The following is a 57,288-nucleotide window of genomic DNA, read 5'->3' as shown; positions in this document are numbered from 1 at the left end:
AATCATTCCCAACAGAATGATAACGAAATGAGACTTACACTCGTAGGAAGCTCCTTCCTCGACAGCCGAAGGCTGGCAGGGAGGGGTAGTTCACTATCAAGTACTTACTCCAGCAACCTTCCAGACAGGCTTCACAATTATATTCGGGCCATCTTTCTCAGAAAGATCTTCTGTGTCTTCTGTAAGTATAAGACCTTCAGATAGTTTGTATCTGTCCATAGCTTCTAGGAGAGACCTGCAATCTCTGGGTTACCTGAATTACCTGTGTGATACTCTCGCTCTCCGTTATTATGAAATTTGTAATTAAAAAAAAGAAAAATAAAAAAATATATCCTCTCTCAAATATATCGAATATATTTAACAAAATATGCATTTTTTATCGATCATACTCGATAAGTATATAAATAAAAATACTATACTTGTTATATGTGGACTCAAGGGAAAAGCTGAAAAGTGCCATTATTGACTGGCAGGGAAGAGCATTGCCATTGCTGCACAAGCGCAGGTATGGCCTTAACATCGATGCTCCCCATATAAATGACATAGTGGGCATAAGAAGATGTGGAAAGACCTACTACATGTATCAGTTGATCTGCGAACTGATTGATAAGGGCGTGCCAAAAAGCAATATACTGTACCTTAACCTTGATGATGACCGTCTTCAACCTTTAAATGGTGATGAGCTCCAGTTACTGATAGAGACTTTTCGCGAGATTCAGAAGATCTCTGAAGAAAATCTTCTGTATATTTTCCTTGATGAGGTCCAGAACTTTCCTTCATGGGAACGCTGGGTTAAAGGAACCTATGACAGGAAACAAAATGTAAAGATGGTTATCAGTGGTTCCAACGCCTCTCTGTTATCCCAGGATATATCTACATTGCTTACTGGAAGACATATCAGTACCAGAATGTTCCCCTTCAGTTTTGCAGAGTTTCTTGATTATCATGAAGTTGAGTATGACCTGAAAACACTTCCTTATTCCGAAGACAAGCCAAAAATGAAACGCATGTTCAATGAATACCTTGAAAAAGGAGGTTTCCCCGAAACAATTGTTTATCCATCGGTCCAGCATCGTGAAACATTGCAGTCTTATTTTGACGATATAATTTACCGCGATATCATCTCAAGGTACGGTGTACGCAATCCCCTTATATTCAAGGATCTGGCGCTCTTTTGTATTTCCAATATAGCAAAACCACATACATATAACTCTCTCAGGCGTTTGTTTGCCAATTACTCCTCCCTCAGTACAGATACAATAATAGATTATATTGCATATCTTGAAGACGCTTTCCTGCTTTTCAGTTTAACCCACTATGAGGAATCCCTTAAGCAGCAAATGAACAAGCCAAAAAAGCTCTATTGCATTGATACAGGCATGATCAATGCAGTTTCATTTAAGTTGTCATCTGATATCGGAAGACTATATGAGAACATCACCTTCCTGCATATTCTACGCTCCGGTAAAGAGACCTACTATTGGCAGGATCAGAAAGGTCTTGAGGTAGATTTCATAATTAAGGAAGGACTTGAACCCAGTGAATTGATACAGGTCTGCTCAGATATGTCCGATCCGGAAACAAAAAAGCGCGAGATAAAAGGCCTTCTTGCAGGGATGAAGAAATTCAGGATCAAAGAGGGAACTATTATCACAGCGGATGTTTTTGGAGAGGAAAAGGTTAATGGTGGGAAGATCAGGTACATTCCGCTATGGTACTGGTTGCTCTCTAATTGACAAGGCATTTTTCTGCCATAATTAATGCTATTTAGATCATCATTCCCTTTTCGATCAAGTTCTTGCCACTGATAAAACAGAAGATCAGCGCAGATACAAGAACAACAATAAAGCACCCGGTCCACTGGTGCCAAAAAGATCTGAAGAAGCCCTCCTCCGCTGACATCACAAATATTGATATACCAGTAGCCCTGCCCATATATGCATTAAATGCTCCTTTAAATGCAGGATTAGAAAGAAGATGAATTCAAACCTAGAAAGTTTATAAATGGAGCGTAAAACCCCTTGGTCTTTACAGGCTGTCCGATAATTTCATTTTATGGCAAAATCATATGAAAAAGAAGGGATTTAAAGCCTTTAAATCGAAAATGAAGGTTTTTATTATTACCAATAGTAATTGTCGGACAACCTGTTTAGCTTCGGGGTAGTTGACTTGTATCTTCCCTCAAAACCGACTATCATTCAGGACCAATGAGATCACCATTTGACCCTAACTCTAGTATTCTGCGCTTTTCCTCAGCCAGGGTCCTGTAGTCATTAGACTCATCGCGCATTCCCAGTTCTTCCAGAACATCTGCATATCCTTCTAAACAGGTGATCTCCCATTTTATATCAAAGATATTGACGGACGGTTCAATTTCGACCATTCTGGCCTGGATCTCCAGAGACCTTTCAAAACACTGTTTTGCAAGATCGGGCTCACCTTTTGCTTTAGAAACAATACCAAGCGTAATACTGATAATTGCCATCATTTCCAGATATCTGATATCATCAGGATGTGATTCCATGATCTCTTCCAATAAGGATATCGATCTTAAATAGTACTCAATTGACCTATCAAATGCTCCGGAGTGGTAATGGATTCTGCCAAGATCCTCATTGGAGGCAACAAGGGACAAGAGAAGCTCCGGATCATCCTTAGTATCATTTTCAAACATGTCTTCGTAGAACTCATGATAAAGCTCGACTAAGTTCTTTGCCTTATCGTATTTTTCCAGTTCCATATAATAATGCTCTTTTAGCATCATCCCCATAGTCGCAATCATTTTGTTTTCAGTGTCAATATCAGCATCCTGAAGAATACCTGCATACCTGTCAACTGCACTCAAAAAGTATTCCTGTTCACTTTCAGGATCATCGAGCTCTTCGTAGATGCCAGACATAGCAAAATATATATCAGCCAGCTCTCTGGCTACAGCGTAGTCAGTACTTCCGTCTTCATCTGATAAGCTGTGCAGTACATCTGAAGATTCAGTTAAATGTTCCAGGGACACGTCAAATTGCCCATATGCTGCATAAAGCACAGCCATTTGTTTAAGGGTGTTAGCAAAGCCTATTACAAAACTTTCGTCCAGTTCCACAAGATCTTCAAATATCTCAAGGGCATCTTCATAAAAACCCAGAGACTTTTCAAAATCAATTTCAAAATACAGTCTTCCCAGTTCCCTTAAAGTCCCTGCAAGGAATTCATCATAATCAGTCTTATCAGGGTCTTCCTCACGCAGATCCCTGTATATATCGATTTCTTTCTGGAAATAATCCTCTGCTTTATCTGATCTGGCATTTTCATCAAACAGTGCAGCTAACTGATCAAAGGTCTCAGCAATGCATAATTTATTATCGGTCTCATCTATTCCTGCTTTGAGCAGACTTTCATAGATGCCTATTTCAAATAAATAAACCCTTTCAGCTTTATCCAGGTCTTCGACATTTTCAAAGAACTTAGCTATGTGGTCTAATGAACTGATGTCATCAGCTTGCATTGAAAGAAATTCCGATGGCAGATTCTGCATTTGCTCAAAAACAAGCAATGATCTCTCAAAATATGAAGCTGCCTGTTCAAGGTCTCCTTCCTCTTCAAAAAGCAATGCTGTTTTTTCATATGTTTTGGCAAGCATAATATTGCAGATAGTAAGATCAGAACTATCAGGCTCATTTTCACAGTGAGATGCAAGTTGTTCCCGTATTTCAGAGAAACAGGAATATGCATCATCTGTCTGGCCGGTAATGCTGTAATAATCCCCTATTAATGTCTGTGAGCTGATCCAGGGTATGAAATTGTTCATATCATTGGGATCGTCTCTATATCTCTTATCTGCCAGTTCAAAATATTTATCGTAAACCTGCTTTGCAGCATCGAAAGCCTCGTTGGAAATGAAAAAGTCCCCGTACATTGTTGCCATTCTCGGTACAAGCATCTCAAAATCAGAATGATCAGGATCCATTGATGATATCTGGCTGTATTTTTCCATGACCTTCAATACGTATGTAGCTTTTATTATTGGGATCTGAGCCATTCCAAAACATATGAGAATATTGTTCAGGGCTTCTACATAATTAAGATGATAATCGATGTCCTCTTCACTACCAAGATCGTGCTCCATTAATACATCGCATACTCTTAGAAGAACAGCCTCATGTTTTTCACATATCCTTACTGCCTCTTCGATATCATCTGTAGAATGCAGAGTATCCCTAATTCCGGTGATGCTTCCTTCAAGGATCATCTGGCGATCATAATTATCAGGTTTTTCTAAAAAAAGACGGGATGAGATCTTAAAAGCCTCATCATAAGTATTTAAAGCTTCATTTATACTAAAATCCGCCTCTAAAACATTACCTTTTAATATTAAGGTTCTGGAGACCAGATCAGGGAGGTTTTCCTCCTTTGCAGCAACCTCTGCCTCTTCCAGAACCTTCAGGGCCTTCTTATAATTGTTCTTCTGAAAATGATTTGAAGCTGTGATCATCTTCCGAGTAATGGTATCGATCTTCTGTTGTGACATATGTAACCTAATAAACCCTAAACAAATAAAGATAACCACCTCCCTAAAAGAATGACACTTATTAGTGAACTTTTTTGCGATTCCCCTTATCCTGTGTTTTTCCTCATATGATATTAGCAGCGACCAGGTAGTTAGCTTGAAAAGATCAGCAATATCGGTTATCTTTCGACAGTTCACCGAAGCAAAAAGAACCTCATTGTGAACATTGTTCTTCAGATTCTTCAGCAAGGATTTTTACCTATTCTTCGGGGACCAATTATTACATTGTTCTGTGAAGAAGTTAGAGTGTCAAGTTTGATCTTTTCTATCTCTTCATCCCTGCCAATAACGAGAGGTGGTTCTACTTCCCAACCTATCATAAATATCTGCTCGACCATAAATAATAGTTAAATATAACGATATTTGATTTTTACTACAAATGCTTTGTGAACTACTCCTAGCTTACGCAAGGAGCTTCCTGCTTCATTCCCCTTCCTATTGGAAGCAAGTCCACAGGCTCTTCCCCTCGTTCCGAGGGTGTCTTATGTGATTATCAAATTTTGATTCTGTAATGCGAATTTCTTAATGTTGATAGCGGCATTTATATCTCTATCGTGGTGGGTGTTACAGGTAGGGCATTGCCATTCTCGAATTTTTAGAGTTATGTCTTTATTATGAAATCCACATACATTACAGATTTTTGTACTTGGCTCGAATTGTCCAATGCGGAGAATTGTTTTTCCGTACCATTCAGCTTTATATTCTAGTTGATTGAAGAACATACTCCACGAAACATCACTTATAGATTGGGCTAAACAGTGATTTTTAAGCATACCTGAAACATTAAGAGATTCTATTGCGATTGCTTGGTTCTCGCTTATAATTTTAGAAGAAGTTTTGTGCAAAAAATCTGCTCTTTGGTTGCTTATTTTCTCATGAAGTTTTGAGACTGCTAATCGTGCTTTTGCCCTATTCTTTGAACCCTTCTGTTTTTTAGATAAGCGTTTTGATAGAACTTTAAGTCTCTTCATGGAGTTTTTAAGGTGTCTTGGATTATCTATTTTATCACCATTTGACGTGATAGCAAAATCCTTGATACCTACATCTATTCCGATTGTAGAATTATCATCGAAATATTGTGTATCAGGTTTTTCTTTTCCATCATCAACAAGGACACTGATATAGAATTTTCCAGTAGCAGTTTTAGAAACAGTTGCGGTTTTAAGTTTACCTTCAAACTTCCTATGTAATTTAGCTTTAATTGGTTGCTTTATTTTAGGGAGCTTGATAGTATTTGTTTCAAAATCTACAGTATAATGTTGTGGAATCTGGAACGATTGTAAAGGATTTTTTCTTGATTTGAAGTTAGGAAATCCTTTTTTCTCACGGAAAAATTTAGTAAATGCAGATTCGAGATTGATAAGTGCATTTAGCAATGATTGAGAGTTTACATCCTTTAACCATTCGTATGTTACTTTCAATTCTTTTACTACCATTTCTTGTAAATCGAATCTGGAAAGATGTTTCTTTTCCGTTTCGTATGCTTTGATTTTTTGCTCTAAAGCCCAATTATAAGTGAACCTACATGCACCGATATGTTGCATGAAATGTTCCTCTTGTTCTTTATTTGGATAAAGACGGTATTTATAGGCTTTAAGCATTATATCTTATAATATTTTTACAATACTTATAGTTTTCGTAAAATTAGATTAAGAAAGGTCATACCCAGATAGTACGCCCCTCATCTCCCACCTGTCGCTACGCTCCGAGGAAGGAGACTTCCCGGCTTAGAGTTAAAACTCATCTCCTTTGTAAAACCACTTCCAGCTATCGCAAAGAATCCTACCAGGGAAACACAGAAAATAAAAAAGGACAGATGAAATGCTGGATAAGGCATGGATTAATATACTAATTAAAATTATATAAATATAGTGTTCTTAAATACATCTACCTGTAATATACTACACCAAAACCACAAAAGACAATAACAAAATAAGACAATAATAGTTTCATATGTTCATTTTCGGTCACATCGGAATCACCCTTGGGATATTCATCCTCATAAGAAAACATCCAGTTTTCTCAAAAATAAACCTGAACATACCTTTAATAGCATTCGGGGCCATACTTCCTGATATCATTGATAAGCCTCTTGGAGAAGTAATTTTTGCAGATTCACTTGCAAACGGCAGGATTTTCGGCCACACACTAATTTTTTCATTAATTATCCTGGCAACAGCATACTATTTCTACAAAAAGAAAAACAACCATGATCTGTTAATAATACCCGCAGCTTCTTTAATGCACCTTATTGAAGACAGGATGTGGATGACACCTCAAACATTTTTGTGGCCTCTGATGGGGTGGCAGTTTCCCGACGGCTACCAGTCAGCAGGAATTCTTGACTACTTCCTCAGCATATTCAAAAACGCATATACACCATCAATGAGCTTTGTATTCCTTTCAGAGATCCTGGGCTTACTTATAATAAGTGCATTGTTGATTTTCAGCACATTTCCACTGGTATATAGCAAATATCTTAAGAGAAAAAATTGAAGTCCGGTACTAAAATGAAATTATGGACTATATTGAATAATATGAACAATTTCACTAGCATCAACAAATGTTTTCAAGTATTAAAGCCAAACATAACTGAAAAAATAATATATATTTATATAGGAATACATTATCATAACATTAACGGGTGAGGATAGTGCTACGAAACCGTGCTTTGTAGCAAATGGCAGGATACATGACTAAGAACTATGAAGAGAACATACGACTAAAAAAGCTGGTTTCCTATTCTGAAGAACTTTTTCAGAGTTCGGCAGGCAAGATCGACTATGGTCGGATAACATACCTCATGAAGGAAATATCCGGTGCAAAATACGCTGCTTTCATACTTTTTGATGATAAGACAAACACCTATATTACAAAAAGTGCCCAGGGCAACGGAGACCATATCAAAAAAGCCTGTCAAATACTTGACTTCAAAATTCAGGGTCAGGTCTGGGAAAGGAACAGTGCCTTCGAAAAAAGAATAAAGGACAATATCATCACACATTTCTCATCAATCCGCGAACTTACAGAAGGATTATTCCCCAAAGCACCGATAACAACTATTGAGAAGACGTTCAATGCAGGCCAGACTATTGTTGCTAACATATTCAGAAATAATCTTAACCTGGGATATTTTATTCTGATCTATAATAGGGAAAAAGAGCTTGTTAATGAAGAACTCATAGAAGTATTCTCCCGCCAGATAGGATTGCTGCTGGAAAGGAAAAAAACCGAGGAAAAACTTCAGTTCCAGTTCAACTACCAGAAAATGATATCCGATATCAGCTCAAAGTTTCTGAGTATTCCTGATGATGAAATTGATAATGCAATAGATGAAGCACTTAAAATGTGCAGGGAACTTTTTGATGTGGAAAGAGCATACCTTTTTCTTTTCTCCGATGATCGAAAGAAAATGGAAAAAGGATACGAACAATGTGCAGAGGGAAGCAATAAAAATCTCCAGGATATCATCGGAATTGAGCTTGGTGATTATCCATGGTTTGAAAAGGAAATATTTGGACAGGATCACATGTATGTGCCTGATATAGAAGAACTCCCTCCCGAAGCAGTAACTGAAAGAACCAAGTGGGAAGAATATTCGATCAAGTCAGCACTGCACATACCACTAAAAGAACGGTCAGAAGTTACAGGTTTCATTGGCTTTAATTCAATTAACAAACAGAACTGGTCAGAAGAGCAGATAACACTGCTAAAAGTCCTTGCCGGAATAATATCCAGTGCACTTGAAAAAAAAGCGGAAAGGGAAGAACTGCAGATTCAGAAAAAAAGACTCAGTGAAGCCCAGAGAATAGGACACACAGGTAGCTGGGAATTCGATATGAACACCGGAATGGTGCATGCTTCAAAGGAAGCTTTCAACATATACGGCATAGAAGACACAAGTATTACCATCCGGGAAGTCCAGGCTCTTGTTTTGCCACAATTCAGACCCGCTCTGGACCAGGAACTAAAGGACCTTATAGAGTCAAATAAACCCTATTATGTAGAGTTCAGCATCCTTCGACCAATAGATAACAAAATATGTCATATAAGTTCTGTAGCAGAATATTACCCTGAAAGTAACACAGTTGTAGGAACACTTCAGGACATTACCGAAAGAAAAGTTTCAGAAGAACAATTACAGAACAGGACACAGCTACTGGATATCGCTCTTGAGGCCACCTGTGCAGGCATCTGGGATGTAGATCTTTTGACCGGGAATATTGAACTGCAGGGACTTAAAAGCTGGAAAGAGATAACCGGATATGATTACAATGATTTTTCATCGTACAATCTGGATATGTGGATAAAAATGATCCACCCGGATGATGCAGCAGAGGTCATCAGTAAATTTTCAGATACTGCCAGTGGAAAAAATGATCATTATGTGGCAGAATACAGAATGCTGCATAAAAACGGGAACTGGGTATGGATACGTGCACATGGAAGAGTTGCCGGTTTTGATGAGAATGGAAAAGCACTCCATGTTTACGGAACTCACATCAGTATAGATGAGAATAAAAAGGCAGAAGAAAAAGCTAAAGCAGCAAGCCAGGCAAAGTCTGATTTCCTGGCTAACATGAGCCATGAGATACGCACACCTCTTAATGGTATCATCGGCTTTTCAGACCTCCTCATGAATTCTCAGCTAAGTTCCTCCCAACTTCAATATTTACAGACAATAAATGCATCTGCGAATTCGCTTCTTGACCTGATAAACGATGTACTTGATATCTCAAAGATCGAAGCAGGTAAACTTGAACTCCAAAATGAAAGAATTGAGCTGCGTGAACTTTGCGAGCAGATAACAGATATGCTGAAGTACAGTGCACATGCTAAAGGACTGGAGCTTCTCACAAACCTGCCACCACAGCTTCCTGAATATATCGTTGCCGATCGTATGAGATTAAGACAGATACTTGTAAATCTTCTTGGTAATGCGATCAAGTTCACACCTTCAGGGGAAGTGGAACTTAAAGTTGTGGTCGGGAAAACAGATTCCCAGGGTAAAGCAGACATAACCTTTTCCGTCAGGGATACAGGAATTGGTATTCCACCTGACAAACAGACAGATATTTATGATTCATTCTCACAGGCTGACAGTTCAATTTCCAGAAAATACGGAGGAACTGGACTTGGACTTAGCATCTCAAACAAGCTGCTTGAAAAAATGGATTCTGAACTTGAACTGACCAGCGAAGAAGGAAAAGGAAGTTGTTTCAGCTTTTCTGTGGATCTCAGTATTAAAAATACAGAAATATCTGATGATAGGATATCTGTTTTTGGAAAAACCCTCATCGTTGATGACAATGAGAAAAACTGCCAGATAATCAGTTCTATTCTCAAAACTTACGGAATTGAAACTGAACTGGCATATTCTGCCGATGAAGCACTGAAGAATCTGGCAGATATGGCTGATGAGATCGGCCTTATGATAATAGACAGACACATGCCCCTGATGAGCGGTGATGAGCTGGTAAAAGAAATACGTGATGGAAATACTTATTTTTCCCATGATCTGCCCATTATCATAATGCAGGATTCTACAGACATAAGTGATGAAAATACAGATGAAGATAACTCAGTCACACATGGGAAAACTGCCTGCATAATAAAACCTGTAAAACAAAGAGAATTACTTGAAATAATCAATCACGGATTTTCAGACATTAATAATTGTATTCCAGATAGAAATAAAGTGTTCGAGCCGCCGGAGAGCAGTAATGATGAAAACTACAAAATACTTATTGCCGAGGACAATGAGACAAATATGCTTCTTATATCTACCATTGTTTCCAGAATCCTGCCTGATGCAGAAGTATTCAGATCCAGGAATGGGAACGAAGCTGTAGATATATTCAGGAAAGAGAGACCGAACATTATTCTGATGGACATCCAGATGCCTGAAACAAGCGGGTACGATGCCACCGCCATTATAAGGAATATTGAAAAAACAACAGGAACTCACACACCGATAATAGCCCTCACAGCTGGAACTTACAGAGGAGAGAAAGAAAAGTGTCTTAAAGCAGGTCTGGATGACTACATCCCAAAACCCATTGTTTTTGATACGATCAGACAGTTGTTTGACAAATGGCTGTTTAAACACAATATAAGAAAAGAGAATGGAAAACAAAAGGAAAATCCACACAATCCTGTCCACTTCGATTCTGATTGGTTACTTGAAAATACAAATGGAAGCAAAAAGCTACATGATGAACTTGCATCCATGGCCATGAGATCCTTTTACCGGAGCCATCAGGAAATATCTGCTGCTTTTTCAAAAAACGAAATGGATACTATAGCCACCATAGCACACAAAACAAAAGGAACTGCACTTAACACCGGCTTTAATCTCATCGCATCTGCTGCTGAAGATATTGAAAATTCTACAAAAGATGATCCAGATGATCTCCCTGCTCTCCTGGAAAAGCTGGAGGAAGAAATCGAGTATCTTAAACACTTTTTTGATAAAGAGCATTAAATCCTGCAACCAAATCAATATAATCTGAATAAATATATATAAACATAAAAGCATAATATTCACAGGAAACATGCAAAACAATACATATATTCATAAATCTGCTAAGCTTTATGGTTCCAGCAGCGTAGGTAAAGACTCGGTGGTACTTGAAAATGTTATACTCGGCTATCCTGAACACAGCATACTCATGGAGATAACAAAAGCAGGCGTTGAGATAGAGGCCTATGAACAGCCAGGTGCTACCTTAGGTGATAATGCATTCCTCAGAGCAGGCACAACCATATTCAGCAACGTCTGTACGGGTAATAACTTCAAAACCGGGCACAATGCCATGGTCAGGGAGAACACCACAATAGGGGATAATGTGCTCATTGGAACAAATGTGATAATAGATGGTACAGTCAATATTGGAAACAGTGTCAGTATCCAGGGAAATGTGTACATTCCCACGCATGTGACCATTGAAGACAGAGTATTTATCGGACCTTGTGCAGTGCTTGCCAACGACAAGTATCCCATAAGAGGAGAATATCATCCGGAAGGGCCGGTCATAAGAAGGGGGGCGTCAATTGGTGCAAATGCTACGCTTGTGCCGGGAATAGAAATAGGGGAAGGCGCAATGGTAGCTGCAGGAGCACTGGTTACAAAGGATGTACCGGCATGGAAACTTGCCATCGGGTGTCCGGCAAAGATAATTGACCTTCCTGAAAAACTTGAAACATTGAATGATATATAACCTAAATTAAATTCACAGCATTTTATCGATTCTCAGAGATCAGTGATATCATGATACCTATTGCAAAACCACAGCTTGATGAAGCTGAAATAGAAGCTGTAAGCGACGTTCTGCGTTCAGGAATAATAGCCCAGGGCCCACGTGTTACAGAATTTGAACAGGCTTTTGCCGAGTACACCGGAACTGAATATGCAGTGGCAGTGAATTCAGGAACTGCAGCCCTCCATGCTGCTCTGCTTGCACATGGGATAGGCAGGGGTGATGAAGTCATCACAAGTTCTTTCAGTTTCATAGCCACAGGCAACTCAGTTATTTTTACCGGCGCAAGACCTGTGTTTGCAGATATAAGCGCCGATAGTTTCAATCTGGACCCGGAACTTATAGAAGAGAAAATAACACCTGCCACAAAAGCCATCATGCCAGTCCACCTTTATGGTCATCCTGCGGACATGAAGATAATAACTGAGATTGCAGAGGATCATGGTCTTGCCATTATTGAAGATACATGCCAGGCACATGGAGCCACTTACAATGGAAAGAAAGCCGGATCATTTGGAACGGGTGCATTCAGTTTTTACCCCACCAAGAACATGACCACAAGTGAAGGTGGCATCATTACTACTAACAATAAGGAAATTGCAGAAAAAGCACGCATGATAAGGGCACACGGTTCTAAGCAGCGCTATCTTCATGAGATGCTGGGCTACAACCTGAGAATGACCGATATATCCGCTGCCATAGGAATGGTTCAGTTGAAAAGACTGCCGGATTATATACATGCAAGGCAGCGAAATGCAAAACTGCTAACTAAAGGACTGGAAGGTATAGATGATATAGAGTGTCCTGTCATAAGGGAGAATTGCGGGCATGCATTCCACCAATACACAATTCGCACCAGAAACCGGGACCAACTTTCCGATCATCTGAAAGAAAATGGAATTGGATCCGGAATATACTATCCTATACCCATTCACAGACAACCGTATTATAAAGAACTTGGATACAATGATAGTCTGATGATAACTGAAAAGGCCTCAAGGGAAGTGCTTTCATTACCTGTGCACCCGGGAGTCACTGAGGACAACATCAAGACAATTTGTACTACAATAAAAGAATGGAGTGGATCAGAATGTTAAAAGTAGGCGTTATCGGCGCCGGTGCCATGGGTAAGAATCACATCAGAATTTATAGTGAAATGCCGGATGTGGAACTTGCTGGTATTTCCGATATAGACAAAGATCTTGTGGAGAGCCTTGCGCAACAATACGATACAAAAGCCTTTACAGATTACAAAGAAATGCTTGCATCAGGAATGGATGCAGTGAGCATCGTAGTCCCTACAAAGATGCATCGTCAGGTGGCCATTGATGCCATAGAGGCAGGTGCACATGTGCTTGTTGAGAAACCTATTGCTGACACGGTGGAAAACGCCAATGATATCATTGATAAGGCGAAAGAGAATGAACGCCTGGTAATGGTTGGACATATTGAAAGGTTCAATCCTGCTGTAATAAAACTGAAAGAGATCATCGACTCCGGACTTCTTGGTAAGATCGTATCAATATCAACCACAAGGGTAGGACCTTATAATCCAAGGATAAGAGATGTCGGTGTAATTCTGGACATCGGTGTTCATGATATCGATGTAATATCATATCTTTATGGCAGAAGTGTCAACCAGGTATATACAGTGGCCGGAGCAGATATCCATTCCTTTGAGGATCACGCCACCATACACATGAGATACGATCATGAGTTCTCAGGGCTGGTTGAGGTAAACTGGCTCACACCCCATAAAGTGAGAAAACTCACAGCAGTTGGTGTCGAGGGTGTTGCCTATCTTGATTATATGGACCAGACTGTAGAATTGCATGACAGTGGTTGGGTCAGGAAAGCAAAGATAGATCAAAAGGAACCACTAAAGAACGAACTTGAATATTTCATAGATTGCATTAATAATGGCAAGCAGCCAGAACCTTCAGGAAATGACGGAAAACATGCACTTAAGGTCAGTCTTGCAGCCATCAGTTCATACAAAGAAGAAAAAATGATAGATATAAAAGAGTGATCATCATGAGCCAGAAACTCGAAAATATATTAAAAGAAAAGGGTCCTATCAAAAAAATAGGCGTAATAGGTATGGGCTATGTTGGTATTCCTGCAGCAGCTCTTTTTGCAGATTCAGATAAATTTGACCATGTGCTTGGATTCCAGAGGGATTCTCCTTCTTCAGGTTATAAGATCGATATGCTCAACCATGGGGAAAGTCCCCTCAAAGGTGAAGAACCCGGCCTTGAAGAACTTCTTAAGAAGGTTACCGATGCAGGTAAATTTGAATGCACCCCTGATTTTTCAAGAATATCAGAACTTGATGCTGTAACACTGGCTATCCAGACACCTTTTGCAGATCCAAAAGCACTGGAACCTGACTTTGGAGCACTCAAGGAAGGCATCCGTAATGTAGGAAAACATCTGAAACCTGGAATTCTGGTTGTCCTCGAATCCACAATCACTCCGGGAACCACTGAAAGTATGGCAACGGAGATTCTTGAGGAAGAATCCGGTCTTAAAGCAGGAGAGGATTTTGCACTGGCACATGCTCCTGAAAGAGTAATGGTGGGAAGACTTCTCCGCAATATCCAGGAACATGACCGTATCGTTGGTGGTATCGACCAGCCAAGTACCGACAGGGCAGTGGAACTCTATTCCCCGGTTCTGACAAAAGGCAAAGTAATATCAATGAGTGCAACTGCTGCTGAGGTTACAAAGACAGCAGAGAACACGTTCAGGGATTTGCAGATCGCAGCAGCAAACCAGCTTGCTTTATATTGTGAGGCAATGGGAATCAATGTCTATGATGTAAGGGCCGGTATCGACAGCCTCAAAGGCGAAGGTATAACAAGGGCCATACTCTGGCCAGGTGCCGGTGTCGGAGGACACTGCCTTACAAAAGATACCTATCACCTGGAGCGTGGTGTGAAACTGGGAACCGAAGCTCTTGATTATCCACAGGATGCGGAGTCGATATACGTACTTGCACGCAGGGTCAATGACTTCATGCCTGTGCATATGTACAACCTGACAGTTGCAGCTCTTAAAAGAATTAACACGGACATAAAGGGAGCAAAGATCGCCATGCTTGGATGGGCTTTTATCAACGACTCCGATGATGCACGTAATCCGCCATCTGAACCCTACAGGGATATGGTGCTGGAAGCAGGAGCAGAACTTAAAGTACATGACCCGCATGTGCTCAACTACCCTGACGTTGAGATACTGAAAAGTTCAGATGAGGTTATGGAAGGAGCAGATGCGGTTGTTATCTTTACCGGTCACAAAGAATACTTCACTCTGAAACCGGAGGATATAAAGAAGCTAACAGGCAAAGCACATACTGTGATCATAGATGGCAGGAATGTTATCGATCCTGATGCATTCATAAATTCAGGATTTGTGTACAAAGGAATCGGTCGCGGTGACAGGAATAGCCACCAGATAGCTGGCCAGTGACCTATTTTTCACCGGGACTTGTTTCCCGGTCACCATTTTCTTTTTTCCTGCGCAGATTTATCAGAATAAGCAGCAAAAAAATTATCTGTGCTATGGTTACTCCTATACCATCAGCAAGAATATCATGTACACTGGAAGAACGACCGGGAACAAATGATTGATGATATTCATCAGAGATTCCGTATATCACACCAACAACTACCGCAAAAATAGCTGCATATCTTCTGAGTATGACGTTATCCGAGTTTTTAAACGTCAGGTGCAGGAGTAAACCGAGACCGAAATACAGTAACATGTGAGCTACTTTATCCATGTGTTCATGGGCATATTCCGCAATGTCTATTATAAAACCAAGACCCAGGTTCTTTGCGATGTCAGCCAGCTCATACATTATAGGAATCTTAAAAATAGAAGCTGGTATGCTCAGGTTAGACTGAGAAGATAAGTAGAAGATAAAACCCGCATAAAGTATTGTCAGAGCTATCAGAATATCTTTCTTGTGTTTCATGTAATCAAATTTTTGTGCTTTTGAAACCTGATCCAGGATGAACTGTACAAGATAAAGGAAGTAAAGGACCAGGGTAGCAATATATTTGTTTTTAAGAAAACTCTGCATATTGTTCATTTTTATAAATGTTTTACAAGGCTAAAATAGTTATCCGGTCATTTAACCAATTATTTCTTCAAGACCTTGGTATAGATTAACCTTAGGTTCAAAACCAATAGCTTTAGCCTTTGTTATGCAGGATGAGCTATGTTTGATATCACCTGGCATCGGATCTGTGTACTCTATGTCCATGGAACTGCCAAATATATCCAGAACTATCTGTGCAAGTTCATCTATGCGTGTGACCATCCCCGTCCCGACATTATAGACCTCACCATCATCTCCGGCCCCGCTTGCCAGAAGAGTGAGCATGTTCACCACATCATGAGCAGAAACAAAGTCCCTGGTGTTTGATCCATCACCGAATATCACAGGTGGAAGTCCTTCATTTACCCTTCCTATGAATTTTGATATAACTCCAGAATATGGATTAGAAGGGTCCTGTCTCGGGCTGTAGATGTTAAATGGTCTTATACTGACAGCAGGAAGACCATATGCCTGATAGTACATACTGCAATATTTCTCACCACAGAGCTTGCTGGTACCATATGGAGACATAGGATACTGAGGATGTTTCTCATCCACAGGCAGGTATTCAGGGTTTCCATAAACAGCAGCAGAACTGATGTAAACAAATCTTTCGATATCCCCTGACCTTGCACCTTCCAGAAGGTTCAATGTTCCAAAAACATTGTTATCGGCATCAAAGACAGGTTCTGACATGGACTTTGCAACACTTATCTGTGCTGCCGTATGAATTATGATATCACTTTTGGATGCAAGTTCCTTAGCAAGTGGTGACCTTATATCTTCCTTAACAAAAGTTACATCTGAAGGAAGATCAGGCTCCTTGCCAGAGGAAAGGTTGTCCAGCACTGTAACCTCATAACTATCTTTCATGCTGTCAACAAGATAACTACCCAACTGGCCAATACCACCGGTTATAAGGACCTGCGTCATAGTTGTAATGATTGCAAGCCTGCTATATAATACTAATCAATGCAAGGTATGAATTTCTATTTACAATTACAATTCATAGTACCCATAGTATACCAGATAAGTAGTTGCAAAAATGTGAACTATAAGAACTAAAAACTAAAGACAAAAAAGGAAAAATCCGGACTTAGCATACAGTCTTTAACTGTTCTAAGTCCCCTGAGACAGTCCCGAATGTTGCATGTTCCATGCAGTGAAGAGTGCAGAACATCTCCTCACGGGCATAGTTCTCGTAAACATATATAGGACTACCGCACGTTGCGCATTGTTTCTCTACCAATTTCATTGTACCACCTGTAAATAATTCCGAAATATAGCGACAAGTATCGTACAAATCGGAGCATTAACTATTATGTTGTGACATAACCCAACTGTCAATTCTAAGTGGCCGATGATACTATATAAATTTATGTTTGATGCAATAAATCATGCTCATAATTATGAGCATATAACAATGCTTTATGTCAAGGGAAAACATTATTATATAAAATGAAGCCTTTTCAGAAAACAAGCCCGATAGCTGCAAAAATGCATTTCATAATGTGGTGAATGCACAGCAGTAAGTACATATATAATAAATGATTAAACTTAATGAGCTGATGAAGGTTCGCTTTTAATGCAATTGCCCACATCAAGATAATATAATAATATACAAATATATTGTAATTATGAGGATTTGAACAATGCTGGACATGGATTCACCTTCAACACTTTTAGCCCTGGTTCTTGGAAGCACATTTTTGGTGCCATTTCTGGCAACATACATCTCAATGCCCTATTTTATCAGAAAGCTTACAGAAAAGGGAATAACTGCCAGGGATTATTATAAGAGGGAAGTTACCATGATCCCGGAAAGGGGAGGTATAGCCATCATCCTCGTGGCCATGGTGTGTTTCTCCCTGAACACCCTGTTCTTTAAATTCTCCTCTACAAATTATGTGGTCCTTATAGTCATTGCCATGTTCGGTCTTTTCGGAATACTTGATGACATGGTGGACATTGGCAGGGTAACAAAGTTACTTCTCATGTACTACTGTTCATATCCACTTATCCAGTATGCTACCCACACTGCATTCAACCTGCCAAGTGTTGGTAATATCGAAATGGGAATACTTTACCTGCAGTTCATTGTGCCCACATATGTCCTTGTGGCTTCCAACCTTGTGAACATGCATTCCGGATTTAACGGTCTTGCTTCGGGACTATCGGTAATCGTGCTTATCGCCCTGATCATAAAATCGGTATTGATCGGTGATGTGGACAATATATTTGCTGTTGTAAGCATTACCGGTGCAACACTTGGATACTATCTGTACGACAGGTACCCTTCCCAGATATTCTGGGGTAACGTTGGTTCACTTACCATAGGAGCAGCCATAGGTACGATAATAGTTGTACAGGGATTCATCATCAGCGGATTTGTTATGCTGATCCCTCATACGATCAATTTCCTTATGTATGTCTACTGGAGAGTCAAGAAGTTCCCTGTTGCCAAATTTGGAAAAGAAAGAGAAGATGGTACCCTGGAAGTTCCAAACGCACTTACACTGAAATGGATTCTGCCATACTATCGCAGAGTAACTGAAAAGCAGGCCACAAGAGCCATGTATGCACTTACAATGCTATTCTGTGCAATTGGTGTATTGCTACCTGGAAGATTTTGAATAACTGTATTCTGGTAGTTTAAAAAATTTGGGCTCTGTCGAAATCTTCATTGGATGACTCGTGCCATCGTACACTTGTCACAATTGAAGGCAGATTATTTTATTGCATCTTTTCGAATCGTGCCAGCTTCGCCGGACCCTCAGGGATGGTTTTGGTTATCTACAACTTTCGATTAGTCAAACTTATTCTCCCTTGGATCCTTGTGTTTCTGATAGCCTGCAAAAATAGTTGACAGACAAAGAACAATGCAACCATACGCCTCAGGAGGCACGTTCCTTTGCTACTGTCCTGAAGACAATTGAAATAGTGCAGTTATTGAAAGTTACTGATTTCCATTAATTGGTACTTCAGAATTTGCCTTTCGGGCAGCTTCACTCAAACCATGAAAAGCAATTCATTCTGATTCATACACAGATTATCTGCAAAGAAAAAACAGTAACTATCTTTCAGGAACTGACAGGTTCAAAGAGAGAACAACAATTGGAATAAAAAGAAGTGTGCCCCGAAAGGGGCCTACTATCAATTTACTTAAACGGTTTCACCAAAGTGACCTGAAACTATTGAAAGGTCCTGAATATTTACAGTTCCATCCTGGTTTACATCCCAGCGAGGTAAATCTGTTTCATAGGACTCACCATAGTTCTGACCTACAAGTGTGATGTCAAGTACATTGACAACTCCATCTTCGTTTACATCCCATCTTGGCTGCAGATCAGTAATGGTTATTGTACTTGATGAGCTGATCTCCTCAGTTCCATCACTTACTGTTACCTTAATGGTGTGTGTTCCGGCAGAGTCATAGTCTGTTTCCCATGAGTAACTGGTGGATGTGCTAACCTGTACACCGTCAATCTCAATGATGTAACTTAAAAAATCTCCGTCAGCATCACTCGCAGCTACGTTCACATCAATGGTTGAACCTTCTTCAAATGTAGAGTCATCTGCAGGTTCAAGGAGAGTAATCTCCGGAATATGATTTGTTGGTGTGACTGTTATGTTCACACTTACTGTATCTGTGAGATATCCATCTGTGACTTCAAATGAAGTTTCGTAGGAACCTGCATCTCCTTCAGAAGGTGTCCAGCTGAAGATGGCAGTATCTGCATTAAAGGATGCACTTGAAGGAATCCAGGATGCAGAATATTCAAGATCATCACCATCTGAATCTGTTGCACTCACTGCGAAACTCAGGCTATGCTCTTCTTCTACTGTTTGTGAAGAAACAGATGAGAACTGCGGAGCTGTATCAATCAGAACGGTTGCGTTGGACAAATTGTATCCTGCAGGATTGGAGTTTGCATCACTAAGGATCACATGTGAAAGCCCAAGGTCAAGTATACCTGAGCTGCTACCTGCTACCATCTCGATTGTTGCCATTACACCCGGAGAGGTGATGGTTCCGCTACCTACTATGGCTGCGTAGACATTGTCCAGAAGTCCTGCTGCATTGTCAATATTATCATACTGGAAGGTTGTTGAAAGTCCGCTTGCTGTGAACAGATCACCTTCATTTACAGTAGAGATACTCGCAAGCTGGCTGTAATGCAGATCGAACTGTGAGCCGGTAAGATCCTGGGTTGGATCTATGTACACGTCCAATGTGAAGGATTCTCCCGGAGCTACTGTTGTAGTTGATGGGGAAATGGATATTTTGGAATGTTCAGCTGAAGACACAATTATTGTCCATGCTTTATTAATGGTTCCTGCATCTGCAGTGCCTTCAAAGGTTACTGTGTGAGTACCTGCTGTTGTCCATGATTCAACATGCTCGGTTGTGCCACTTTCAACCTCTACACCGTTAAGAGACCAGACTGCACTTGTGAAGTCCTGGCCTGAATCAACTGAGAATGTCGTGGATTCACCTGTTGTTGCTGTCAGGGAAGAAACTGATGGAGTGAATGAAATTCCTGTTCCAGAAGAAACAGGAGATTCAGAAGAAGCACTTTCAGTTACATACAAATCCCAGGTTTGTACTACAGTACCTGTTGTACTGGATCCCGTGAAAGTAATCAAGTGTGAACCTTCAACTGCTGTCCAGTCATATTCCATTGAACCTGATGAAACTTGTGTTCCATCTACAAACCATTTTGTCGATACAAGTTCTTCGTTAGTCCATACTTTGAATGTCTTGCTTTGTCCTACCTGGAATACATTATCACTTGATGGTGCAAAACCTGTGATTGCCAAACTATTTGCATCTTCTGGAACAACTGCTGTGATAGTATATGAAGATACATCTGGATTTTCACGATACCAGCTCTCATCTGGGGAGATTCCACTTAGAATCACTGACTGACCATCAGGAGCATCAACATTCATAGTGTATGTCAAAGACTCTTTATTCAAATTGCCCGTATCATCACTGGAATAGACATTGTCTATGAGGACAATAGAGTTCTCTGGATCACCTGAATTCGGTAAGGCTGTTTGCCCACTGGAATCTGTTGTAGCTGATCCTAGAGGGAGGGCGTTGTACCATCGCGTGTGGGTTCCACCAGAATAAGTTATGTTGTGCATATTTCCTACAAGATTACCATCTTCATCGAAATAACCAACTCCATATCCACTGACCCCACCTTCTCCAGGGCCATATTTGTCTGCAATATATTCCCTATGTTCATACAATGATTCTGCTGGATATTTTGAATTCGATGATTCGAAAAATACATCTGAATTTGATACGGTATTACCTAATGAATCCTTTAAGATAACATCAAGATAATACTTGGTTACGATCTCAGCTTCATCATATTGGTATACTCCACCAACTCGCGGATGACCATCTATTGAAATCTTTTCTAGGTCGTAGAGAATGTTTAATAAAGCAAATGTGGATTTTTCATTTTTAATCCAATAGTTCTGATAGTACTCATACTTTAATGCCTTCATAACACTGATATCAACACCACGAAGATCACTGTCACGAATTGTTGTTGCGTTCTGTATCCACTCACCTCCAATAACCTTCAGACTGATATCAGTCTTTGGTTCAACGAAGGTTACATTTTCGACTACATAATCAACTAAATCCATCCTTGGTACTATCCAGAGTCCTTTGTCACCATAAGATTGCCTCTTTTTCTGATTATGATTTTCATAAGGACCTCGTAAGGTATAATCTCCATAATCTATTGAACTATGATTACTGAATATCGCGTTCTTTATTGTGACTTCGTAAGGAGCATCCAGGAAAAGATTTCCTGTGTTATCAATCGTTGAATTCTCAACTATGAATTGACCACGGAAATCATATATATGATTTGTTCGTGGTTGTGATGTTTTAGCATCATTGTTCCTTGAAACATCTGGATTGTAGACGTTTTCAGATATTGAACTTGCAAAGTTCCATATCATAGGATTATTAGTTGCTGTTAATACTGAATCAGTTATGCTGAGCTTTACTCCAACTTTGGGATTTATGCTTAAAGATTGTGAAGAAGTATCAACAATCAATTTTTCGTTGTCAATTATTAATTCACTGCCATCATACAAGGCGATATTTGTTTTTAGTATTGCAGTTCGGGTGTTAGAATCATATGTAATATAATCTGGATTATCAATTGCATCGGCAATTTGTTTCAAAGTTACATTTTTACCAGATACCTTTATTCCAGTTTCATCAACCGGATCAAGTCTGCCATAAGTCGTTTCCCCTGTTTCCCACCATTTCGGATATGTTCCATATTCTATTGTTGTGGGTGGATATACATATCTATCACTATATACCTCAATACAGTCCAATTCTAGCAAACTGTTTGCAGCTAATGATAACTTACTTGCACTAGACAGGGCATCTTCAAAGTTTGCATGAACATGAGGCATCATTGCCCCATCAACATATACTGTCCACCACCCTTCACTTGTTTTGATGATTGTTATATCTAGCCAATCATCATTATACCAGTTATGGACACCTGGAGCTTGACCCAACCAGCGCCGTGATGTAGGTATGTATCCATGTTCATTTAATATTGAGAAATAATCATGAAATTCATTGCTTTGCCATTCTGATCTCCAGCTGTAACCGTTTGTGTCAAAGACTTGAAAATAATATATATTTTTTACACCAGGATTTCTAATTTTATATTTAAACGTTCCATCCGTGATATTAAATTTAGTTGATAATACATTTCCAGTACCGGTTGATGTTCCAGATAAAAACCCTTTTGAAACGAGATTTTCCTGATTATTATAATATGGTAATTCTCTTCCCCAAGGGTCACTTGTATAGCTTGTTCGCCATACATTATTCATATCTGTAAAGTAATCAATGAAATCGGGTGCTTCTTCTTCTGGGAGACTTGAAATTAACCATTCTCTGATGACTGCCGAACCGTTTTCATATGTCCCTTCTACCCTGATTTCCCATATTTCTGATGAGGGCTGGCCTTCAACTCCTTCTGGAACTCTAAATGTAAAAGAGTCAGAATTAATATTTTGATTTACTTTATTTACAAACCAGTTGTAAGATAGAACATTTTTTTCTGTTATTGAAAACATTATTTCTTCATCAGTCTCAACTGTGAATGCATAACTATCATTATTAGTTTTAGTATTGTATCCAATATCCACATCAGGTTCACGTGTTTCTACAATAAGATGTGGAACATTTACACCGGCCTCACTTGAATTGAATTTATGATGCTGACCGTGAGAAGAACGAGTTTGGAATGCATAATATCCAGGTTCATTAATAACTGAACTAATATTCCATGTAACCCATTCGCCAACAGAATAAGGAGCGTAATCTACTGTATAATCCTGCCATTTTTCTACACTTGGCCTTCCATAATTCCAAGTGACTTCATCGGCATTCCAGTCAGGTGATATCCTTGCTAAAGCAATTGAGCTTGAACCATAACCACCTGTAACAAACATATTAAGATGGGCAGATCCTGTAAATTCAGGTACATAGAATGTTAAATAAGTATATTGTGTTATAGACGTGCTTGAATGAGAATACAAAGTTTTAGATGTTTCAAAATTCGTATTTACACTATTACTATCAACGTATGAATCTTCAATTGGATGGATAATTATCTCTTCTGCCGTAGCGATATTAGATGATAAAAAAAGCATTAGTAATATACTCACAAAATATTTGATTTTCACTTTTTCACCTTTTGACGTTTTTATCATATTATTAATCGTATAAATTAAAAATGCCATGGACATTGACATAAAGCGTATGAACACAATTGAGATAAAAATGAACAAATAAATAATAATTAAATTGTATCATTACTATATAGTGTAAACAATTAACCATGTGCAAAATAGTGCTAAATATAAAAATTAAAATTATTGACTTTGTAGAAAATCTACTTCCGATTTTATTGCAGAACAAAAATTCAATCTAAAGATAATAAATCCCCGAAGTTTACTTGTTACAAAAAACACACATCTCAAAATTAATAATTATAAAGATTCTTGTAGAAAATGATGTCAAACCCAATATATTGATGCATAACCTTAACATACATGTTAAGGTCATATTTGTCATCAAAATAAAGATTTCTGCAAAGTCAAATTATTCTCTAACTTTAAAACAAAACAAGAAATCTATATTTAATACTTGCCTTTATTGATACTAAAAATCGAATTATATCAGCAATGACAAACCTAGGAAAAAGTAAAATTCTTAAAGGATATTTTTTGATATTTTTATCTACTAGAACATGTGCCCATAGATACAACAAAAATGACAAACATAAGAAGGGGAATAATAAGTCTGGAATAACTGCAAAAATAAAGGGCACAAGTACTAAAGATAGAACCAAAAATACACTTTTATTATAGACATGTCCCAACATAAGTCCATCTTTTTCTAGATTTTCTGGATGCTTTTTATACATCAAAACCCAATATTGATGTTTTTTTTGACGTTTTAAATAGTTTTTTATTGAGGCACAATGCACCTTATGATGAACCAAAAGTAAGGGTTCAAAGAGAATTGGTCCTTTTTTTCTAACCTTCCATCCCAATTCTATATCCTGTAAATATCGCATTTCAAGATCAAACATACCTACATCTACAAGAATATCTTTTTTGTAAAAGACATTTGGAGTGACATACGAGCCATTATCTTCAAGAACGTCTACACGCCGTGCTATCTTAAATTTTTTATCTTTACATGTACCAAAAGTAACTACCTTTCCATACAATCCACATATACCTGGATTTTCTTTAAAACGTTGCATTGCAAGCTCAATCCAATTATTGGGTAAAATGCAATCATCATCAGTAAATCCTATAATGGGAGCTTGTGCATTGATAATTCCGAAGTTTCTAACTTTTGCAGGACCTTCAATGTCGCTTTCGATTTTGAAATATCTTAGATTACAAATGTTTTTCTCAATTAAATCCTTGACTATTTTTTCAGTATCATCTGAACTATTATCATTACAAACTATTATTTCGTATTTATCATGAGAATATGTTTGCTTTAAAAGACATTCTAACGTCTCTTTTAAAGAATGACACCTATTACGTGTAGGAATCACAACAGAAACTTCTATATCAGTCAATAAACCCACCTACAATATATAATATACAAATAATATCTTTTAATAAGTCCTATTATTCATTTATCAAGTATAACACATAGTATCTATCATATACTAAATATATTAAGGTTCCCTTGGTTATAAAAGTATGCGAAGTCAATAAAATTAATTGACAGATTGTACAAATTGGGTTCTATTTCCATATACATTCATATCTGGGACCGTTGTCCAGCCGTGCATAATAAGAAAATAGAGATTTAAAGCAAGAATGCACCCACAATTTATCTATTAAATCCTCATCCTCATAATTCAATCTTTTTGAATGAGTATACACACCTGCAGGGATTTTTCTTCCTATTTGAGTAGAATACAAATGCAGGTTTTTTAGTCGGTTTTTGAAAACAGAAGTAACTTCTAATTTAGTTGGAGTTAAATTGGGATCAATTTCCATTATATGTTGTTTTATCTGATTGAAAGTGAACCAGGAAGCATAAGGGAGATCCTCATAAAATTGAATAGGGTTTCCTAAATCCTTACAAGCTTTAATGCAGCTCAGTAAAACTATTTGGTGGTCTATATGATTTCCCAGAGCAAGTGGTGAAACTACAAGAGTTCCCGGAAAAGAAGAAATAATTTCATATATATGTTCAGAAACTTCTTCAAAGATTGGATCACACATTGCTTTTGAGGTAAATATCTTTTCATCTGTCTCCAAACCTCTCAAAGGTGGTTCAGGAAAATGTAATGTTTTCAAAGATAAACCTACGGCTTCAGCAAACGCTTCATCTTCCTTTTTCCTTTTTAGAGTAATTTCTTCCTCACTACTTAATTTAATCCTTGGAGAAAAAGTAGATCTTGTAAAGACAGTAACCATTAAGGGATTTTTGAAATAATCTAACAATAAAGCCCCACCCAGAGAGTAAGCTATGTCATCAGAGTGAGGAGAAAACAGAATTGTGTTTGTTTCTTTTGTCATGATCATAACCTAAATAACTTATCTTAGTAAAATTTGTACTAATTATTATAAATGCATTCCTTTCATAAAGTAAGCAAAAATAATACTTTCAAAGAGTCTTTTCAAAGATTTTTTTAATCATTTTAACTAGGCTATATGGCAAGCACATTTTGATTAATATAGACAATAATTGAGTTTTACTTAATCCGGAAATAGCTATATTAATACATCGGCTTTTGAACTTTTCTTTTAGTTTCTGATTTCCTAATCTGGAATAATATTCAGAAAGCCAAAACCAAGTGTTCATTTGCATGGATTTCTGTTCTCTATCAGATTTCATGGACCATATACCACCCTCATGAACCCGATAGATGGCTGGTTCTATCATTGGTAGGTACTTTCCAGATCCATACTGACCTAATATTGAAAAAAGAAATGTATCTCCATTTTTTACATATTTTGCTTCTTGAGGATAATCCTTTAGAGCATCCACATTCCTGAAAAAAGCTGTCAGTGGTAATATATGAGTCTGACATGCCATCAGTTCGTAACTGCTATAATCCCGTTGATCTTGAGACGATAATCTGGATTCCCTTTTAAGACCACGTTCGCCTAATATATAATCACTATGATAACAACACACGGCATCTTGATTCTTTTCAAGACATTCGAACTGTATTTGTAACTTTTTAGAATCGGTCCAATAATCATCTCCTTCACAAAGAGCAATGTATTTTCCTTTTGCTTTTGGATAAAGAAAAGTAGGGAGAATTTTCACACCTTGTGAATATTGATTCACTTTTTGATAAATAGGTTTGATTATGCCAGGATAATTTTGTTCGTAAGATCGAATAATATCTGCGGTTTTATCAGTTGATGCATCATCATGTATAATAATCTCATAATTAAAATCTGTCTCTTGCATCAGAAAGCCCTCTATAGCATCAGCTATATAGTTTTCATGATTGTAAGTTATGCAGCAGATACTGACCATAATTTCTTCATCATCATCCATCATGCATTCCTCCTTAATTTATCTTTAACTAGTTGTCTGGCAAATTTTAAAGCTTCCAATTTAAATGCATAGCTTGCTATTAAATACATACTAAACGCAATAATACCAAAGAAAAGTAATTCAATTAATGCGTGCATAGTCGAAATACTTACAGCAAAGTATACCATCAGTGCTATAAATCCAGACAAAAGTAATCCAGGGGAGAAATCTCTTATCTGTTCTCTTGCAGGATAATTTATTAACTGTCCAGAATAATAACTATTTGGCAAGTATGATAATATAGATGTTATAATGTTTCCTACAAGTATCCCTATAACACCAAATTGTATGCTAATTGATAAAACAACCACAATAAACACCTTTTTAACAATTTCTAAATAAAGAAATAAATCAGACCTACCCTTTACTTTCAGTATATTTAAATTAATAGAGTGAAGAGGTTGCATTAATCCGGAAATGCACATCAGTTGCAGATAAGGTACAGCAGGTAGCCATTGGTCATTAAGAAATACAGTAAAAAAAGGTTCTGCAAGGGCTGCAACGATGGCCATTATGGGAAAGAGACAAAAAGTTGTTACTTGAATTATTTTCCGATATCCTGCTTTTAATCGAATATCATCTTCCTGAAGTGTTGCAAGTGCTGGATAGGTAACTGTTTGAATAGAATTTACCAATTGATTAAGAATCAAATCCCTTATTTTACTTGCAAAGAAGTAATGACCGGCAATTGTAGCTGTAAAAATTTTTGCTATTACTACTAAATAAATATTCCTAAAAATAGTGTCTAATAGACCAGATAAAAATATTTTAGATCCGAATCCAAACATTTCAGCTAATGCTTCTTTGCTGAAAACAAAAGTTGGACGCCAGATGTTCATCGACCACAAAAAAACAGTTAGGACCAAAGAAGAAATTATCATTTGAGCTACCAAAGACCATACGCCAAAACCGATATAGGCCATAATAACTGCAAATAAACCAGAGATAAAGGTTGCCGGAACTGCTGCCTTAAGCTGCGCTTTAAAATTTAGATTTCGGCTAAGAATGGCACTCTGGACTATCTGGAATGAGTTTATCAAGATGACAATTCCAACGACACGCACAAGGATGACAAGCCTTGGTTCTTCATAGAACATAGCAATAAATGGAGCGGAAATGAAGAGTAACAAATAAGATAGTCCACCCAAAGCCAAATTTGTATAAAAAGCTGTGCTGAAGTCGGAGTCAGTAGCCTCTTTTTTACGAATAAGAGCCTGGTTAAAACCCAGGTCCATAATGCTATCGGCAATAGCCAGAAATACCGCCATCATAGCAACTAAACCATAATCATCCGGTGCCAGGAAGCGGGCTAGCAGTAAGGTAACTACTATGCCAATACCTCTCTTGCTGAGTTGTTCAGCAAAGTTCCAGAGGATTCCAGTTGTTGTTTTTTGGGCAAGTGACATAGTGTAATTTACCTATAATTTTTTCTAATTTAAATGAATACAAGTATATTTAATATAAGTTGCCTTTTTTATTCTTAATGAAAGTTAAGGATTAGATTCTATTTTAGCATCTCATCATAATCTTCCCGGATTATAGACATCAAATTTAAGTCTTGATACTCACCATTTTTAAAGACAGCTTTTCTTAGAATTCCTTCGTGTTTAAATCCACATTTTTCATGAAGTCTTATAGAATATTGGTTAGTAAGCAGCTGCCTTGAAGAAACGCGAACCATTCCTAGCTCATAAAAAGCATATTCGAGCATAAGAAATGTAGCTTCTGAACCAAGTCCTTGACCCCAAAAGTCCTTTTTTCCAAGGATAATACCAAACGTACAATTTTTATCCACATGATCAATCATGTTGAGATAAACATTGCCAATATGTTCATTTGTTGTTTTTAAGCAGATTGCTAGCTTTACTGATTTACTATTAAATATTGAATCGATAATCCACTTTTTTTCATATTCGCAGGAAACAAAATATTTTTTGCCAACAATTCCATTTAGTATATCTTTGTCTCCCCTCCAAGAATGAGTGGTTTTATAGTCATCTGGCTCAAAAGCCCTCAAATAAACACGGAAATTAGAGAAATCCACCAAAATCACTTCCTTCCAGAACAAATACAAATTTTTGTAAATGCATAGGATTGCAAAAAATTATAAAAGCCCTAAACACTTATAATGTCACCACTTGGATAAAATTTTTAATATCACTCATTAAATAATCACGTTCTTGAACGCTACTAAATTTCATTAGAATAACACCAATAGTAGTATTGGACCCCACATACTCCTTCACATTATCTCTTTTATTTTTGAAAACTTTGCTGAAGAATATATTACCATTAATTTCATCACTTATCCTGATACCTTTAAATATACCATCTGTTTCAGAGTGCAATATATAGTGAGCACCTACTTTTTTCTCACAAAGATAAGTATCAATTTTAACATCCATACCCATTGAACTATATATAATCTTGCTGACAAAATCAAATCCGGTGAGATGTTCCTGAATAATGGGAACATAGTTACCACCATTTCTTGGGCTGACCTCTATAATATAGACCTTTCCTGAATCTGTCACCCTTGCTTCAATGTTCACAGGACCGGTACGGTAGCCTGCAGCCTTGCATATACTTTCAACTTGGCTTACAACCACATTTAATATTTCCGTGCCTTCATATTTGCATGGCCATCTGGTAGAAATTGGGATGAAGTTTTTAGACTTTGTATAGAAAAAATGATCACCAAGATAATGATATATTAGTTTCCCATCCTGAAGATAACCATCACCATGGATTTGATCTCCATCTATATACTCTTCAATAATACACCTTTTCGCTCTTGAATGTTGCAGAGCATATTCAATTGCATGGCTTAATTCATTCTCATTTGCAGATGAGTAAGTGATTCCTTTGCTACCACTGGAATCAATTGGTTTGACAACAAATTTGGATTTGCTGTTTTTTATTTCTTCCGGGATAATTAAAGAGTTGACCACATAATTCCCCGGAACATTAAGACCCAATTTTGAAATCAGCGACCTGAATTTGTCTTTTTCAGAAAGTGTTATGACAGCTTCAGGTGACGGGCCACTCAAGCCCAATTCATCAGCAACATATGCAACCGTTGGTATGGCAGGATCTGAAGAAAACGTAATAATGGCATCAATATTCAATGATCTTGAAAGCTCAAGCACAGCCTTCTTATCAGTAGTGCTTACATTGTGGTACTCGTCCGAAAATTTGTGCCCTGGATTGTCCGGCAGATAGTCACAACTGATCACATACAAACCCATCTCTTTTGCACGCATTATTAAAGGCAACTGGAAATTAGAACCTCCAAGAACCATTATTCTTTTGTTTTCAAACATGATTCAATAATCTCTATAATACTTGCTGTTTCTTGCTCTTTCATTCCCGGATAGATAGGAAGACATAGTATCCTAGCCGCTATATCTCGTGAAATTTGTGATACTGAATTTGAATTGATATAATTCAGTGTATCCAGTGAAGGATAAAAATATCTTCTTGGATTTATTTGATGATTATTCATTGAACTCTTTACTTCCAGCATTGTTTCTTCGTTTTCAAATACTACAGGAAAATAACTATAGTTATTAGTAGAATCCGGATTTAGCCTCAAAATTTGTACACGGTCTCCCAGACTTCGTTGATATAGGGCCCATATCTTAGCCCTTTCTTCCAAAATAGTGTCTATTTCATCAAGCACACATAAGCCCATTGCAGCCTGGAACTCATTCATTTTTGTGTTTATGCCCAACTCAACAATCGAATCAGAGTTATCAATACCGAATTTAATCATCAGTTTTGCTCTTTCATAATCTTCCTTCTTTTTGAAGATAATTGCTCCACCTTCAATAGTATGGAAAAGCTTGGTAGCATGAAAACTGAGCGTTACTGCATCACCAGAGGACAGGAGGCTTCTACCCTTGTATTGCACTCCAAATGCATGAGAACCATCATATACAGTTTTAAGCCCATACCTAGATGCTATATTTTCAATTAGTTCGACATCACAAGCATTTCCAAATACATGTACAGGCACAATTGCTGTGGTTTTTGATGTGATTGCATCTTTTATCTTTGCAGGATCAATGCAAAGTGTTTCATAATCAATATCTACAAAAGCAGGTTCTATTCTTTCCCATACCAAAGAACTGGTAGTAGCTACAAAACTGAATGGTGTTGTTATTGCCTGTCCATATACACCAAGAGCTTTATAGGCAACTTGAAGAGCAGAAGTTCCATTAGATACTAAAAGAAGATTCTCAACACCAAGATACTCCTGCAATCTTGCTGTCAGTTCTTGAACTAAAGGACCGTTATTAGTTAACCAAGCTGTTTCATATATTCTGTCAATATACTTGTTCAGTTTTTCTCTGTCAGGAAGATAGGGTCTGGTTACATTGATCATATAGTTTCCTTTTTTTGTTGCGCGGAATATTAGATTATTATATTACTCTATAGAATAAATACTTTTTAGCAAACCCAAAACGATGAAAATTCATAACCCCTTACATACATGTTATGATTAATGAGATACTGTCCCTAAAAAGCTAAATTATGTATTTTTTAATTCAATCCTTGATTTTGAACTCAAAGAATATATATGTTGTATTTTTTGAATTCAACAAAGTCTACTAAAAAGATATAATAAGTTGATTTTACTCCATCACTGTATAAATAAACAGATATATATATAAAGATTGCTAATTAAAACATAGATTATATTGTGGAATAAAAGAGGTTTTTATGAAGAAAATAATAAAATACTTATTGAAGAAAATAATGATCACGAAGGGGTATTCTCCTTATTTTGCATCCAAGATTCCTAAAATGGTTATAGAAGATCTAATCCAAAATAAAAATGTAAGTTTGCAAAAAAAAATATGGGCATATAAAAGAGGATTTTTATCTTCAAGAACAAACACATATCAAATAAATGAGTTGAATTATAGAAATCACATTCCTGATTTTGATTATTACAAGTTACATCCAATTAATGGCAAATACAGCGCATGGATTGATGATAAATTAACAATGAAATATATTTTCAGTCCATTTGATGAGTATCTACCAAAATATTATTTTCAACTAGAAGATAACGAAATTTTGAGATTGATGGACTGTCCTTTAGATATTGATTCTACTACAAATGGAATTTTAGAGCTTCTCAAAAAAGAAGGTAATCTGGCTCTTAAAATAATATCAGGATCTTTGGGGGAAGGTTTTTATAAACTATCTTATGCAAATGGCACGTATTATATAAATTCCAAAGTCTGCGAGATGAAAGATATTGAAACATTATTTTCTAGCTTAAAAGGATACTTGATTACAGAATACATAAAAGCACACGATGTAATTAATAAAATATACGATATAACTCCAAACACTTTAAGAATTCAAGTAATAAGGGATGAGAACAAAAAACCAAAAATAATTGGAAGTTTTATTAGATTTGGTACTCAGAAAAGTGGAATTTTAGAAACTCCAGTAGCAGGGGGAATTATTGCAGGCATTGATTTGAAAAATGGAAAAATTTATAATCCAAACATTATAATTAACGATGATTTAAAAAATATAAAAGTCCACCCTGATACAAACGAAAATTTGGAAATAATAATACCAAAATGGGACGATCTAAAGTCGAAAATAGAAGAAATATCATCCTATACTCCACAATTAACATATTTGGGTTTTGATATAATAATCACAAATAAAGGATTCAAAATTATAGAAATAAATTCATTAACTTCATCTACTGTAATCTCATATTATTACCCTCTTTTTGCAGATGAATATGGCAAAGAATACTTCATCAAAAAGTTTCAAGAAAAAGAGGAAAAATTTAGACATATACTAAAATCATTAAAATCAGACAAAATTAATCCCGGGTAATATTTTGCACATATATTAACTTATCTTTTTTATTTCAATGCAAAGGTGTTATTAAATAAAAATAATAATTGCAAGCAGTTAGCTATTTGTAGTGTTCTAAATACCATTCTACAGCCTTCAAGATTCCGCTTTCAAAGTTCTCCTCTGCCTTCCATCCAAGGTCATTTTCTATCTTTCCTGCGTCAATGGCATATCTGCGATCATGACCTGCCCTGTCCTCAACGTATTTGATCTGGTCCCTGTAGCTTCCTTTTTGTTTTGGTTTCAGTTCATCCAATATCTGGCATATCTTGATGGCAACATAATTGTTATCTTTTTCATTTTTGCCACCAATATTGTAGGTTTCACCTGCTTTTCCATTATGATAAGCAAGATCTATTGCTTTGCAATGGTCAAGTACATAAAGCCAATCACGTATATTTTTTCCATCACCGTAGATAGGTATTATATTGCCTTTAATAGCATTTCTTATTATAGTAGGAATTAGTTTTTCATCATGTTGTTTAGGGCCGTAATTGTTCGAACAATTGGTGATTATGGTATTCAAACCATAAGTATGATGATAGCTTCGAACTATCATGTCACTGCTTGCTTTGCTTGCACTGTAAGGTGAATTTGGTGCATAGGGTGTGCTTTCGGTAAAGAGTCCTTTTGGGCCTAATGTTCCATATACCTCGTCTGTTGAGATGTGATGGAAACGCGGAAAAATTGTTCCCTTATCAGGTGAAACAGAATTTTTGTATTTGTGATTGTAGACAAACGGCTTTTCCATCCAGAACTGATATGCTACATCCACAAGTGTATGAGTTCCATTAATGTTTGTTTTAATGAAGACATCCGGTTTTTTGATTGAATTATCTACATGAGATTCTGCTGCAAAATGAATGACACCATTGATAGAGTATTCATTGAAAATGAACTCTACCAATTCGCGATTGCAAATATCTCCTCTGATGAACTTAAATCGTGGATTTTTCTGGATTCCCCTCAGGTTATGAATATTGCCTGCATAGGTCAGCAAGTCGAGATTTATTACATTGTACGTGGGATATCTTTCCAGAAAAAATGGAATAAAGTTACTTCCAATGAAACCTGCGCCACCTGTTACCAATATATTAGTTTTCATCAAGTAATCCTTCCAGATATGTACCGTAATCATTCTTTTTGAGTAAGCTTGCTATTTCACGGACCTTTTCAGCAGTGATCCACCCGTTATTATAAGCAATTTCCTCCAGACAGGCAATCTTGTATCCCTGTCTTTGTTCAATTGTTTGTACAAAATGACTTGCAGCTATGAGACTATCATGAGTACCTGTATCAAGCCAGGCAAACCCCCGGCCAAGCAGCTCAACTTTCAATTTTCCTCTTTTAAGGTATTCCTCATTAACAGAAGTAATTTCCAGTTCGCCTCTGTCAGATGGTTTGATGCTTTTTGCAATCTCAATAACATCATTATCATAAAAATATAGTCCGGTTACTGCATAGTGTGATTTTGGTTTTTTAGGTTTCTCTTCTATACTGATAACATTTTTATCCTTATCGAAAGCTACCACACCAAATCTTTCAGGATCTTTTACCTGATATCCGAAAACAATAGCCCCTTTTTCAATATTTGCTGCCTGTTTTAACAGCGGAGAAAATCTCGGACCATAGAAAATATTATCGCCAAGTACAAGACAAACACTATCATCCCCAATAAACTCCTCTCCAAGAATAAATGCCTGAGCTAGGCCATCCGGAGATGGCTGTACTTTATATGAAAGAGAAAGTCCCCATTTAGACCCGTCACCAAACATTTTCTCAAAAGAGGGGAGGTCATCGGGCGTGGAAATAATAAGTATCTCCCTGATACCTGCAAGCATTAACACCGATATTGGATAATATATCATAGGTTTATCATAAATTGGTAGGAGTTGTTTACATATTGGAATTGTAACCGGGTAGAGTCTTGTACCATTCCCCCCTGCTAAGATAATGCCTTTCATTTTACCTTCCTACTAAATATCTCCTTTTGAATTATTTATTAAAGGACGAGTTTTTCAATAATTATATATCTTTGTTTGCATATTAATATTTTGATGGATATAGTCTTTATATTCATTAGCATTGTATTATAGATGCTAAGAGAAGCCGTAAATTTAAGTCCATTTAGATACACGCATTAAATTAAAATTTTGTATGATACTGAACCTTAAACCCACCATGAATTCCATTTTAGAGATATAGACATTTTAAGAATATATATGATTTGATGAGACAAGATATTATATATTATTAATAATAAGGATTATTGTTTTATGAGTACCGCAAAAAGTGTCGCTAAAAATACTTTTTTTGTTGCTTTTAGTAACATTGCTGCTAAAATAATAGCTTTTATAATAGCGATTTATCTCGCAAGGTATCTGGGTGTTGAGGATTTTGGAAAGTACAATTTCATAATAACATATCTTTTGCTATTTGGATTCATAGCAGGGTTTGGGCTTGATTCGGTTGTAATCAGAGACATATCAAAGAAACCTGATGAAGCAAATCGAATAATGAGTAATGCCTCAATAATCCGGATTCTTACTTCATTGATAGCAATGCTCCTTGCAATAATTACAATACGTGCACTGAAATATCCTGCAGACACTATATTTTATATTCAGTTATTATCTGCAATTCTGATGATACAGGGATTAAGTTACTTATTTGAATCATTATTTCAGGCAAAAATGAAAATGGAATATGCAGCATTATCAATAATCGTTCCAAAAATCATTTTCGTCATTGCCCTGTATTGGATAATTAGAATTAACCTGGGACTAAAAGAAATACTCCTTGCATATCTCTTTTCAGAATTCACAAGAACCATTATCTCCTTCCTTTATTCAAAAAAAATAGTCAAATATCGATTGCAGATAGACAGAGTTACTTTCCAAGATTTGTTCCGTAAATCATTACCCTTTGTTATTGGATATGGACTATTGATCCTGTATAACCGGTTTGACATTCTCATGTTGTCAATTATGCAAGGAGACTTTGCCGTTGGATATTATGCTGCAGCTTATAAGTTAACAGAATCCGTATTGTTTATTCCAGGGGCTTTAGCAGCTACTTTGATGCCTGTAATGGCAAGACAAATCGACATCAATAAAGAAAAATTAGCTTATATGTACAATCTGGGAGTCAAGTACATCCTGATGCTTATATTGCCAATAAGTATTGGTGGAGTTATACTTGGTAATGAAATAATATACATGATCTATAAAGAAGAGTTTGTAAACTCTGTCATGGTATTTAAAATATTAACGTTTACGATAATATTTAATTCACTGATCTCTATCCAAACTGCTCTTCTGGTTGCTGCCAATAAGCAACAATTGAATAACATATCTGTTTCAGCATGTGCTATTATCAATATAATATTAAATTTGATACTGATTCCACAATACAGTTATGTTGGAGCCGGAATTGCAACACTGATATCAGTAGTATGTTTATACTTGTTTGGATTTTATTTTATCCACCGAGATCTCATGATACAAGCTTTGAAAATGGATATATTCAAATATATTTTTGCGTCAATTGGAATGGGAGTAGTAGTTATCAACGTAAACATGCATTTGATTATACAAATAATTACAGGCACAATTGTTTATGTATTAATTGTATTGATGTTGAAGGGCTTTGACAGAGAAGATATTAAATTAATAAAAAATTTGAAAGGAAGATGATTTGCAAGTTCATTTCTCTATCAAAATGCAACTACAATAAACTCTTATAAACATCTAAGTGTTTAGATACATTAGATTCTAATGAAAAATTATTCATAACATGCTTTCGTGCAGATTCTGTGTCTGCTCCATTTTTAATACACTCAATCACTTTTGCTGCAAGTAATTTGTGATCAACAGAAACAATATAATTTGGATCATATAATACATCCTTAATTGCACCTGAGTCAAATGCAACAACCGGAGCTTCCGCAGCCATTGCTTCAGCTGCGACGAAACAAAAGGCCTCTTCAAATGTAGAAGGAATTACAACAACCGAGGAAATACTATAAATATCAGAGAGATCTGGAACTTTTCCTGCAAATATTACTTTGTCAGTTATCTTCAATTCTTCCGTCATAGAATCTAATTGTGTTTGACATTCTCCTTCACCTGCTAAAATAAATTTTACATTATTTATCTCTTTCAGAATTAAAGGAGCTGCTTTTAATAGATAATGTGGACCTTTATCCCTCCTCATACCTACACAGGAAATAATATATTCATCTTTCAGATCATACCTCTTTTTGATTGGGTCAATATCGTCCTTTTTATAAAATTTATCGGCGTTTATCCCATTATAAATAACATGTAGTTTATCGCTTTTTATACCATATTCTTTAAAATATTTTGATTTTACAAAATCAGACACACAAACTATTTTATCAAGACCTACATCAAAAAATACAAAATTTGTATAATAATAGATTCTGCGCAATATTTTTTTAATTGGGCTTTTCGCTTTTCTGCCACCCATATGATCAGTATGTATTATATGAATATCAAAAAAGAACTTGAGATAATTCAAAATAGAATAAGCCGGATAGAAGTGAAAATGTACAATACTGGGAGATCTTCTTTTTATCAAAGAGTAAAAAGTATAGAAGTTAACTAAGTTTGACCTGGAAGGTTTGATAACCTCAATGATGGCACCGTTATTAATAAGAGCTTGTTTCACAGGAAGGATAGGACCTTCCCGAAAAACAATTACATGGACAAAGCCAGAATCTTTTAATTTCTTTGTTATGTAAATCAGGAATTCTTCAAATGAACCCATCCTTGAAGGTGAAATATCACATATAGAAAGAACGCATCTTTTATTATCCATAGAATACATAATATCACTTTATTATAGTTAACAATTTAAGGAAATAATTGCGAATAGGCTTCTATATAATTATCCACTACATCATCCCAATTATATTTATTTGCAAATATCTTTTGATCTTTGATAACACTTTTATCATAATTTCCATTTGATACGTCTTTTATTATATCACATATAATATCAACATTAGGTTCAAAAGAATACAGTCGATTATTATCCATCACAACAAAGTCATATATACCTGCTTTTTTAGAGAAATAGACAGGACAATTCGCACAGGCAAATGCTTCGATGTAGGATAGAGGGAAATTATCCCATAATGAAGGATAGATAGCAACATTCACTTTTTTGAGATAGCCTTTTATTGTATCTTTGTTTAAATTTCCTAACAAAATCACATTATGATTCAAGTTCAAATCATCTATTAGTCTTTCAAGATATTTTTTTTGTGGACCCTCTCCGGCGATATATAGGATTGATTCGTACTTATTCATATTTGAAAGAAATTTGTAGAAGCCTTTTACCAATAAATCTAACCCCTTTTCTGCAGATAATCTTCCATGATAAAAAATTTCCAAAAAACCCTCTTTTTTAGGTACAGGTTCATATTCCACTGTATGCCAGTAGTCTTCAACTGCATTAGGGATTACTATTGCATTTTTTACACCATATCTTTCAGAAACTAAATTTTCGAATAAATATGAATGAACAATTAATTGATCAGAACTTTTTAAGAGTGCTGGTAACAACGCATAAGTCGGTATGTAAGAATAACTTATTGTTCGATTGTTTTATTTTTAAAAGCAATACCAATAAAGAGAACAATGAAAAGCAACAGCATAAAAGCCCCATAAGTATGAGAATATATAGTAGGGATAAAGAATGTCAGCATTAAAAGAATAAATAAATCATTACGAGATTTTTCTTTTTTCAATAAAAGATAAATAAAGCTTCCTGCAGCGAGGATTACTAACGGTCCAACCTGCCTGACAATAGTTATTGCAGAAGTTATCAACCAATCATATCGTGAACCGAAATCAACCAATGATCTGGTCAAAAAAGGTAAACCTATAAAAGCAATAAGTAAAGAGACAATCAAATAGTGAGAATATGGATTTAGCGTTTCGAGATGGTTTGTTTTTTCAAGTAGTTTGATGCCTATGTAAATGAAAATAATGGGAATTAGTATAAACCCATAATGGTGAACAGCAAACTGGAAGATAGCCAATATGACAAGTAAAAATATTTTTTTCAACATGTTAATTTCAGATAAAAGTAGATAAATGAACAGTGGCAAGAGGAGTATGAAGAGACCTCGTGTGCTAACTTCCCATGTTGAGAAAAGCATCACACCAGGGGCAATGGAAAAGAACAAAGCTACTCCATATTTAAAAGTGAAATTGGGATACAATCTACCTGCCAAAACATAAGCTGTAAATATTGAAATGAGCCCTAATAAAATGCAATACATAAGAATTACGATTTCCATTTCTATACCCGTCAATTGATGCATGCCGGACAAAACAAAAGGAACAGCGCTTGCATAAGAATATGCATAAAAACCAAATACTGAGAGCCAATGGATCCACCAATCAGCACTTCCAAATGTTGATATTGAATTTGCCAGAGCATGTATGAAAAAAGAGTCATATCCTTTTTCATGAGGAATACTGGGAAGCCTGATAACAAAGTTCAGAACTATTAATAGGAAGAAAAGGAGATATTTCATACTTTTTGTTTTATTATAAGTATTTGCTTGCTTTATAGCTTCCAGCATAGTACAACCTTTATCGAGTTTTTATAATTTAATCTTATCTACCTAAATTCTCATCTATCATATATATGTCTAATTTAAAACTAATCATTTTTTAAATAATAACTAATGATTTCTTTATGTTTATTTCTATAATATCTTCTTACTTCCGGCAAATCAATCTTATTTCTTCGCTCAAGAACACTTTTAAAATAACCATAGCTATAAGATAAACCGATGTAAAAAGGATAAGATAAGCAATATTTCATGAACTTCAAAATAACATATAATAGATGATAATCTCTAAAATAATCAGATTCACCTTTAATCATATAACCTTTCCACATACCTTCAGCACTACTTGTTCTACGCGTCTGCAGACCCAGGACATCATCAAATTTTCGAGTATTCCAGCCTTTAAGAGTTGCCAGTACATTTGAAACAGCATCGGCAGAATAACTTATCGGGAAAAAGTTTGATTGTACCAAACACTCGACTCTCCACATCCTTAATCCGCCTATTGGAAGATCGTTTCTTCCTTTTTCGAGTGTTGACAAATCGTTAAAATCATAAACAACACTGCCACTTGCAACCCCCAGCTCAGGATCTTGTTCGAAATAGGAAAGCAATTTTTCGAAAAAGGTCTTTTCTAAGACCATATCGGCATCTATCAGAGAAGCATATTGGCAATCGATACCTTTAGTTGTGCATTTATCAATTGCTGTTTTAAGAGTTTCATCGACTATCCTTGCGTAATGAAAGCTTAGATCTCGTCTTGTTACTTCACCATTAATAATGTTTATCCAATCATATTTATTTTCAAGTTCTGTTAGCAGTTCACTCGAACCATCGGTACTTCCGTCATTATATATTACCCATAATGATGGTGTTACACTCTGATTTACAACAGAATCTATCAAATTTGGAAGATTTGCTATTTCATTTTTGCATGGAGTCACAATAAAATAATTGTTTGTTACCATAGGAAAACCAACTACCAATTGCTTTCTATTTCATTGACGATATACCTAACAAGATCCGTTTTTTCCGAAAGCATATGTTGTCTTTTTTCTTGCCACTCTATTTGATGATCTTCATCACTCATGATCGATACAGCTTTATTGAGTGCTTCATCCTTATTTGAAAAAGTGTAACATAGATCATATTTATTTTCAAGATCATCCAGATAACCTCTTCTTGTATTTGATACATATATAGAAGGAACACCTAGCATAGCGGCTTCTGACACCATTGTTGCGCCTTCTCCTATGCACATTTTAGAGTGGAAAAGAATGTGATGGAAATCACCTGAATCTATGACCAAGCTGTGTTTAGATACTATTTCCCATTCATCCTTTTCGGAGAAGATGATCACATTGCCATATTTAGCAATCTCTTCAACATAAAGTTTCAATTCATCCTCCGAATTGAATGAAAAGCCTCGCGCATTCATATCATGATGAGAGGAAAGAGCAGAAAGACGAATCAAAATATAGTTTTTTTCTTTTAATGCATATTTCTCTAGGACTGAGTTATCTGGAGAAAAATAAGAAGGTCCCAAATATGCAAGTTCTAAATAGGAATTGAATTTTTTTTGTTTTTTTCCAAGGTCAAGAGTAAACGAATCCGACGTGTATACCGTATCTGTGAAAGGTAACATCAGATTAATAGCAAAATTTGCTATTTCAGTATCAATAAATGCGATGTGTGGTTTTTGGAATATACGGCTTACATGAGCAGAATATGGTGAACCAAAGCTGACAAAGATATCAGGTTTAAATGTTTTGGCTATTTTAAAAAGCCAGTAATCAATGAAAGGTATACCAAGGATTTTATAGATCATACCAGAATAATGAGGACCGTATTCTGCTGTAAATCCAGATTCATTAATTATTTTTATAGTGTTCTCCTTTGCCCTTGCAACCAGTTTCACTTCATGTCCTCTTTCCTTTAATAAATTCATCACATTAGTGAATACATTGATATCTTTAGGATGACTCACATCAAGCAAAACTTTCATGGATATTCACCTCACCTATCTTTTTAGCAGGAACACCTGCAACTATAGTAAATGGATCTACATTTCTGGTCACAACTGCACCTGCCCCAACAATAGCACCTTCACCAACAGAAAGGTCCGGAAGGATAATTGATCCGGTACCCAGCCAAGCATCATTGCCAATAACTATCTTCCCATATATCGTCTTTACAAATGGAGCTATTCTTGAGCTGTTAGGAGATGAGGAAGTCACAAGTGTAACTCCTGATGAAATAGAAGCCCTGTCACCGATAATAACATTTTTTCTGTCGGACAGGCGATCAATGATAATTATGCTGTCACCAATATAGACATCCTTACCAATATCATATGAAGCAAGTCTGTAAAGCATGATTCTGACTCCATTTGACGGAAAGAATGATGCAAGGAATTTAGCTCCTTTTTTTACAATAGCCTTAAGTCCCATGATATGACCTCACAGCATCTTTAAAATTTATTTACTCTGTTGTTCATTAGATTCCCTTATTTGATCTGAAAGGAAGTATGACTTTACTTTGAAGATTGTTTTTGATAGTTCTGCTTTTGAAAGATTGTAATGATTTGGCAAGGTTAAGATTCTTTCTGCTACGTGTTCTGTAAAAGGACAATCACCTTCATAACCATATTTCATCCTTGCAATATAAGGAGTCTGACTGAATAATGTGGACGTATCCACACCATTATTTCTCAGATATTCACATATACTGTCCCTTTCAATTCCTTCAGGAACCAGAACAGGGAAAAGATAATAATTGCAAAATGTATTTTTTTTCTCAAAGGGAAGACTCAAGGATGTATCTGCCAGTTCATTGAGCAGATACACAGAATTATTTCTTTGTGCAACGACTTTGTCCTTAAATGTTTTTAACTTCTCAACAGTCACATATTTATCAGATTTATTAATCTTTTTTATGGTAAAGCTTTTTTTATCCATAAGATCAATCTTCCCTTCCAGACTAAGCCCAACAGGCAATGCAAAAGTTCCAAACCATGGTTTATGGTAAAAGAAAGATCTGGCATACATTACAAATAAATGAATGATTTCATCTGTAAGTGAAGGAGAATGAACAGAATCAATTAGCTGTGTAATTTCGTCGGAGCGGGAATTATTGACAAAAATCATCCCACCGCCTCCTGCAGAAAGAAATTTGGGAAGGCTAAAACATGAATAGTCACCAATACAACCTGTAAGCTTACCTTCATATGCACTAAATAAAGAATGTGCACAATCTTCAATAATTGGAATATCAGATGCTACCTCTTTAATTGCATCCATATCTGCAGGTCTTCCAAAAGTGTGTATAACGATCAAAGCAGCAATATCATTTACTTTTTCTTTAAGGTCAACAGGGTCCAGAGTATAATTTTCATCAATATCAATGAATCTGGGAACATGGCCTGCATTTACAATAGCATCAAAAACAACCGTACACGAATACAAAGGAACGCCTATTTTAGAACCTTGTGGAAGGTTCAGTGACTGAAGAATCAGACTGATACCTGTTCTGCTATAATTTGAAAAATAGACATCTGAAACTGAAAATTCAGATCTTATGAAATCCAAGTCTGCGTCCTTGTCTAAAAATAGAGAACCGAGACCAGATAACATATCCTTTAAACTATAATCTATATTGAAACGAGGTATCAGGAAAGGATTCGGTTTCATATTATCACAGAGTATTATCCTACGTGCTTCAAAAGCTGTGGTCCCAGTAATTCTAGAACTGAATCCGGCATCTTTTTCCAGGTATTTCTTATGAAACCTGTCTTTGCATCGTTTCTATTCTGAGACATCAGTTTTGGCTGATGAGGATAGTAATAGTACGGGATTTTGAAATTATTGCATCCCCACTTGCTTTTAAAACGAAGTAGGGTATCATTGTTCGGTTCGGTTCTTCCAAAATCAAAATATTTGAATCCATTATTGCATCCCCATTCAATGGACCTCCAGTAAAGAAGGTTATTTGGCATCAAGGAATTGTAAGCATCATTGGAAGCAATATAAGCTGGCATAACTACATCTTTATATGTATAGAACATGAGAGTTGAAATCACATCATTTTCATGTTCTGCAACCCATAATTTAACGTATCCTTTGTCTTCAAAACAATCCATTATTTTTTTGAAAAACTTAAATGAAGGAGCCGGAGAACCATGTTTTTTTCGTGTCTGTATTTTGAGTTTATGATGAGTTTTCAGATCATTAATATCAGTCTCAGTACGTATGGTCACCCCAGATCGAATAGCTTTATTAACTGCCCATCTCGTTCTTCTGGAATCAAGTTTTTTCCAGTTGTCATCAGGATTTGAGGATAAGTCAAGAATACTTGTATGAAAATAAAGATTTTCAGTAAGATTGCACTTTTGCACAACATCTTCTGAAAGAGGTGTCAACATTTTCATTTCTGCATACTTACATCCCAGATCATTAGCAATTTTTTGAGATTCTTGAACCAGCGCAATATATGCATTATCAGAAGTAGCCACAGGTCCACAATGATAAGAAAAAGGTAATGATACTACACGATTACCAGTTATAGGACTTTTAATCTGAAATAATGGTAAAACACCACATACTTCATCTTTGTCTTTAGCTAGCAAATATTTAGATTTAAAACCGTACTCATTTGCAAGGATATCACACCACTCTAATGTGTGCCATATACCTGCCTTTTCTTGTGATTCGGTGAATTCCCTCCATTCGTGTTCATTAATGGTATTTAAATATTCAATATCTACTGACATATGTTCCCACCTTAGTTTTTTATGAAAAATTCAGCCTAGAGATCACTCTTTGAGTTTCCTGTACTGTATAATTCCCGCCTTACCTACATTCTTAAGATTCTGCATGATCAGCTCTTTGGACCATCCCAGCATTCCGTCACACCACCTGTTAGGATGGGCAAGGATACATATCTGTTCAAGCTCTTCACGTTTTACAAGATTAATAACATCATCCGTTGACCTTATGGTTTTCCCATATTTTGCACTCAATTCATTATCCGGATTTTCCAGAACATCCTTCACACGTATATTACGATCCGCCCAGGTTCTTCCTGTGTCCGTAAGATACAGTACTTTTGAATAATCAATAGAAAAATAGGGTTCACCCATCAGTCCAAAATCTGCAAAATCACAATCTTTCCAGAGATCCCTGTTGGACCACCGCGCAAAAGGATTTCCATGCATACATGCTGTAGTAACCTCCGCATATTTGCGAAGATCTTCCAGTTCAGTTCCGAATATTTCCAGAGCCTTGTCCTTATCACCTTTTGCTTTATCCATTACTTCATAATGGAAACCCACCTCATGTCCCAGTTCAGCAACTTCTTCAATGGCTTCAGGAATAAAAACATCTTTTACATGTCTGAAATAATAAGTTGATCTCACACCATATTCCGCTTCCAGCCTTGCCATAGCAAGATTTCTTTCCACAGCACGATCCACATCATGGCGCAGAATTATACATTTTCCTCCAGGAGATGAAAGATAATCAAGAACAGACATAGGCTTGTATTTTGTTGAACCTATTGCTTCGATAAGTTCCTCATATTTAGCTAATGTGAAATCTCTCAAGACAGAACCTCAATATCATGTAATAATCATTTTTAGGGAAAGCAATAAAGTAATCACATTCAACTGAGGAATAATTAAGCAGTAATGAACAGGAAATCCAACGATATTAATGCATAATATCACACTGCTTTGAATCTGATTACTAAGCCAAATAAAATATAAATTACCAACTATATAAAACTAGCACCCGCTCAAAAAATGATGATGATGAGGACTTCAGTCAAATATATATATCACCTAAATGATTCTGTAGATGGGTACAAAAAATGCAAGATGAAAACAAAAACATAATTATTATTCTATTAGTACTTGCACTTTTCACGGGAGCAACAATAGAACTCAGTGAAGGATCTACGATTGTGGGTGTAATACTTTTCATAGTTGCTGCGATCCTGATATCCAGGATGGAATTAAGAGGCAATGAAGGATTGCAGAGTTCAAGGAATTTCCTTCTGATCGGCGGATTTATAGTTGCTGCAGACCTCATATACAATTATGTAAATAGCAGTGAACTGGGAACGCTGGACTCAATGGTATTTTTCCTTGGTGTTTCCCTGATAGCTATGGGTACAGGGAAAAAAGATATTAAGCAACTTGGAGAATTTGGATTTTACATATCCTCTGTGTTCACAATATTTTACTTGATTTTCTATTCATTCTTCGGATTTTTCGACATTGATTTCTTGCACCTTTTTGACCATTATTTTGTCCTGATGCCAACTGTAGCAATTATAAAACTTCTGGGGATACCAATTGAAATAATAGCTACAGAGACTGTAATTCTCTATGGCGCAGAGCCTATGACTATAATCATTGGAGGACCATGTTCCGGCCTTTATTCAATGTTCCTCTTAATAGGTATTGTAGCTGGCTATTCAAGAATAGAAAAGATGGAAATCAAGAAGACATTCGGTTTGCTGGGTTTTGCAGTTCTTATCGCATATATTGCCAATCTCATCAGAGTAATCATATTGTATATCACTGCTTACCTTTATGGAATGGATACCATGATGATGGTACATACCCACATAGGATGGATGATATTTGCAGTCACTGCAGGTGGTATCATGTACCTTATCAATAGGAAGTGAATAAAGAAAAGAACGTTGTCTAACGTTCTACCAATCTCTTTTTGAGTATTTTAGCAGATATTAGCATCAGTATGATAACTGTGCCCATATACGCAAAACTAAGCCCAAATACCAGCAGGAATTTAAAATCCTTGAGTATGAATGTAATAGCCACTATCAGACCAAAGAGGATTATGGAATAGGATATGAAACTGAAAAGCATTGCTTTTTGCCAGTCTTTAAGACTTGTATAAAAATAATTTATCTCCGAAAACATAATCAAACCTCAGTTAAATTTGTTCTATTTCTGACTATTTTATCCTGGCCTGCAACCACGTTTGTTTCATTAATGGATATAAGACGCTCTGAAAGTGAAGGTTTCATATCAAAAAGGGAGAGATGAATATCGAAAAAGGAATTTGCTTTCACAGGATTCATTGCATATAGATGAACATGCCCTGGATTGAAGTACTCCATTGAGTTAAGGAGAATATCATTATGCAACCTTTTGAGTGCAGAAGACATTACAGCATTATTGCCCATTATCCTTACAGCTCCGATATCAGCTTTTAGTATCGAATCAGATGCCCCGGCATAAACTATCAGAGAACAAGGGAGCATAACAATACCCATAGCTACAAACCTTATGAATTTTGGAGCCGGATCATCTTCCTGTCCAAAACCAGTGAGCATGGCCATCCATAAAGCAATGGTCGAGAATGAGGCAATAATTCCTGCTACAAGTGCTACAAAAGTATTCTGGGTTACATTACCTTCTTTTATTCGAGCCAGCTCACGGGCAAAAACCATTTCCAGTTCACCATCTTCCATAAGATCAAGCAACCTGCGAGAAACAATAATATGGGATTTTTTCTTTGAACCCACTGTGAAAATCACAGGAACTGACGATTCAAATAGATGAACTTGGGGTCTTTTCACAGAAAAGATCGTGCATAGCTTATCAACCATATTATGAAGTTCTGTAAATTCAGTTGACGACATATCTTTGCACCCATACCACTTCAAAATGAAGCGTGAAGAAGATAAATACACTACCCTGCTTAAGATGAGAATTACAATAAAACTCAGGATTGTTGGAACGAAACCGCCTATATAGTATGCAATTGATATGACAGGTAGGGCAATTATAGTAAACAGAAGATATATCCAGATCTTGTTCTTAATGATAATCCCTCTTATATATAATTAAAATGTTTTATTTATAAGCTGATATACAATGGCACCTTATACTTATATATTTTAGCAAATAATTACATTGAACTCATAAATATTTCGTTCATCAAAATATTGTAAACACGTAACTTACAAGGACAAAGTGAATAAATGTTTGGCAAAAATAAATGCAGATACACTCAGGACTTAAAAGCAATATTCTTAATAGCTTTGCTTTCAGTCATTTTTATCCTGATTCCACCACTTAGTGAAACTCCTTTAAAAATACCATTTGCATTGCTATTAATATTTTTCATACCAGGATATGCTTTTATTTCTGCTATGTTCCCAGGAAACAAAGAGATCTCAGGAATTGAAAGATTCACACTGAGTGTGGGTTTTAGTATTGTAATTATGGTATTTGATGGATTTCTTATCAGCCTTACTATATGGAAATTCAGGCCAAACTCAATAACCACTTCCCTTGTATTGTTAACATTCATATTTGGCATTATAGCTTATCTGGCAAGAAAACGCCTTCCTGAAGAAGAGCAATTCAGTTTTTCATACAAAGAATTTATTCACTCCCTGACAACAACCGATAAGTGCGACAATAATGAAAAAGATGAGGAAATATGCTACGAAGATCTTGAAGACAAACGTTTTGCTGCTACAAACAGAAAAAAAGTCTCTTCAATTCATAAATCATTGAAAGAAACAAAAAAACCTGCTTTGAAAACTACTGATAAATTATCTCCGGAAATCACAAAAACACTAATAATAGCAATGGTACTTTCCATCATCATTGCAGGTTCTATGTTTGCTTACGCAAAAGCCACAAGAGAAAAGGAAACATTTACAACATTGTATATACTCGGACCGAATGGCAAAGCCGAGAATTATCCTGAAAATTTCTCAACAAGTGACCCCATAAACATTATTGCAGGTGTTGAGAACTTTGAGCATGCCAGAGAGAATTATACACTTGAGATCAGATTAGATGGCAACACACTAGATACGATGCAAATTACTCTGGATCATGAAGAAATGTGGGAGGAAGAGCTTGCCATATCCCCTGCTCAATCCAAGAGAGGAAGACAAAAGCTTGAACTTGTGTTATTTAAAGACGAATCCGAAGGGCGGGCTGAAAGATCTGTGCACCTCTGGGTCAACCAGGTAATAAGTAGTGAACCCGTTCAGACTAAAGAATATGATGTAATAGACTTTGCTGAAATAATAAATCCATCTATGGAGTTAGATGTGGGCTGGGATTTCACCACAACAAATGAAAGTATAGCATCAGGATACTATGTGAATGATTCGGGAATCTACTCATCAAGGGCATTTATTATCAATGCAAGTTATGAAGGAATAATTAACCAGTTTGCCACTCATACACTGCAACAAGTCATCCATAGTAATGAGTCTGCCAATGTAATCCTGTCATTTTACCTAAAAGATACATACACCAAAGGCATGGCAGATGTAGATGAAACCCAGTCAAAGAGAATAGTGTTTAACAGAGAACTCTTATGGGCTGATGGTATGAATGAAGATGAAGGATGGCAGCATGTTGAAATACCTGTCAGACTTCAGGAAGGAGATAATACTCTTTCCTTCATTTTACTACAGGGAAGAAATCAGTTACTACACCCAGTTGAGCTGGTTATAGACGAAGTTACTTTCATACCAGAATCAGCAATTTCACCCTACATCAAAGAAGATAATACAGTTGAATTTGAACTTCCGGAATCAAAGGTGCTTCCTCTTCCAAAAGTAAGCAACCCTAAGTTTACTGTGGAGTGGAATGGGACAGATTCAGAATCTGGTATTTACTATTATGACATCCAATATTCTACTGATGGAACCACATGGAAAAACTGGATAACAAAGACAACAATGACATCAGCTGAGTTTGAAGGCCAGCAGGGATTAACATACTACTTCAGATCCATAGCTGTTGATAATGCATTGAATACGGAAATTACAAATCCTGACCCAGATGCAAGTACAACCATAGATAGTTCCGCACCAGAAATAGAACTTGATATCACACCAAACCCCGCAACAGACGTAACATATCTAACAGTAGAAGCTAATAAGGAATTATCAGAAGTAACTTGCATAATCAGTCCACAAAATTTTGGCGCCGCAGAAACAATAAAGCTTGATACAGAAGACAATTTCATATGGAGTAGTAAATTTACGATAAAAGTTCAGGATACATTTGATATTGAAGTAATAGCTACAGACTATTCCAACAATACAGCATACACATTTGGAACATTATATACTGATGAAACATTAGAAGAACTGACAATAGATGTAATTCCAGAAAAGGTATCAAATAATGCGGAACTGCGAGTATCATCATCTGCAGCTTTAGAAAAAGAACCATCAATTACCATCATCGATAGATATGGATATGTAATTGATACGACATATGAAAGCAAAGATGATAATGAATATCGATACAATATTGAAATTGAGGATGACACGCGCGATGGCGTAGCAAGAATCATTGCAAAAGCAAGGACTGTAAATGATGAGCAGCTTTACGAAGAAGAAACTTTTGTAATTGACAGAGAAGAACCTGAAATCGAAAGTTACTCACCTGGCAATGGAGAGACTATTAATTCAGGTTCCTATACAATAACTGCATCATACACTGATGACAGGACTGGAATCGATAAGACAAAATTACTATTAAAAGTAAATGGAATCGATGTCACTTCAAATACAGAAATAGGATATAGTTCCTTATTCTATCTGGCCAATGATTTACTGGAAGGAGAAAATGTTGTCGAATTAACTGTAGTTGATCAGGCAGGCAACTCCATAAAAGAAGAATGGATATTCTATGTCTCGTAATAATGTACGAGTACATCATCATAATAATGAGTATGACATCCTATAACGTTTGAAAAAGTATATATATAAACGATACAAAAGAAGAAGTAACAGTAAGAATCTTTGTAATATAAGAGGTGGTACGAAAATGAAGAAACTATTAGTAATGTTCTTTGTAGCCATACTAGCTATGGCAGGAACTGCATCAGCCTATCAGGCTGTATTGTATGATGCAGCAGGAAACAATGTCGCAGATAACCCAGTACTTCTGAAACCAGGAGAATCAATAGTACTCAGTTATTATGCCTCATCAATAATTCCAGCTGAATATGATGAATTTTTCGAGTATACAGTGGAAGAAGTAAGTGTAAGAGCAGGATCCCCTGCAGCAGCTGATCCAACAGATATAACAATTGAATTCAACACTGCATACAACCCTGATGGATTCATTCCAGGAGGAAGCACATACATGGATACTGGAGTAATTAAAGTATCACTAGATGCTAATGCTCCAGAAGGTGCACGCTATTACATAGAAGTTGGTGCTGGTGGAGAAACTGTAGAATTCCAGACAGCTTCAAGAACAATTGAAACTATTCCAGAATTCCCAACAATTGCACTCCCAGTAGCTGCAATTATCGGTCTTGCATTCTTCATGCAGCGCCGTAAGGAAGAGTAAGTAAACTAACTTACTCCTATTTTTTCTTTTTTAAATTCTCGTTTTCATTCATTTAACTCTAAAACTTATATTCTTTTAAATCCATACTTCCCTGAATAACATCAGAAGATGATAATCATGGAAGGACTAATCACAAAATTATCTAATGCTCATGGGATATCCGGCAGCGAAGGCAATATAAGAACCATTCTTGAAGAAGAACTTAAACCTTACGTTGATGAAATGAGAACTGACAAGATGGGAAATCTCATAGCAACCAGAAAAGGTGAAGGACCCTCAATAATGCTTGCTGCTCACATGGATGAGATTGGCCTGATGGTCAAGTACATCGATGATGACGGATTTCTTAAATTCGTCACAATTGGCGGATGGTATGACCCAACACTTCACAGCCAGAGAGTAATTGTCCACACAACAAAAGGACCAATACCGGGAGTGATAGGTTCAAAACCACCACATGTCATGAAACCTGACGACAGGAAAAAACCACCTGAGTCAAAGGACATGTTCATTGACATCGGTGCAAAGGACAAGGAAGATGCCGAGAAAATGGGAGTTATTGTGGGAACTCCGGTTTCAATGGACCGTGAAGTTAAGAAGCTTGCAAACAACAAAATAACCGGTAAGGCATTCGACAACAGGGCAGGATGTGCAATAATGATCGATGCAATGCGCCAGCTAGCAGAAATGGACATAAAGGCAACCATTTATGCTGTCGGAACCGTACAGGAAGAAGTTGGTCTTAAAGGAGCACGCACTTCAGCTTTCGGACTTGATCCAGACATTGCAATAGCAATTGACACAACGATCCCTGGAGATCATCCCGGTATGAGTAAGAGTGAATCTGCACTTGACACCGGAAAAGGTGGTGTGATCACAATAGCTGATGCTGCAGGAAGAGGTATAATCGCAGCACCACAGGTCGTCAAATGGCTTGTTGAAACTGCAGAGAAGAATGAAATTGAATACCAGACAGATGTCGGTGATGGTGGTACAACCGATGCAACAGCAATTCACCTTACAAGAGAAGGAATTCCATCCACGGTTCTTAGTGTTGCAACAAGATACATACACTCTCCCGTGGAAGTTCTGGATCTTGCAGACCTTAAGAGTTGCTCAGACTTAATTACAAAAGCAGTTCTCAGTGTCAATGATTATTTCTAAGGAGAAATTCACAAATCTTTTTTGGGGACTGAGTCCCCATTACTTTTCATGATGAATCATGATAAATTAATCGTTATACATATATAGCACTTCAGTGTATCCCTTTAGGCTGCTACTCAGTAGCAGACAAACATCGTGAGGGATTATATTATTCGAAAATGTCCGGTTTTTAGACACAACTCTTAGAGATGGCGAACAGACACCAGGTGTAGCACTTACCAGTCAGGACAAGGTGGATATTGCCACCAAGCTGGATGAATTAGGTGTTAACGTAATCGAGGCAGGATCTGCCATCACTTCCGAAGGTGAACGTGAGTCGATCAGAGCTGTGGTTGCTGAAGGTTTAAACGCAGAAATATGCAGCTACTGCAGGATAATGAAGCCAGATGTAGATTATGCTCTGGCATGTGATGTGGATTCCATCCATCTTGTAGCTCCTGTATCGGATCTTCACATAAATGTAAAACTTAAGAAAGACAGAGAAACCGTCAGAAAGATGGCTGTTGATGTAACAGAATATGCAAAAGAGCATGGTCTTATTGTGGAACTTAGCGGAGAAGATGCTTCCAGAGCAGATGTTGAGTTCCTTAAGTCATTATATAATGACGGAGTCGACGCCGGAGCAGACAGGTTATGTTACTGTGATACCGTGGGACTACTTGTACCTGAAAAAACAGAACTTGTTTTCAGTGATATCTGCTCAGCAGTAAAGGCACCAGTGAGTATCCACTGCCACAATGACTTCGGCCTTGGCACTGCTAATACAATAGCAGCCCTAAGAGGAGGCGCACAACAGGCCCACGTAACAATCAACGGTATTGGTGAAAGGGCAGGAAATACTGCACTGGAAGAAGTTGTGATGACCATTGAATGGTTATACAAATACAAAACCGGAATTAATACAAAGGAGATCTTCAAGACCTCCAGACTCGTAAGCAGGCTTACAGGGCTACCTGTGGCTCCTAACAAATCACTTATCGGCGGTAATGCATTTACCCACGAAGCAGGCATACACGTACATGGACTGCTTGCAGATACCGAAACATACGAACCTATAAAGCCTGAAATCCTTGGCAGGGAAAGAAAGATTGTGCTTGGAAAACATGCAGGAAAGAGCTCAGTAACCCTCGCAGTTAAGGAGATGGGATTCGATGTTGATGATACCCAACTGCATGAAATACTCAACCGTGTAAAAGAACTTGGAGATCACGGAAAGAGAGTTACAGATGCAGACCTTCAGGCAATAGCTGAAACTGTCCTCAGCATTCATAAAGAAGCAAAGGTCATCCTTGAAGAATATACAGTTGTTTCAGGTAACCGTGTAACTCCTACAGCTTCTGTAAAACTTAAGGTTGATGGGAATGAGGTTGTTGAAGCAGGCATTGGAGACGGACCGGTAGATGCCGCTTTTGCAAGTATCAGAAAAGGTATTTCAGGCATTGCAGATGTGCAGCTTGAAGAATACCATGTAGATGCCATCAGCGGAGGTACCGATGCTCTGGTAGAAGTACTGGTAAAACTTTCAAAGGACGGAAAGATGGTAACAGCCAGAGGATCACGTACGGACATAGTAATGGCATCTGTCGAAGCGGTCCTCAATGGAATTAATCGCCTTATATGAAAAATTGAAATTAGAAACTTATAATAGAGATACTATCAATCTACACGCAGAAATTGACAATTCAGAGGATTTACATGACTAAAGCGACGGAAAAAATGACAGGTGCCAGAGCCTTCATAGAGTGCCTGTACAGAGAAGGTGTTGACACCATCTTCGGATATCCGGGAGGTGTACTTCTCCCCATATACGATGAGCTTTATGACGCAGATATCCGTCACATACTTGTCCGCCATGAGCAGGCAGCGGTTCACGGAGCAGAAGGATATGCCAGGGCAACAGGAAAAACCGGTGTATGTATCGCAACATCCGGACCTGGCGCAACAAACCTTGTTACAGGTATTGCAAATGCATACATGGACTCCATACCAATGGTAGTCTTCACAGGACAGGTTCCAAGCAGTTTGCTGGGAAACGATGCCTTCCAGGAAGCAAATATCACTGGAATCACAATGCCAATTACAAAACACAATTACCTTGTGCAGGATGCAAACGAACTACCCCGGATTATCAAGGAAGCATTCCACATAGCATCCACCGGCAGGCCCGGGCCGGTACTTATCGACCTTCCAAAGGATGTAACAGTCCAGGAGATCGATTTCTACTACCCTGACAAAGTAAACCTGCGTGGATACAATCCAACATACCACGGCAATATGCAGCAGATCAAGAAAGCTGCTGCCTTGATAGGAAAAGCAAAGAACCCAGTGATATATGCAGGTGGCGGAGTTATCAGTTCAGATGCAAGCAAAGAACTAATTGAGCTTGCAGAGAAAGTAAAAGCACCTGTAACAACAACTCTTACAGGCATGGGTGGATTCCCTGTTGAACATGAGCTATTCCTGGGAATGCCGGGAATGCATGGAACTAAATATGCAAACTATGCTATCCAGGAATCCGACCTTTTGATTGCAGTTGGTGCGAGGTTTGATGACAGGGTTACAGGTAAACTCAAGGCTTTTGCATCCGATGCAGAGATCATTCACATTGATATTGACCCTGCAGAGATATCAAAGAATGTAAAGGTAGACATACCAATCGTCGGGGATGCAAAGTGGATCCTTCAGAAACTCTTAAAATATGCAGACCCTTCACAGTCTGAAAAATGGCTTGACAGGATTGCACACTGGAAGAAAACAAATCCTCTTCACTATGTTCCCCCAGGCACCGGAGATGGCATAAAACCACAGTACATTATTGAGCAGATAAGTGAAGCATGTAAGGATGCGATCATCGTTACTGAAGTAGGACAACACCAGATGTGGGCTGCCCAGTATTTCAAATTCAGTGAACCAAGGACATTTATCACATCAGGTGGACTTGGTACAATGGGTTATGGATTCCCAGCATCCATTGGTGCCAAGATTGCAAGACCTGACAGGGTTGTATTTGACATTGCAGGTGACGGTTCATTCCAGATGAACTCACAGGAACTTGCAACAGTAGTGAAGGAAGATGTCCCGGTCATTGTTGCAATCTTTAACAATGGTTACCTTGGAATGGTAAGGCAGTGGCAGGAACTTTTCCATAACAGGAGATATTCCGCAACATGTATCCAAGACAGTGTCGACTTTGTCAAGCTGGCAGAGGCATACGGTGCACTGGGCATAAGAGCCACCAAACGTGACGAAGTTCGCCCTGCAATAGAACAGGCAATTGCATCAGGCAGACCTACAGTCATTGACTTTGTTGTTGAATGTGAGGAGAACGTATCACCCATGGTACCGGCAGGTGCTGCGATTAATGAAATACTTGACCTGGAGAGGAAAGAATGAGACACACACTTGCAGTTCTGGTTGAGAACAAATACGGAGTACTCACAAGAGTCGCAGGAATGTTCTCAAGAAGAGGTTATAACATTGACAGCCTGACAGTAGGAGTCACCGATGACCCCACCATGTCCCGAATGACCATTGTGGTCAGGGGAGATGACGAGGTCCTTGAACAGGTCACCAAGCAGCTAAACAAGCTTATCGACGTTATCAGGGTCACAGATCTTAAATCAGAAGATTCTGTAGAAAGAGAGCTTGCACTGATTAAAGTGAATTCTGATGTTACAAACCGCTCCGAGATAATGCAGATAGCAGACATATTCCGTGCACGAATAATTGATGTTGCCTCAAAGTCAATGGTCATTGAGGTCACAGGTGATGAAGGTAAGATAAATGCTATCGAGCAGTTGCTCAGACCATTCGGAATCAAGGAAATGGTAAGGACCGGAAAGGTAGCACTGAAAAGAGGACAGAAGAGTTCTTAATCATGAAAGCACTTATAGGTGTTTAAATATTAGATTTTAAAAATTTCACGCAAAGAGGTACATAGAATGGCACAGATGTATTACGATAATGATGCTGATCTCAACTTACTTAAAGGTAAAAAGATCGCTGTAATGGGTTACGGAAGCCAGGGTCATGCACAGGCACAGAATATGCATGATTCAGGACTTGACGTAACAGTGGGCTTAAGAGAAGGCAGCAGACGCTGGAAACAGGCAGAAGAAGATGGTCTTAAGGTCATGACAGTTGTAGAAGCAGCAAAGATGGCAGATGTAATCCAGATTCTCCTTCCTGACGAAGTACAGTCACAGGTATACTACAGCGAGATCGAGCCAGGACTTGAAGCAGGCAATGCAATCGTATTCTCACATGGATTCAACATCCACTACAACCAGATAGTTCCTCAGAAGGACATCGATGTCTACATGGTAGCTCCAAAGAGTCCGGGACATCTCGTCAGAAGGACATACGTTGACGGTGCAGGTGTACCGGGCCTGATCGCTGTATTCCAGGATGCAACAGGTAACGCAAAGAAGCTCGCGCTTGCACACGCAATGGGAGTAGGATGTACCAGAGCCGGCGTATATGAAACATCATTCCGCGAAGAAACCGAGACCGACCTCTTTGGTGAGCAGGTAGACCTCTGTGGTGGTGTCGCTTCACTTATCAAGACATCCTTTGAAGTACTTGTGGAAGCAGGTTACCAGCCTGAGATGGCATACTTTGAGACATGCCACGAACTCAAACTCATCGTTGACCTCATCCATGAGGGTGGCCTTGACAAGATGTGGTACTCAGTATCCAACACAGCAGAATACGGTGGAATGACCGTTGGCCCACAGGTTATCAATGAGCTTTCCAGAGAAGCTATGTATGAGGCTCTTGAGAGAATCCAGAACGGAGAATTCGCACGCGAGTTCGTACTTGAAGGCAAGGCAAACAGACCGGTCCTTACTGCAATGGAAAGACAGGACAGGGAACACCCACTGGAAGTCATTGGTAAGGAGATCAGATCCAAGATGCCATGGCTTAACAGTGAGCTTAACGAAAAGTAGACCTACTGGTCTACACAACCTTTTTTATTCTATACTACAGATAAACTTACATTAATTTCCTTTTTAACTCAAAAGCGAGAAGTCCCCTTCCTCGGAACGTAGCGGCAAGTAGGGGATGAAAGCGTCATAAACCAATCAAAAAACAGTATCAAATACTAACAATTAAATAATCTTAAATCATAATATAAATCAGATATTTTTTATGCAATTGACATTACCAATTAAAAT

At 37.3% G+C, this 57,288-nt stretch carries 46 protein-coding genes; 20 read left to right on the top strand and 26 right to left on the bottom strand.

Annotation, left to right across the window (positions count from 1 at the left end):
* The 3 genes from J2746_RS12465 to J2746_RS12455 form a co-directional block, all read left to right on the top strand.
* Nucleotides 1-204 (top strand): hypothetical protein (locus J2746_RS12465; RefSeq protein WP_209621536.1); only part of this gene is annotated, 204 nt, incomplete at its 5' end.
* Between the two features lie 224 nt (nt 205-428).
* Nucleotides 429-1,736 carry an ATP-binding protein gene (locus tag J2746_RS12460; RefSeq protein WP_209621533.1) on the top strand — a complete coding sequence of 436 codons (1,308 nt, stop codon included), beginning with the start codon at nt 429-431 and terminating at the stop codon, nt 1,734-1,736.
* A gap of 62 nt (nt 1,737-1,798) precedes the next feature.
* Complete coding sequence (locus J2746_RS12455) at nt 1,799-1,981, top strand: hypothetical protein (protein ID WP_209621531.1); 183 nt, start codon at nt 1,799-1,801, stop codon at nt 1,979-1,981.
* Nucleotides 1,982-2,194: 213 nt separating this feature from the next.
* Here the strand turns inward: J2746_RS12455 and J2746_RS12450 are convergent, their stop codons facing one another.
* The 3 genes from J2746_RS12450 to tnpB all read right to left on the bottom strand — a co-directional run bounded on the left by J2746_RS12450 (nt 2,195) and on the right by tnpB (nt 6,162).
* Nucleotides 2,195-4,522: a tetratricopeptide repeat protein gene (locus tag J2746_RS12450; RefSeq protein ID WP_209621528.1), complete on the bottom strand. Its 2,328-nt coding sequence runs from the start codon at nt 4,520-4,522 to the stop codon at nt 2,195-2,197.
* Between the two features lie 221 nt (nt 4,523-4,743).
* On the bottom strand, nt 4,744-4,899 hold the full coding sequence (locus tag J2746_RS12445; protein ID WP_209621526.1) for a hypothetical protein: 156 nt from the start codon (nt 4,897-4,899) through the stop codon (nt 4,744-4,746).
* Nucleotides 4,900-5,043: 144 nt separating this feature from the next.
* Nucleotides 5,044-6,162 carry an IS200/IS605 family element RNA-guided endonuclease TnpB gene (gene tnpB / locus J2746_RS12440; RefSeq protein ID WP_209621523.1) on the bottom strand — a complete coding sequence of 373 codons (1,119 nt, stop codon included), beginning with the start codon at nt 6,160-6,162 and terminating at the stop codon, nt 5,044-5,046.
* 352 nt (nt 6,163-6,514) lie between these two features.
* Between tnpB and J2746_RS12435 the strand changes: the two genes are divergently transcribed.
* The 6 genes from J2746_RS12435 (at nt 6,515) to J2746_RS12410 (ending at nt 15,291) form a co-directional block, all read left to right on the top strand.
* Nucleotides 6,515-7,057 carry a metal-dependent hydrolase gene (locus J2746_RS12435; protein WP_209621520.1) on the top strand — a complete coding sequence of 181 codons (543 nt, stop codon included), beginning with the start codon at nt 6,515-6,517 and terminating at the stop codon, nt 7,055-7,057.
* Nucleotides 7,058-7,253: 196 nt separating this feature from the next.
* On the top strand, nt 7,254-11,045 hold the full coding sequence (locus J2746_RS12430; protein WP_209621518.1) for a response regulator: 3,792 nt from the start codon (nt 7,254-7,256) through the stop codon (nt 11,043-11,045).
* Nucleotides 11,046-11,115: 70 nt separating this feature from the next.
* Nucleotides 11,116-11,781 carry an acyltransferase gene (locus tag J2746_RS12425; RefSeq protein ID WP_209621515.1) on the top strand — a complete coding sequence of 222 codons (666 nt, stop codon included), beginning with the start codon at nt 11,116-11,118 and terminating at the stop codon, nt 11,779-11,781.
* A 50-nt stretch (nt 11,782-11,831) separates the two neighbouring features.
* Nucleotides 11,832-12,917 (top strand): DegT/DnrJ/EryC1/StrS family aminotransferase, encoded by a 1,086-nt coding sequence (locus J2746_RS12420; protein WP_209621513.1) that lies wholly within the window; start codon nt 11,832-11,834, stop codon nt 12,915-12,917.
* Nucleotides 12,911-13,849 carry a UDP-N-acetylglucosamine 3-dehydrogenase gene (locus J2746_RS12415; protein WP_209621510.1) on the top strand — a complete coding sequence of 313 codons (939 nt, stop codon included), beginning with the start codon at nt 12,911-12,913 and terminating at the stop codon, nt 13,847-13,849. The genes J2746_RS12420 and J2746_RS12415 overlap by 7 nt, the downstream gene beginning before the upstream one ends.
* A 5-nt stretch (nt 13,850-13,854) precedes the next feature.
* A complete protein-coding gene (locus tag J2746_RS12410; protein WP_209621507.1) occupies nt 13,855-15,291 on the top strand; it encodes a nucleotide sugar dehydrogenase in 1,437 nt (478 codons plus the stop codon).
* Between the two features lies 1 nt (nt 15,292).
* On the opposite strand, the gene J2746_RS12405 is transcribed toward J2746_RS12410, so the two are convergent.
* Both J2746_RS12405 and J2746_RS12400 read right to left on the bottom strand, forming a co-directional pair.
* The gene (locus J2746_RS12405; protein WP_209621505.1) at nt 15,293-15,916 is read right to left on the bottom strand and encodes a VanZ family protein; all 624 of its coding nucleotides are present in this window, start codon (nt 15,914-15,916) and stop codon (nt 15,293-15,295) included.
* A gap of 42 nt (nt 15,917-15,958) precedes the next feature.
* A complete protein-coding gene (locus tag J2746_RS12400; RefSeq protein ID WP_209621502.1) occupies nt 15,959-16,858 on the bottom strand; it encodes an NAD-dependent epimerase/dehydratase family protein in 900 nt (299 codons plus the stop codon).
* Nucleotides 16,859-17,577: 719 nt separating this feature from the next.
* Here J2746_RS12400 and J2746_RS12395 point away from each other — a divergent pair.
* The gene (locus tag J2746_RS12395; RefSeq protein ID WP_209621496.1) at nt 17,578-18,558 is read left to right on the top strand and encodes an MraY family glycosyltransferase; all 981 of its coding nucleotides are present in this window, start codon (nt 17,578-17,580) and stop codon (nt 18,556-18,558) included.
* 529 nt (nt 18,559-19,087) lie between these two features.
* On the opposite strand, the gene J2746_RS14990 is transcribed toward J2746_RS12395, so the two are convergent.
* From J2746_RS14990 to J2746_RS12355, 8 genes are all read right to left on the bottom strand, one after another.
* Entirely contained in the window at nt 19,088-23,671 is a 4,584-nt protein-coding gene (locus tag J2746_RS14990; protein ID WP_209621493.1) for an Ig-like domain-containing protein, read from the bottom strand.
* Between the two features lie 431 nt (nt 23,672-24,102).
* A complete protein-coding gene (locus J2746_RS12385; protein WP_209621490.1) occupies nt 24,103-25,086 on the bottom strand; it encodes a glycosyltransferase family 2 protein in 984 nt (327 codons plus the stop codon).
* A gap of 172 nt (nt 25,087-25,258) precedes the next feature.
* Nucleotides 25,259-26,041 (bottom strand): PIG-L deacetylase family protein, encoded by a 783-nt coding sequence (locus J2746_RS12380; RefSeq protein ID WP_209621487.1) that lies wholly within the window; start codon nt 26,039-26,041, stop codon nt 25,259-25,261.
* A gap of 88 nt (nt 26,042-26,129) precedes the next feature.
* A complete protein-coding gene (locus J2746_RS12375) occupies nt 26,130-27,038 on the bottom strand; it encodes a glycosyltransferase family 2 protein (protein ID WP_209621485.1) in 909 nt (302 codons plus the stop codon).
* Entirely contained in the window at nt 27,035-28,480 is a 1,446-nt protein-coding gene (locus tag J2746_RS12370) for a lipopolysaccharide biosynthesis protein (protein WP_209621482.1), read from the bottom strand. Before J2746_RS12370 ends, J2746_RS12375 begins: the two co-directional genes overlap by 4 nt.
* Before the next feature lie 98 nt (nt 28,481-28,578).
* Nucleotides 28,579-29,118 carry a GNAT family N-acetyltransferase gene (locus tag J2746_RS12365; protein ID WP_342451846.1) on the bottom strand — a complete coding sequence of 180 codons (540 nt, stop codon included), beginning with the start codon at nt 29,116-29,118 and terminating at the stop codon, nt 28,579-28,581.
* 79 nt (nt 29,119-29,197) lie between these two features.
* Nucleotides 29,198-30,397, bottom strand: coding sequence for an ATP-grasp domain-containing protein (locus J2746_RS12360; protein ID WP_209621476.1), 1,200 nt, complete (start codon nt 30,395-30,397; stop codon nt 29,198-29,200).
* A complete protein-coding gene (locus tag J2746_RS12355) occupies nt 30,376-31,461 on the bottom strand; it encodes a DegT/DnrJ/EryC1/StrS family aminotransferase (RefSeq protein WP_209621473.1) in 1,086 nt (361 codons plus the stop codon). The genes J2746_RS12360 and J2746_RS12355 overlap by 22 nt, the downstream gene beginning before the upstream one ends.
* A gap of 338 nt (nt 31,462-31,799) precedes the next feature.
* Between J2746_RS12355 and J2746_RS12350 the strand changes: the two genes are divergently transcribed.
* Nucleotides 31,800-32,945, top strand: a complete 1,146-nt coding sequence (locus J2746_RS12350) for a sugar-transfer associated ATP-grasp domain-containing protein (RefSeq protein WP_209621470.1) — start codon at nt 31,800-31,802, stop codon at nt 32,943-32,945.
* A gap of 82 nt (nt 32,946-33,027) precedes the next feature.
* Here the strand turns inward: J2746_RS12350 and rfbB are convergent, their stop codons facing one another.
* Together rfbB and rfbA are read right to left on the bottom strand one after the other, a co-directional pair.
* Nucleotides 33,028-34,071 carry a dTDP-glucose 4,6-dehydratase gene (rfbB, locus tag J2746_RS12345; RefSeq protein WP_245250150.1) on the bottom strand — a complete coding sequence of 348 codons (1,044 nt, stop codon included), beginning with the start codon at nt 34,069-34,071 and terminating at the stop codon, nt 33,028-33,030.
* Complete coding sequence (gene rfbA, locus J2746_RS12340) at nt 34,061-34,930, bottom strand: glucose-1-phosphate thymidylyltransferase RfbA (protein ID WP_209621464.1); 870 nt, start codon at nt 34,928-34,930, stop codon at nt 34,061-34,063. Before rfbA ends, rfbB begins: the two co-directional genes overlap by 11 nt.
* A gap of 312 nt (nt 34,931-35,242) precedes the next feature.
* Between rfbA and J2746_RS12335 the strand changes: the two genes are divergently transcribed.
* Nucleotides 35,243-36,661, top strand: a complete 1,419-nt coding sequence (locus J2746_RS12335; RefSeq protein ID WP_209621461.1) for a flippase — start codon at nt 35,243-35,245, stop codon at nt 36,659-36,661.
* A gap of 31 nt (nt 36,662-36,692) precedes the next feature.
* On the opposite strand, the gene J2746_RS12330 is transcribed toward J2746_RS12335, so the two are convergent.
* The 9 genes from J2746_RS12330 to J2746_RS12290 form a co-directional block, all read right to left on the bottom strand.
* Nucleotides 36,693-37,817, bottom strand: coding sequence for a glycosyltransferase family 4 protein (locus J2746_RS12330; RefSeq protein WP_209621458.1), 1,125 nt, complete (start codon nt 37,815-37,817; stop codon nt 36,693-36,695).
* 26 nt (nt 37,818-37,843) lie between these two features.
* Complete coding sequence (locus J2746_RS12325) at nt 37,844-38,557, bottom strand: glycosyltransferase family 4 protein (protein ID WP_209621455.1); 714 nt, start codon at nt 38,555-38,557, stop codon at nt 37,844-37,846.
* Between the two features lie 26 nt (nt 38,558-38,583).
* Nucleotides 38,584-39,585 carry a hypothetical protein gene (locus J2746_RS12320; RefSeq protein ID WP_209621452.1) on the bottom strand — a complete coding sequence of 334 codons (1,002 nt, stop codon included), beginning with the start codon at nt 39,583-39,585 and terminating at the stop codon, nt 38,584-38,586.
* 80 nt (nt 39,586-39,665) lie between these two features.
* Complete coding sequence (locus J2746_RS12315) at nt 39,666-40,544, bottom strand: glycosyltransferase family 2 protein (protein ID WP_209621449.1); 879 nt, start codon at nt 40,542-40,544, stop codon at nt 39,666-39,668.
* Nucleotides 40,545-40,555: 11 nt separating this feature from the next.
* On the bottom strand, nt 40,556-41,581 hold the full coding sequence (locus J2746_RS12310; RefSeq protein ID WP_209621446.1) for a DUF354 domain-containing protein: 1,026 nt from the start codon (nt 41,579-41,581) through the stop codon (nt 40,556-40,558).
* Nucleotides 41,565-42,026, bottom strand: a complete 462-nt coding sequence (locus J2746_RS12305) for an acyltransferase (protein WP_209621443.1) — start codon at nt 42,024-42,026, stop codon at nt 41,565-41,567. The genes J2746_RS12310 and J2746_RS12305 overlap by 17 nt, the downstream gene beginning before the upstream one ends.
* Before the next feature lie 27 nt (nt 42,027-42,053).
* On the bottom strand, nt 42,054-43,265 hold the full coding sequence (locus J2746_RS12300; RefSeq protein WP_209621440.1) for a DegT/DnrJ/EryC1/StrS family aminotransferase: 1,212 nt from the start codon (nt 43,263-43,265) through the stop codon (nt 42,054-42,056).
* A gap of 14 nt (nt 43,266-43,279) precedes the next feature.
* Complete coding sequence (locus J2746_RS12295) at nt 43,280-44,344, bottom strand: peptidoglycan bridge formation glycyltransferase FemA/FemB family protein (protein WP_209621437.1); 1,065 nt, start codon at nt 44,342-44,344, stop codon at nt 43,280-43,282.
* Nucleotides 44,345-44,386: 42 nt separating this feature from the next.
* Nucleotides 44,387-45,175: a polysaccharide deacetylase family protein gene (locus J2746_RS12290; RefSeq protein ID WP_209621434.1), complete on the bottom strand. Its 789-nt coding sequence runs from the start codon at nt 45,173-45,175 to the stop codon at nt 44,387-44,389.
* A 266-nt stretch (nt 45,176-45,441) separates the two neighbouring features.
* Here J2746_RS12290 and artC point away from each other — a divergent pair, with 266 nt between their 5' ends.
* On the top strand, nt 45,442-46,266 hold the full coding sequence (artC, locus tag J2746_RS12285) for an archaeosortase C (protein ID WP_209621431.1): 825 nt from the start codon (nt 45,442-45,444) through the stop codon (nt 46,264-46,266).
* A 19-nt stretch (nt 46,267-46,285) separates the two neighbouring features.
* Here artC and J2746_RS12280 read toward each other — a convergent pair whose 3' ends face one another.
* Both J2746_RS12280 and J2746_RS12275 read right to left on the bottom strand, forming a co-directional pair.
* Complete coding sequence (locus J2746_RS12280) at nt 46,286-46,522, bottom strand: hypothetical protein (RefSeq protein WP_209621429.1); 237 nt, start codon at nt 46,520-46,522, stop codon at nt 46,286-46,288.
* Between the two features lie 2 nt (nt 46,523-46,524).
* Nucleotides 46,525-47,247: a M48 family metallopeptidase gene (locus tag J2746_RS12275; RefSeq protein WP_209621425.1), complete on the bottom strand. Its 723-nt coding sequence runs from the start codon at nt 47,245-47,247 to the stop codon at nt 46,525-46,527.
* A 342-nt stretch (nt 47,248-47,589) separates the two neighbouring features.
* On the opposite strand from J2746_RS12275, the gene J2746_RS12270 reads away from it, so the two are divergent.
* The 7 genes from J2746_RS12270 (at nt 47,590) to ilvC (ending at nt 57,060) form a co-directional block, all read left to right on the top strand.
* Nucleotides 47,590-50,289, top strand: coding sequence for a DUF1616 domain-containing protein (locus J2746_RS12270; protein WP_209621422.1), 2,700 nt, complete (start codon nt 47,590-47,592; stop codon nt 50,287-50,289).
* A gap of 127 nt (nt 50,290-50,416) precedes the next feature.
* Nucleotides 50,417-50,947, top strand: a complete 531-nt coding sequence (locus J2746_RS12265; RefSeq protein ID WP_209621420.1) for a PEF-CTERM sorting domain-containing protein — start codon at nt 50,417-50,419, stop codon at nt 50,945-50,947.
* A 117-nt stretch (nt 50,948-51,064) separates the two neighbouring features.
* Nucleotides 51,065-52,111 carry a M42 family metallopeptidase gene (locus J2746_RS12260; RefSeq protein ID WP_209621417.1) on the top strand — a complete coding sequence of 349 codons (1,047 nt, stop codon included), beginning with the start codon at nt 51,065-51,067 and terminating at the stop codon, nt 52,109-52,111.
* A 142-nt stretch (nt 52,112-52,253) separates the two neighbouring features.
* Entirely contained in the window at nt 52,254-53,732 is a 1,479-nt protein-coding gene (locus J2746_RS12255) for a (R)-citramalate synthase (RefSeq protein ID WP_209621538.1), read from the top strand.
* 74 nt (nt 53,733-53,806) lie between these two features.
* The gene (locus tag J2746_RS12250; RefSeq protein ID WP_209621414.1) at nt 53,807-55,504 is read left to right on the top strand and encodes an acetolactate synthase large subunit; all 1,698 of its coding nucleotides are present in this window, start codon (nt 53,807-53,809) and stop codon (nt 55,502-55,504) included.
* Nucleotides 55,501-55,986 carry an acetolactate synthase small subunit gene (ilvN, locus tag J2746_RS12245; RefSeq protein ID WP_209621411.1) on the top strand — a complete coding sequence of 162 codons (486 nt, stop codon included), beginning with the start codon at nt 55,501-55,503 and terminating at the stop codon, nt 55,984-55,986. Before J2746_RS12250 ends, ilvN begins: the two co-directional genes overlap by 4 nt.
* Before the next feature lie 66 nt (nt 55,987-56,052).
* Entirely contained in the window at nt 56,053-57,060 is a 1,008-nt protein-coding gene (gene ilvC / locus J2746_RS12240; protein ID WP_209621393.1) for a ketol-acid reductoisomerase, read from the top strand.
* Nucleotides 57,061-57,288: the final 228 nt, after the last annotated feature.

It is taken from the genome of Methanolobus bombayensis, from assembly GCF_017873415.1.
Lineage (GTDB): Archaea > Halobacteriota > Methanosarcinia > Methanosarcinales > Methanosarcinaceae > Methanolobus > Methanolobus bombayensis.
Note: the sequence above shows the minus strand (reverse complement) of the source record. Positions and strands in the feature narration are given on the sequence as shown.

Excerpts from the sequence above, each read along its gene's own strand:
- J2746_RS12450 (WP_209621528.1), bottom strand. The coding sequence starts at position 4,522 with ATGTCACAACAGAAGATCGATACCATTACTCGGAAGATGATCACAGCT.
- J2746_RS12445 (WP_209621526.1), bottom strand. The coding sequence starts at position 4,899 with ATGGTCGAGCAGATATTTATGATAGGTTGGGAAGTAGAACCACCTCTC.
- tnpB (WP_209621523.1), bottom strand. The coding sequence starts at position 6,162 with ATGCTTAAAGCCTATAAATACCGTCTTTATCCAAATAAAGAACAAGAG.
- J2746_RS12435 (WP_209621520.1), top strand. The coding sequence starts at position 6,515 with ATGTTCATTTTCGGTCACATCGGAATCACCCTTGGGATATTCATCCTC.
- J2746_RS12430 (WP_209621518.1), top strand. The coding sequence starts at position 7,254 with ATGACTAAGAACTATGAAGAGAACATACGACTAAAAAAGCTGGTTTCC.
- J2746_RS12425 (WP_209621515.1), top strand. The coding sequence starts at position 11,116 with ATGCAAAACAATACATATATTCATAAATCTGCTAAGCTTTATGGTTCC.
- J2746_RS12420 (WP_209621513.1), top strand. The coding sequence starts at position 11,832 with ATGATACCTATTGCAAAACCACAGCTTGATGAAGCTGAAATAGAAGCT.
- J2746_RS12415 (WP_209621510.1), top strand. The coding sequence starts at position 12,911 with ATGTTAAAAGTAGGCGTTATCGGCGCCGGTGCCATGGGTAAGAATCAC.
- J2746_RS12410 (WP_209621507.1), top strand. The coding sequence starts at position 13,855 with ATGAGCCAGAAACTCGAAAATATATTAAAAGAAAAGGGTCCTATCAAA.
- J2746_RS12405 (WP_209621505.1), bottom strand. The coding sequence starts at position 15,916 with ATGAACAATATGCAGAGTTTTCTTAAAAACAAATATATTGCTACCCTG.
- J2746_RS12400 (WP_209621502.1), bottom strand. The coding sequence starts at position 16,858 with ATGACGCAGGTCCTTATAACCGGTGGTATTGGCCAGTTGGGTAGTTAT.
- J2746_RS12395 (WP_209621496.1), top strand. The coding sequence starts at position 17,578 with ATGCTGGACATGGATTCACCTTCAACACTTTTAGCCCTGGTTCTTGGA.
- J2746_RS12380 (WP_209621487.1), bottom strand. The coding sequence starts at position 26,041 with ATGACAAAAGAAACAAACACAATTCTGTTTTCTCCTCACTCTGATGAC.
- J2746_RS12375 (WP_209621485.1), bottom strand. The coding sequence starts at position 27,038 with ATGATGGATGATGATGAAGAAATTATGGTCAGTATCTGCTGCATAACT.
- J2746_RS12370 (WP_209621482.1), bottom strand. The coding sequence starts at position 28,480 with ATGTCACTTGCCCAAAAAACAACAACTGGAATCCTCTGGAACTTTGCT.
- J2746_RS12360 (WP_209621476.1), bottom strand. The coding sequence starts at position 30,397 with ATGTTTGAAAACAAAAGAATAATGGTTCTTGGAGGTTCTAATTTCCAG.
- J2746_RS12355 (WP_209621473.1), bottom strand. The coding sequence starts at position 31,461 with ATGATCAATGTAACCAGACCCTATCTTCCTGACAGAGAAAAACTGAAC.
- J2746_RS12350 (WP_209621470.1), top strand. The coding sequence starts at position 31,800 with ATGAAGAAAATAATAAAATACTTATTGAAGAAAATAATGATCACGAAG.
- rfbB (WP_245250150.1), bottom strand. The coding sequence starts at position 34,071 with ATGAAAACTAATATATTGGTAACAGGTGGCGCAGGTTTCATTGGAAGT.
- rfbA (WP_209621464.1), bottom strand. The coding sequence starts at position 34,930 with ATGAAAGGCATTATCTTAGCAGGGGGGAATGGTACAAGACTCTACCCG.
- J2746_RS12335 (WP_209621461.1), top strand. The coding sequence starts at position 35,243 with ATGAGTACCGCAAAAAGTGTCGCTAAAAATACTTTTTTTGTTGCTTTT.
- J2746_RS12330 (WP_209621458.1), bottom strand. The coding sequence starts at position 37,817 with ATGTATTCTATGGATAATAAAAGATGCGTTCTTTCTATATGTGATATT.
- J2746_RS12320 (WP_209621452.1), bottom strand. The coding sequence starts at position 39,585 with ATGCTGGAAGCTATAAAGCAAGCAAATACTTATAATAAAACAAAAAGT.
- J2746_RS12315 (WP_209621449.1), bottom strand. The coding sequence starts at position 40,544 with ATGGTAACAAACAATTATTTTATTGTGACTCCATGCAAAAATGAAATA.
- J2746_RS12310 (WP_209621446.1), bottom strand. The coding sequence starts at position 41,581 with ATGAAAGTTTTGCTTGATGTGAGTCATCCTAAAGATATCAATGTATTC.
- J2746_RS12305 (WP_209621443.1), bottom strand. The coding sequence starts at position 42,026 with ATGGGACTTAAGGCTATTGTAAAAAAAGGAGCTAAATTCCTTGCATCA.
- J2746_RS12300 (WP_209621440.1), bottom strand. The coding sequence starts at position 43,265 with ATGAAACCGAATCCTTTCCTGATACCTCGTTTCAATATAGATTATAGT.
- J2746_RS12295 (WP_209621437.1), bottom strand. The coding sequence starts at position 44,344 with ATGTCAGTAGATATTGAATATTTAAATACCATTAATGAACACGAATGG.
- artC (WP_209621431.1), top strand. The coding sequence starts at position 45,442 with ATGCAAGATGAAAACAAAAACATAATTATTATTCTATTAGTACTTGCA.
- J2746_RS12280 (WP_209621429.1), bottom strand. The coding sequence starts at position 46,522 with ATGTTTTCGGAGATAAATTATTTTTATACAAGTCTTAAAGACTGGCAA.
- J2746_RS12275 (WP_209621425.1), bottom strand. The coding sequence starts at position 47,247 with ATGTCGTCAACTGAATTTACAGAACTTCATAATATGGTTGATAAGCTA.
- J2746_RS12270 (WP_209621422.1), top strand. The coding sequence starts at position 47,590 with ATGTTTGGCAAAAATAAATGCAGATACACTCAGGACTTAAAAGCAATA.
- J2746_RS12265 (WP_209621420.1), top strand. The coding sequence starts at position 50,417 with ATGAAGAAACTATTAGTAATGTTCTTTGTAGCCATACTAGCTATGGCA.
- J2746_RS12260 (WP_209621417.1), top strand. The coding sequence starts at position 51,065 with ATGGAAGGACTAATCACAAAATTATCTAATGCTCATGGGATATCCGGC.
- J2746_RS12250 (WP_209621414.1), top strand. The coding sequence starts at position 53,807 with ATGACTAAAGCGACGGAAAAAATGACAGGTGCCAGAGCCTTCATAGAG.
- ilvN (WP_209621411.1), top strand. The coding sequence starts at position 55,501 with ATGAGACACACACTTGCAGTTCTGGTTGAGAACAAATACGGAGTACTC.
- ilvC (WP_209621393.1), top strand. The coding sequence starts at position 56,053 with ATGGCACAGATGTATTACGATAATGATGCTGATCTCAACTTACTTAAA.